This is a genomic window from Providencia sp. (genome assembly GCF_052096715.1).
Classification (GTDB): Bacteria; Pseudomonadota; Gammaproteobacteria; order Enterobacterales; family Enterobacteriaceae; genus Providencia.
On record NZ_JBQDNB010000012.1, the window covers coordinates 1 to 56,735 of the forward strand.

The window sequence follows — 56,735 nt, forward strand, 5'->3', positions numbered from 1 at the left end:
AAGAGGTGGCGTCAGATAAATCTAACTGATAAACCGCTGCCATTTTTTTCGGTAGCAACGCTTCTAGCTCTTTATCTGCTGCTGGTTGGTTTTTAACAGGACGGATTACAAAAACGCCCGTTGCTTGAGCTGTTTCTTGTTTAATACCATCCGCTTTACTTAACGCTTCGGTAATACTCATACCCGCACGGTCAATGGTGAGCGTAGTTGGTTGACCGACTTCACCCATCACGAATACTTTTTGCCCATCATTGCGCGGTACATAAAGTACATCACTTGGTTGCATCAGGTAGTTTTGGGTTAAGTCACCATATTGCACCAAAGATTGCAAAGAGACTTTAATTTCTTTGCCATTACGAGTCAGTACTACGTTATCCCAATCGGCTTTTTCGGTTAGACCACCTGCATTATTAAAGGCTTCTAAAATAGTCAGTGGTACGTTGGTAATTGGTAGGGTTCCCGGTTTAGCCACTTCACCTGACACATACATTTTTTGTGAGCGGAATGCGGCAATACTAACATCTACTTGTGGAGACTCGATATAAGTGGCAAGGCGGTTACTGATTAGAGTACGGATCTCTGTAACGGTTTTACCAATAACTTTCACTTTACCAATGTAAGGGTAATAGATGGTGCCATCTGAGTGTACCCAGTTACCGGAGTCTTGTGCACTACGATATGAACCGGCCGGGATAGTTAGCTCAGGGTGATCCCATACAGTGATAGTTAATACGTCACCCACACCAATGCGATATTCATAGGTTGAAAGCTGTTTATCGAGTAATGGATTTGGTTTGGCGATAACTTGTGGGGTATACATTTCATCTAATAATTTAGGTGAAATAGGGTAGATATCAACCAGTTTGGTAATATCTTTATCACCCGTATCAACAACATTTTTACCTGATGTTGACATATAGGCACCCGGGGTGATGGTGCAGCCCGTGAGAATAGTTAATGTTAGAATAGTTAAAGGGATAAATTTCATAATGTAATGGATTCTATGGCTAGTTTAAGAAGAAAACCTAACTAAACACTTGTATAGTTAATAGGATATTATCGTTGTGTATATATTTTTAGCATGTTCTATGCTCTAAGTTGGTAATAAACTTTGGCTAATAAGTATGAAGGTAATAATCTAGAAGCGCTACGGAGTATGAATATAGAATATGCTGAAAATCGATTGTCAATATTATATTTAATTTTTAACTTAGCTAATTTGAATTCACTTTTAATGTAAATGGAACCTTTTCTACGCTTGATCATAGAGGTACCGGAGCGTACATTTACTAATATTTCATCTACATTGGCAGCATTGAATCCAGACGAAAGCATTCTTATCCATAAATTATAGTCTTCCATGTATAAGTGATGTTGATATCCACCTGCGGAGATAACATCATTCTTTTTGAAAGCAACTGAAACATGATTAAATGGGCTTCTACTTTTGATTAATTTTTTTATTCCAGTTAAAGAACTAGGTAAATTCCTACAACCTAAAGATTGACTCATAGATTCATCAAATTCTTCTATATTTGCGCTTAGTAAAGATATTGTAGGATTATTTAATATAAACTTAATTTGTTTTTCAAATCTATCTGGTAAACTGATGTCATCAGTATCCATTCGAAAAATCCAATCGTAGGTACAATGAGATATACCGATATTTAAGGCATTTCCTAGGCCAACATTACTTGGGATAGAAACTATTTTTAGAATATCATGTAGCTCTTTTTTCCAATGATCAATTATGTGGTATAAGTTATCAGTTAAAGGACCATCCTGAACTAAAACTATTTCATTAGGTTTTAAGGATTGAGAATTATATATACTTTCAAAAGCATCATTGAAAAAAAATGCATTCTCGTTTTTGTATACAGATAATAAAACTGAAAATTTTAACATGTCGCCACCAAATTATAGTGAAGTATTAATTTAAGTTTAAGTAATTTGCTTATATTTATTTAGGTGATAGATATTTTAAATTTTCTGCTAATTAGGAATTTAGATTAAGCTTAAACCATAGTTATAACGTATGTGTATTAATTGCAGGCACCTTAATTTTTTTATACTTTTTATATTCTGATCCCATTAAAAATATTGGTAGATTATTTTGTATGATGTGAATTTAATTTTATTCTAAGGTTAATATGTTAGCTATATATCACTCTTTAATATTTTCAAGTAAAATTACATAAAAGTAATGTAGTGCCGGTTAATTTTTGCTAATGAGCCTTAAGGAACTTTAAATAAACAATAGTAGGTTTAACATATACACTAGTCTTCTTTATGTTTTTTATACAGAAATATATATTTATTTACCCAGTCATCATAATCAAAGTTCTTTAAATATGTATGGAGCGCATTTTTATGATAGTTTGAATAGTTTTGATATATATGTTTTATTGCTGAGGATAATGTATTTCCATTTAAATCAGAAATAAAAAAAGTCTCACTTTCGGTAAAAACATTTTTATAATTATCTAAATTCATTAAAATTAAAGGAACACCTCTCGCTATAGCTTCTATTGCGACTAAAGGTACTCCTTCAGCAAATGAGGGTAGTATTAGTATATCTATATTATCCCAGAAATATGTCAAATCATCTTGATGGCCAAGAAAAGAGATATTTTGGTAATTTTTAGAATTTTCTTCAAGTTCAAAACGAAGTTGCCCATCTCCTGCAATCAATAGGGTATATTCCGGAATTGATTTCATAGTAAATACAAGATTTCGAACATTTTTCCGTTCGATTAAAACACCACAGAAACCAATTTTATGCTTAAGAAGTATTGGAGAAGTTAATTTTTCACTTATTAGCTGAGGGTTTATTAAGCGGCTATTGTGAATAAAATATTTATTGTGATTTTGTTGTTTTGAATAAATGTACTCAGTCAAATACACTGCATGCTCAGCCCTAGATAAAATTTTTTGCCATAAAAAACAGATGAGCATATATGATTTAGGATATAGAAACTTTAAATCTTCCTGTGGGTCTGCATGTATAGTAGAAACCCATTTGAAAGAAAAAAAGAATGATAGTATGAAGCAAAATAAATCAGGAATTATTCCATGAGAATGTAATACATCAATTTTTTTAGATTTTAACATTCTAGTAAGTTTTATAAAATTATGTAACAACCCTTTACGTTTAGCATCCCTTAGAAAGAAAATGGAGGAGCTCCAATTGAGGTTGTTTAATCCATAAACTAAATCTTTCGCAACATTAATTGGCCCTGCGTTAACATCGCTAGGTACGACATGAATGATTACACTTGATTTTGTATCCATTAATAAACCTATTTTTATGGCTAAAACTACGATAGATAGAGGTCAGACAAATGATTTTATGCTAAGTAAATTGTTAGAATGGAAATTTAGTATAAAACTTAATAAGTTTTATTAATTGATTTTTTTAGACCGAAAGAATTAAATATAAAATATAATATAAAAATATCAGTAAAAAAATTATTATATGAAACAGTATCTAATGATAAACGGACTATTAGTATAAAAAACAAAAGAAACAATTTGAAATTTACTTTTAGGTAATTATATAGAGAGTAAAATAAAAAGAAGACATAAATCATTACATTAAATCCAAAAAGCATATTTATATGAATGAATGAGTTGTGTGGATTTGAGCCAAATAGATATACTGTAGGTAATTGTTCAAAGTTCATACCAAATAAAAAGTGATTAATGTCTAGTTTTTCAATATATTCATGGAGCATTTGAGTTCTAGGTGTTTCTAAGCCTTGATTGAAATTCGTATGACTTAGAATATAACTCTCTATGCTATCAGCAGAAAATAATGTAATCAACAAGATTAAAAATATTAAAATCAATACCTTAATATTATCAACCAAGCATGTTAATAATATTAAGATTGATAGTATTAAAGCAGTTCTCGACCCACTAATTAGACAAAAAAAACAAAATATAAGTAGAGGCAATATACTTATTTTTTTCCTATTCTGTATGGAATTAAATAAATAGAAAAGGCATAAAACAAAACAAAAATAAATTACAACATTGCGACTGGTGTTTGTAAATATTTTATTGATGTAATTTCCATAATCAATATGCAGAAGTTGTGAAATAATGAACAATATAAACAAAAAGAAAAGATAAGAAAAAAATAAAATTTTTGACAGAGGTATGGTTATATGTGGCCTCTTAATTAAATAATCAGCAAATAAAAAATAAGCCATGAAAGTGAATGCTAATCCCATCCAATTTCCCGGTCGTACTCCTGAGTAACCCAAAATAACAGGAACTAACAAGGCAGAAATAAATAATAGATATGAGATTAATACTTTTTTATCGGATTTTTTTTTCAAAGTAAAAATAATCACATAAATTGAGACTATTATTGAGGATACAGTGAAAACTAACTCTTTTGTGAAAGCACAAATAATAAAAAAAGATAAAATCACAATGAAAGGGTGAATAATTTCTGTTCTATATTTTAGTTTCATATTGCATTTCTATTTTCGAAATTTATTTAATGTTACTATTAATATACATGCACATTTTAATTTTATATTACCTAATGAAGATAGCTTATTTTCCTTAAGGTAAAAAACGGATTGATTTAATCTAAATAAAACACGAGCTAAAAGTAATGGTGATGATATCCATTGAATAATAGGGGCATCAACTAATAAGGAACTATAAGCTAGAAAATATCCTTTGCAGTGTTTAATTTTTGATGCATGACTTAACCTTGTAATTTTAGGTTGATCGTTAAATGATACGCCTACAGCTATATTTAGATACACAAATTTATAGTTATGGTTACTAGTTTTATTATAAAAATACAGTTCAGGAACGAATTTCATATCTGATGCGGTTGGATATGGTAATGTTCTAATAATATCAGTTTTAAATATATCTATTTTATCCCCATGCTTACCACTGAAAAATTCATTATACCAATTAGCTATTTCATTATTTTTAGGTATATATCTGCTAGCGAATGCATTAGTTTCTTTTACTAAAGATTGACATCTTAAACCTATGATATCTTTTTTTCTTAATTGTTTTTCATAAATATCTACTAATTGTAAGGCATTTTCTGCTAGACAATCATCCGAGTCCACTCCAATAAAATAGTCACCTTTAGCTATGGATATAGCTCGGTTCCAACACGACTGTTTTCCTGCATTCTCTTGAAATATATAATTTATTTTAAAAGGTGCTATTTTTATTAATGTTTGAATTAATTCTTGAGTATTATCTGTAGAGCCATCATCGATAACAATCCATTCAAGATTCTTGTTTTTTTGTTCAAGAATACTTTCATAACAACGATATAGACTCTCTTTCCTGTTAAATGTAGGTGTAAATATAGTGAATTTATAATTAAACATATATATCCTTCTTAAATATGTATTTCTATAAAGTTAGATGAATGAGTTGATATGCTTTTAACTAGGTTCAAATATGTTTGATTAAAAATATTTCCTGTTATTATATAGCAAGCTTTTAAATCTAAATTTAAAATAGAGCTAGATGAAAATGAGAATATGTTTATAACTTCATATTTTTCACTTAATTGAGAGTAAAAATCTTCAAAGATAAGGTCTGTGCGTATATATTCATTTTTAAATTGTTTTATTATTTCTAGGTCTCTAGGGTGAGGTAAGTAAATTGTATCTCCATTAAGTTTTTTAAACCTATCTTTTAGTTTATCAAATAAAATATTTTTCATATTAGGGTCTGATAATATTGCTGCATATACACTACCTAGAATTAAATTACATACTTTTCCATTGTTATTGTTATTGTTATTGTTATTGTTAATTTTATTAAAGAGATCTATATTAACTACGCTATCAATAATGTTTTTTTTATTGTATATAGAGTAATGAGTGTTAGATAATTTTTTTATTTTTTTTATGTTATATCTATTCCGTAATAAAAATGAAACTGTTCTCATTCTTACGTTTCTGTTATCTATGTAGTAGCTAGATTGTGGGTTTATATTTGCAGTTCCATCGTCAAAGGTATATAAATTATTAAACTTTAATTTTGATAATATAAGTTGTGTATATATGCTATCAATTGAGCTTAAATAAATTGAGTCATAGTTAAGACACTCTATTTTATTTATTTCAAAGGGAAATAATATTGTTTTTATATCACAATTGAGAATGATACTTTTGTTTGCTGATTCAGAGACTTTTTTAAAATAATGTATGTTTTTTTCATTATTTTTATTTCCAATAAAAATAATATCATAGTTTTTTATTTTTTTATACTCTATTATTTTTAATAAAAAATACATTTGGAATGTAGTATTGCAAATAAATAAATTCATGTCTAAATTCTCTCTAATAGATTAGTCCATTTTTTTATAACTAAATCTATAGAAAATAAATTTGCTTGTTCTAATGATTTTTCTTTATATAATAAATATGAGTGGTTATTGGTTTCAATCATTTCAATCATTTCAATTATAGAGAGTGCTAATTTTTCAATATCATTTTGTTTTACAAGAATACCATTGCCATTAATAATTTCACTAGGTCCAGTTAAACAATTAAATGAAACAATGGGTAAACCATATGAGCAAGCTTCTAAAAGAACCATTGGAAATCCCTCAAATCTTGAGCTCATTACATAGAAATTTGAATTCTTATATAAGCTATCTATATTTGAAGTGAATGGTATTAATTTTATTACATCACTCAAATTATTTTTGTAAATTTTGTTTTCTAGATTTTCTTTTTCCTCACCATCACCCACGATCCAAAGACACCAATCTGGATATGCGGCTTTAACCTTGAACCATGCTTTAATTAATAAATCAAACCCTTTTTGTTCTGTGAGTCGACCTACAGATATTACAGTTTTTTTATTACTAGTAGTAATATTGTTTTTATTAATAATGTTTAATGTTGGATTAGGAATTGTAACTACCTTTTTGCTTGGAAATATTGATTTTCTTTCCCACATATTCTTATCTGTATCTGTTAATGTTATTATATAATCTGCAAATAATAGTGCTAAATAGCGAGATATAACTCTTGTTTTTTTACCCAAACTTACACTAAAGTTAAAATGCTCCCAATTAATATGTTTGGTTTTAACTAATAGTGAAGCGGGACAAACAAATAGGGAGAGTGTACTTTCAATGTTGATAATACAATCAATATTTTCTGATTTTAAAAAATTTCTTAATTTTAAGGTTAAGCTAATATAGTGTTTACTCAGTGATTTTTTTGTTTTGCTTAGTGTGAAAAATTGTATGTTACTATTAAATTTAAAATGGGGATTTAGTCCTTCAAAAAGACTTAAAAATATTATCTCATAATTCTGAGCAGAGAGATGATTTGCAATAATTGATGCCACTCTTTCTGTTCCACCAGAGTTATTTATATTACTTGAAAAAAAACAAATTTTCTTCTTCATTGCTGTTTCCCATTATGCAATTTTATATTTATCCAATTACTACTTATAAGCAAAATAAAACCAAGGCATTTTTATATGTATTGATGCGAGTCGCCATGTTAAAATAAATTGCATAAATCTTGAGAATGCGTAGGCAATACCTGCTCCTAATAATCCAATTCTAGGGATTAATATAAATAAGATGATAATGTTAATTATTCCGCAAAAAAAAGTAATAATAGCAAGCTTATTATTTTTTCTTGAATAGAATATATAATTCGCTACCATCAGATACATTCCACCAAATGCTTGACCTAGGCATAACCAACCGATTAATTTTCCCGCCTCGGCATATTTTTCACCAGCAATAAATATAATAAAGGATGGGCCTATAATAAAAGCACATAGGACAATAACAAGTGCAATAGCAAAGTAAATATAAGTATATTTAACGATTTTTAGCTTTTCATTATACTGATTTTCTTTTAGTTTAGAGAATAGCCATGGCATATAGGCTTTATTTACCGCATCCACTAGAATAGCTAATGATGTACTAATTTGTGCTGCTACCATATATATCCCAGCAGTTGCCAAACCTAATTCTTTGTTAATGATAAAACGATCAATTGATGTTATAAGAAAAAAACCTAGGTTATGTGGTATTAGTGGGATACCAAATAAGAGAGCTTCCTTTAATTGTTTCGGTCGCCAAATAAATAAAGTAAGAAGCTTATCTTTATAAAGAAGAAAAATAGATACAATTCCAATGATTATTGCTGTTATTAATTGAGCATTTACTCTACCTTCTGAACCATAACTGAAGAATACAATGAAAATTATAGATAACAGCATATTAATAAAACTACTATTAATTTGTAAAAGTCCAAACTGCTTAGCGTTTCCTCTTATTTGCCACTGCCCAAGGCGTATGGTTGATAAAAAGGTAAGTGTACTTATTATTACGGATATATATAACCAAGAACTTGGTATAGCAAAAAAGTAAGTCAATTTTTCTGAAAATAAAAAAATCAATAATAATGGTATAAATGTACTACCAATTAAAATTTGAATGCAACTACCATTGAATTCCTTAATTATATTTGGAGTTATATCATCATAGTATTTACGATTAGCTGCTCCTGCTGAATTGATACCTACAAATAATGTTAATCCTGATAGAACAACTTGAAACATTGCAATTTGCCCATATTGTTCTAAGGTAAGGTATCTAGTGAGTATCGGCAATAAAAAAAATGGAATAGCTGCATTTAGTATATTAGCTAAAAGATATATAGAAGTGTTTTTTATTAAGCTCATAGAATTTTTTAGGAACTAAGTTTAATCGAATATATAATAATTATATTAATAGTTAAGTGTTCATAGTAACTATGAGCCTAAATATCAACTTTTATTTAAAAAATTCGATAGCATAAGGGCTATTTCCCAATCTTCTTCGGTATCTAAATCTACAACTCTTTTTCTTGGAATAATCAGTGCTACGGAATTATTTGAAAATGTTGGAATTATGCTGAGATATGCATTTGGCCTTCCCCAATAAAATTGACCGGCATCATGATATGATTTTTCTAAATCTTGTGAACGTTTAGCATAATTTTCTGGATGAAACATTTCAACTTTATTATTTTCTGTAAGTTTTATTCCTCGTTGTATAGGGAATGGAAATTCGCATACAGGAAAGCAATAGTTTAATGTAGGGTCAGAACTTATTTTTTGGTAACCTAATTTAATATCGTTTGTTGAAATGAGTGGAGCGGTTGCATAAATACAGCAAACGTAATCAATTTTTTCACCTAAATTTATGTAGTACTCTATAGCATGAGCAATAACTTCACCCGTATTAGTATAGTCATCAGATAATTCTTGAGGCCTAATAAAAGGAGTTTCTGCCCCTAAAGCACGAGAAATTTCGGCAATTTCTTTATCATCAGTTGAAACAATAATCTTATCAAAACAACCTGAGTTTTTTGCGGCTTCAATTGAATAGGCTATAATGGGTTTTCCATTAAAATCCTTAATGTTTTTCCGAGGGATTCTTTTGCTTCCTCCTCTCGCAGGAATAATTGCTATATTCATTTTGTCCTACAATTTTTTAGATTTTAAAATTAGGGTCAACATGTTCTGTAATTAGAGTTCGTAAGCTTTCTATGGTTTCCCAATCTGTATTTGTTCCAGAATTATACTTAAATCCAAATGGAACTTTTTGGGCTTTATGATGAGTTATATAGTCATTTTCAGAGTGAGTCATGGAAATGGAAGGTAATATTGCATAAAATTTACCGAGATCTATAGTATGTAGGGAGTCGGTATCAGTAATCATTTCTTCATGTAATTTTTCTCCAGGTCTCACCCCTACAACTTCAATTTCGCATTCTGGAGCTATAGCTTTAGCAATATCTAATATATTATAAGACGGTATTTTCGGAACGAAAATCTCGCCACCTAAATGTTGATCAAGTGCGAACATAACTAAGTCAACACCATCTTGAAGTGAGATATTAAAGCGTGTCATATCTTTATGTGTAATAGGTAACTTACCTGTTTTTTTCTTTTCAATAAAAAATGGTATAACTGAGCCGCGAGAACCCATTACATTACCGTACCGAACTACACTAAAACGAATCTTTTTTGATCCTCGAATATTGTTGGCTGCAGTGAATAGCTTATCGGATGCCAATTTTGTTGCACCATATAAATTAATTGGAGCACATGCTTTGTCTGTTGATAATGCTACGACATCTTTTACACCACATTGCAAAGCTGCTTGAATTACATTTTCAGCTCCTGTTATATTAGTCCTAATACATTCAGTTGGGTTATACTCTGCAGTATCAACTTGCTTTATGGCGGCAGCGTGTATGATAACATCTACACCTTCACATGCTTGGATCATCCTAGCCTGATCTCTTACATCTCCAATAAAAAACCTCAACTGAGGATATCTGTTGTGGGGATACTTTTGCTTTAATTCAAACTGTTTTAACTCGTCACGAGAAAATATAATTATTTTTTTAACATCAGGATAGCGTGATAGTATTGTTTCAATAAATTTTTTTCCAAAAGATCCTGTACCACCGGTAATTAGGATTGATTTGTTATTTAACATAATGGGTGTTCTCTTTATTTATGACGAAAGGAGTATTGCAGATTATAGCAATTTTATTATTTAGAATAACGGATCGTTTTAATAAGACTTTTTAAAATTCGGAGATTTGCCTTGTAGCTATTACCAAAACGAGGTTCATCGATTCTATCATTAAGTTTAATATCTATTTGCTTCATAACTAAATTATTTTGATGAGCAAGAATGATAAGTTGAGTTCCAATTGAATCATATGTTTCGAACGTATTATTTATACAATATAACCTTTTACTATATGCTTTCAAGCCACATAAAGGATCTTTGATATTGTATTTAAATTTAAAATAGATTGAAAATATATATTCAGAAAATCGTCCATAATATGGTCTTTTTCCAACTATAATATCAATATCATTTCTGATTAATTTGATCACTTCCATTACAGATTCGGTAGGGTGCTGTCCATCAGCATCCATTGTAATTACATAATCAGAATTATAATGTTTAAATGCATGATTCATTCCCGCATTAATTGCGCCAGCATAGCCTTCATTATTAATTAAATTTAGAACGGTAGCACCTGATGAGGTTGCCACTTGAGATGTATTATCTTTAGAGCAATCATTTATAACTAAGATATTTAAGTTTATTGGGGTTGTACTTATTATACCATTTATGACATTACCAATTGTTTTTTCTTCATTATATGCAGGAATTACAATTGTTATTTTAGGTGGTTCCATTTTAAATATTCACCATTTCCTATGTCTTCGATTAAAGTTTTACCGATAACTGAATTTATTAAATTAGGTGTAATTGCATTAGTTGGGCATGGGCGTAGACAAATTAGATCATCAGCAGTGATTATATGTCCTGCTTTAAGTATGAGATCATCTTTTACTCTGATTGAACGGCGCTGAACCACAACAGTGTCTTTTTCATTATCTTCAACTTTTTTGATACTGCTGCCTAGTGCTAGATATAGCTCCATTGATCTATTAACCATTTCACGCCAACTGGAAGGATTCATTGCAAATTTATGATCTGGACCTTCATTGCTATTATCATCAGTAAAATGTTTTTCAATAATGTTTGCTCCTAGTGCAATTGCGCCTAAGGTTGTTGCATGGCCAGGAGTATGATCACTTAGCCCCAAAATAGAATTAGGATACATTGCTCTTAGTGTTTTAATTACATTTAAATTTATGTACTTAAAGTTTTCTAAGGAAGCGGTATAGTTAGTATTACATTGCATTATAACTATTTGATTTGTATGTTTTTGTGCTGTTTTAACGGCTAAATCAATTTCATCCAAAGTTGAAGCGCCACATGCAAGCAAAATGGGTTTTTTCTTTGAGGCCATTTTTTCAATAATCTGTAGCCAAGTAATATCTCCTGAGCCAACTTTATAGGCAGGGACATATGGATCTACAAAGTCAACAAGATCCATTGAATAAGGGCTAGTGAAAAAATCTACACCTACATTTTGACACGTTTTTACTAGTATATCTGTCCATTCTAAATTTATTGATGCATCTTTGTATACTTCAAAGACTGATTTTTTCCATGTTGATTGATGAGACATTTGGTCAGTTAATGTATCAAATCCTGTCTTACTCACAATAGTACTAGCATTAAAATGTTGAAATTTTACAGCATGGGCTCCTGATTCAGAAGCTAGGTGAATTAATTCAATTGCTTTTTCCAAACTGCCATTGTGGTTTGCTCCAATATCTGCAATAAAATATGGAGCTCCATCCTTTTCCAGTGTATTTGAGCCTATTTGAAAGGAGCTAGCAAAATTTGAAATCATTAGATACGTTCCTTATTTCTTCATCTAAAGTGGGCAATATAAGTGAGAATACATTTTGAAATTTATCAACATTCATTCTCATATCATGAGGTCGATTTATATCGTTATTATGTGGCATAGGAATAAATGTATGATTGAAATCATTAATGGATGAGTAATTCAAAAATTTATAGATGAAATCACCTTTAGTCATTCCATTTCTAGAGCCTAAATTATATATTCCTGTATGTTTTTTTTGTATAACTAGCTCAATGTATTTAACTAGTGAATTTATTGATATTGGGGAAAAAAATACATCATTAAATAGATTTAGGTGAGCGCCTTGCTGAGCTGAATTATATATAAAATCACATAGGCCCACTGAGTTATTACTTTTTGATTTTCCAAAAAAATTTGTTCTAAGTATAATTGATTTTGATAAGTCGTACTCTTTCTCTCCTAGATATTTAGTTTTGGCATAATTATTTATGAGAGAAATTTCTGTTTCATCTGCATTATTTTTATTATAAATGTGATCTGTTGAGATATGTATAATGAATGCGTTTTGATAACTAGAGTTAGCTATATTTTTAGGTATATTTATATTTAATTTTTCAGCTTTGTCTGTTTCTAATTCGCACTGTTCTACATTTGTTAATGCTGCAAGATTAATAATGATTTCAGGTTGTTCAGTTTGAAGGATCGTATCTAAATTTTTTTTCTCTGAAACATCAGATTGATAATCGCTACCTAAAGATGTATGAGTGACGGTTACTACATGGTAGCCTTTATTTTTTAAAGTGCATGATAATGTACTACCGAGTAGGCCATTAGCGCCTATAATAACTACTTTTTTATAATTCATAATATGTTTTTTATTTAGTGACTCATAAGTTTAGTATAAAGAAAATAGTGTTATTTTAACGTGACATTTTTTTTATTTTATTAATGCCCAAAAATGAATTATTTTAAATACATCACACATAGCTACCGCACTGGGTTGTCGGGTCCCAGAGCACCTTTTAAATTGTAAATCAACGCTTATCAATTGAAATTGTTGCACTTTTAGCTGAATCGCTCAATTGATAAACATTTCTTATTGTTTTTAACCGATGAAGGTTAATCCTGCTAGCTAGCAGGGTCAAGCAAAAAGCGATTAATAATACCATTAAATATACATAGAGACTATATCTTAAATAACGTTAGAGAATAGTCTTAGAGGTGAGTATTAATTGGATAAATTATTTTAAATTATCAGGTTATAACTCTTAAAATGACGTCGAATATTAACCCGAGTTTAACTTAAGTTAACCTATTAATATCATTACGCTTATTATGGATACATTTTATTCATATTATTTAATATGCTAGCAATACACTGGTTCGGCGTAAAATAGGATTGATAACAGCTGAAATTGATGATTTTAATTAACTTAATAATTGTTAGATTTAATTACTTTAATCAGAAAAAGTGGAACGAAAATTAATATTTAATCAAAAACACGGACGGCGAGTATCGCTGTCCGTGATGAGAGACTATTTATAATGCGGGCTTTAAATAAGTATTACCACTTAAACGGCACGTTCACTGTTACTGACGCACCGAGATCGTCGCGAGTGTCATAGTCAGTTTTCGAAACCCACACTTTGGCGTCTGTACTAATGTCTCTATCAAAATTATGCCACCAACCTAAATCGACCCCTTTGATGGTTTCAGATTCTGGGAAGATTCTATTTTGTGGGTAGCTCTCTTTATTTACTTTCGCATAAACTAAACGGGTACTGACGCGGTTATCATCATCAAGTGTGTATTCAACTTTTGCAGATAACATACGACCATCGCCGCCCATCGCATGGCCTAATGGCGCGCCTTGTTGGTAATAACCATCTTGGTAGATAAAGTGGCGGTACATCACGCCATTTTTATTCCACTCCGTATGGGTATTGGCGCCTTCAATATACCAGTTCAATGGTTGGCCCCAAGCGGTATGATATCCCTCGATACCGCCCATAAAGGCATTTTTCGATGGGAACAGATTGGCTTCATCTTCACCGACCATTTGCCCGTAAACACTCACTGGCAAATCAATAAGCGGATAAAGTTTTAGTTTAAAATCAAGGCCAGCAAGTTGGTTGCCGGGGTCGTCATTGTAGTCACCGGTATTATCCTTTCCACCCATGGCATTCCAGAACGAGTTCCAGTTATTTGGGCGGCCATCGCCTCCCCACATCACCACACGAGAACCACCAAGTTCAAAGAAGTCAGTTGGGTTCATTGTCATGCGTAGACCAATCAATTTAGTATTAGGTTGGGATGAATACTGTTTGATTTGGCCTGCGGTAAGCTGGTATTGCCATGAACCAATCCATGAAAGCCATGGTGTTTCAAATGGGCTTTGGTCAGCACGTTGCATTAAGAAACCGGTGACAGGGCGTGCGGCATCGGTGCGGATTAAGCTACCATCATGACCCGGTCCCCACCATTGCGGGATTTCACCAAAGCTTATCCATTGGTTCCAAACTTTAACGCCACCATAAGAGCCGTTAAGGTTGTAGTCAGAGCCATTTTCAACGCGCAAAGCACGTTCGGCATTGGCTTTGAGGTTTAAATCAACGTCATCAGTGCTGTAGTTACCGGAAACAGTATAGCGAAAATCGCTGTATTCACTTTGTCCAAATCCTTGTGGCATTGACGGTTTGCCAGAGGCTAAATGGGTTTCTAGTTGAACACTATTTTTGCTGTTCCCAAGCTTTTTCTTGATGCGTTGAATAATTGCTTGCTGCTCATCATTGGTGATGTTGGCATTATCCAACGAACGCGTAATTTCTTCCTGAGAAAGGGGCCATGTTGAAAGGCTGATTTGAATTACATTACGTTCTGAAAGCCAAGCGAGGTCGCTGCGCAAGTTGTTATCGGGTACAACTAGGCCGCCAGCGAGACTGCTGCTACTGAATGCGCCTAGTACTGCTAACATGATCAGCTGAGTGAGCTTGTTTTTTTTCATTGATAAGTCCATTTGAAGTTAAGTTCGGCTAATATTTAAATGGGTTATAAAAAATAAAATTGTATTTATTTTAAACTCCTATTAGGAGTATCTAATTGTTTTTTTTTATTATATACGTATGAAATTTAAGTTGGCTTGGGAGTGCGTGCCATTTGATTTTAATTAATCCTGAAATTTACATTTAATAATTTTTTCTCTTTAAGAGTATCAGATTAATACATTACTCACTATATGAGTTAACTAGTTAATAATTAAAGTAATACTTATTAGCTATTACTTTATGTTTTGAATTGAACGCCTTTAATGCGTTTTTGTTCGATCGCATCATTATTAATTAGAGTAAAATAGGGTTATATATTGATGAGTTATTTTGGTGGTTGATGAAATAGGCGATTATAAGAATATTCTGATGAATAAGCGTATTAATAATATGGTTTGTAGTTATATTAAATAATGAAATAAAAAAAGCCTCCAACTTTTAATAACTATTGTATTAAAAATTGAAGGCTTGCTAACGATTTAAAATAAGGGCTAGCGACCGTGTTCGGGTAACCAAATTTGTAAGCGTAATCCCCCTAATGGGCTATTATCGGCTTTTACCCAACCTTTATGCTGAGTGATTGCGGTCTCGACGATGGCGAGACCTAAGCCTGTTCCACCGGTTTCTCGCGCTCGCGCTTCATCCGTTCGGTAGAATGGACGGAAAATGTGCTCACGGTCGGCTGGGCTAACTCCTGGGCCGTCATCATCAACAGTGATTAAGACACCGTTATTTTCTTCTTTAAAATCAACTGCAATATGTGAATGAGAATAGCGTAAAGCATTTCGGACGATATTTTCAAAAGCACTACCAACAGCGGATGGATTACAGTACAGCGACCAAGGTCCCGGAGGCGAGGTGACGTCCAAGGTTTTGTTCATCTGTTCTGCTTCAAAGCTAGCATCGTCAAGAATGTCGCCCCAAAGTTCATCGGCTTTAATGTTTTCTCGAAGAATTTCATTTTTGTGTTGGCTACGCGATAGCACGAGTAAATCGTTGATCATGCTATCTAAACGGTGTGTTTCGGTTTCAATTCGTTCAAGTTCTTTACTTTCCCCATGGCGACGACGTAATAGGGCAGTTGCCAGTTGTAAACGGGTGAGTGGAGTTCGTAATTCGTGAGAAATATCAGAAATTAAACGTTGTTGGGCGCTGACCATGCCATCCAAGGCGCTGATCATTTGGTTAAAGCTGTTACCTGCTGAGAGGAATTCTTGTGGGCCGGATTCAAGTTCTGGATGAGGCCGTAAGTTACCTTTCGCGACGTCATCTGCCGCCATTTTCAGTTTTCGCGCAGGTCGTGCCAAGCTCCATGATAGCCAGAGCAATAATGGCGCACTGATTAACATTGTGGCAATCAGTAGTAAAAACGGTCGGTCAAACAGTAGGTTGATAAAATCAGATTGTGGGCTACTGGCTGGACGAACTAAATAGAGTTGATAGTGATCTTCACCATCACGAATCGAGAATGGGCCAATAATTTCTGCTCGGCCATATTTTTTCTTTTTCGGGTGGTCGGCGTTATCCGATTGACCAATAAAGTTACGAATGACTTGCATTTCACTCGGCATCGCACCAATTACGCGACCTTCACTGGTCACAATAATAAGGCGTTGACCGGGTGGTGCCCATTTTTTGATGGAGTTTGAAATACGACGCCACCAAAGGAGGTCATTCATCGGCGCTTGTGCGAGTTCTGCTTCTATATGCTGTTCAAGCATTTCTCCTTGGCGCTGCTCACTTTCCATCAAAACAGTGAGCTGCCGTGAGTCTAGCTTGGGCACCATCAACACTAGCATGAGCACTAGTGCGAGGGTGAACCAGAAAATCGCAAATATTCTTGCGGTTAAACTGTTGATCATGTGGCTGAAACCATCAGGTATCCGCGGCCACGTAGGGTTTTAAACCACGGCTGACCGTCTGTACGCTCTGGGAGTTTTCGACGTAAGTTTGAGATGTGCATATCAATGGCACGGTCAAACGGTGTTAAGCGTTTTCCAAGAACTTCTTGGCTGAGGTGTTCTCTCGAAACGACTTGTCCTAAATGTTGTGCTAATAAATACAGTAGCGTGAATTCAGTTCCAGTTAAATCGAGAATTTCGGTATCGAAGCTCGCTTCTTGGCGGCCTGGGTTAAGTTGCAGTTTATCAACTTGCAGCACAGGCGTGTTGCTATTGTCACCTTGGTTCTGCTCGCTCCAAGTTGAGCGGCGTAGTAAGGCGCGAATACGAGCGACAAGTTCACGGTCATTGAAAGGTTTAGGAAGATAATCATCCGCCCCTAATTCTAATCCCAATACTTTATCGAGTTCACTGCCACGGGCAGTCAACATGATCACTGGGGTCTGGTGTAATTGACGCAGCTCTTTTAATGTCTCGATACCATTTTTCTTTGGCATCATGACATCAAGTAATAGCAGGTCAATTGATGAGTCTATTTGCTGTAATGCCTGTTCACCATCATAAGCGATGACAACATTGAAGCCTTCCATTTCCAGCAATTCTTTTAATAGCGACGTGAGTTCACGGTCGTCATCAACTAATAGGATTTTATGCATTGTTTAAGTCCTCCGGCTACCAAAATACGATAACAATCTTCACGATTCCATGACTTTACGTTCTTTTACAAGCTCTGACGCTAGTTTGCAGCCACCAGCGTATAGTTGTCCACATTGAATCACGAGCACAGTTCGGAAACAAGGTGTCTAAAATGCATAGAACAGCACATAAAACAGCAGTATTAGTTTTAGCCTCTGCATTTGTTTTCGGACCCGCAGTCGCTTTTGGGGAAATCCCAGCAAACGATGCTAGTGTCCGTGAAGGGGAAGCCCCTTTAATGTTACAAATGCAACCTGAACAATCTGCCTCAGCAAATTCTCAAGTTGTAGTTCCATTTCAAAATCATGAAATGTTTAGTAATGAAGAGCGCGCAAGTACTTTCCTGTTTAATGGTATCACGTTAAATGAAAAACAGCGCCAGCAATTACGAGATTTAATGGCTACACAGCGGCATTATCGCGTTGATAACTCGGGTTTAGTGCAAGAACGTGAAGCACTACACAAATTAATTATCGCAGATAGCTTTGATGATAAAGCTGTCCGTGAACAAATCGAAAAGCGATTGCAAAAAGAACTGGAACAACGTGTGGAAATGGCACGTATTCACCATGAATTATACCAGTTGTTAACGCCTGAACAGAAAGTTCAACTTGAACAGATTCACCAGCACAAAATGGCTGAATATCAAGCGATGCAATAGCAAAAGAATATAGCAGTGAGATAAGTAAAATTTAAGTCGTGAAGTGAGTTTCAAAATGTAAGTAGTGAAGTAGCAACAAATGAAGTTTTTCCTTGCCATAGACACCATCCCTGTCTTTTAAGCCCCTTTTAGGGGCTTTTTTTTCAATGAGTTATGTTTTCATTCCTTTAAAAACAGTTACTTATCAAAATTTAAAAGGCTATGAAAGTTCATCAAAGTTCGCAGAGGTGGACGGAAACTGGACGGTCGCCCACCTCGGTTTAATTAAATTTTCATGCCATTTAATGGATTAAGTTTTATTGCTAGCTGTAAATAATCAGGTGCTAAATGAGCATAGGCCATTGTTTGGTTAATGCTCGCATGTCCTAATATTTCTTTCAGTGCAACAATATTTCCCCCATTCATTACAAAGTGGCTAGCAAACGTATGACGTAAAACGTGTGTTGCTTGTCCTCTTGGTAAATCGGGTTTTATTTCCTTTAGCTTTTCTCTAAAGGTGTTGTAATCCACTGTAAATAATTTTCCTGATTTTTTGGTTTTGATCTGTCCTACCAATTCATCAGAAATGGGAATTACCCTTTTCTTACCATTTTTTGTTTGCAAAAAAGTCACGCGCCCATTTTGAACTTGCTCACTGTGCAGTGTTTCAGCTTCGCTCCACCTTGCTCCGGTACTTAAACAAAGTAGTGCTATGAGTTTATAATCACCAGATACAGCATTAAGCAATGTTGCTATTTCTTGCTCATTTAAAAAGGTAAGCTCTGGTTGTTTCTCTTTAAGTGGCGGTAAGCCCTTTAATGGATTTTTGCTCTTGAATAATTCTAGTTTTTCAAGGGCGGTTAACATTCCTGATAAGCGATACAAATCTCTGTTAATTGTTGCTGGGCTAATGCCATCAATTAACCGTGAGCTACGATGTTCAAGTAGCGCGTGCTTATCCAGTTGATTCACTGTCGGATTTCCAAGAGATTTTATTGATTTCAATAAATGTCTTTTTTCAATGAGTCCATTTTTCAATGTTTGACCATGATATAACCACCACTTATCAAGTAATTCATTCAGCCTAACTTTTCCAGCAAGTTCTACGTTACCTGAAAATTTCTTTGCATTAACAATTGCGTACTTTTCGAATGTAACAGCTTCTACTTTGCGATCAAAAATCCGTCTTAATCGCTTTCCATCTTGCCCGTTTGGGCGCATATCCACTTCGTATCGACCATCATTGAGCTTCTTAATTGCCATAAGTAAGCCCTCCGATGTAGCTGACTGACTGTGACCAGCAGTAATCAGAATATAGATATAGGACGTCTAACCAGTTTTCTTTTCTGAGCGGCGTAAGGTTTCTTTCTCTAGCCCATCGTGTGCGAGAGCCGGAGCAATTTGTCCGGCCTCGGGGAGTGTTTTATCGCTAATTATCCATAAGGCGTATTTTTCAAATTTTGGATGCTTAATTATTTTTGAAAGTGTCGTAACGCTAGGCTCTTGATAGCCTGCCTCAATTTTTTTAAGCGTACTGATAGATATATCAACTAAATCAGACAATTGAGATTGGCTGTATCCTTCTGCTTGTCTTACAGCCTTAATTTTTTGAGGTATGTCCATTGACTTGGTTCTCTTATCGAACTAATATTCCGTTATCGGTTCCTTATTTGAACCGATTGACGCGCGAGTTACCTTATAAAACCAGAAATAAAAGGCTTTAAAAGGCTTAACCAAACGAGGGTATCAAATGAGTAAAGAACAAATCAATGTGAAATATCCGGTTAGCGCTGTCCCGCTTGCTAGATTTGCGGAGTTGATCGGTAAAAATCATGAAGCTGTAAAGACAATGGCTAAGCAAGGTAAGTTGCCGATTATCGAATTTCGAGATCCAACAAAACCAAAAAGCCGCGCTGGTGAAATTTGGGTAAGTATTACTGAATTTAATCGCGGGATGGATGAGGCGTTTTATAGCCGAACGGAAGATCAGCGTAAAATGTGGCTTCTGTGGGTTGGGCTGTAATATGCAAATATTGCAGCTTAAATCCCATTGCTTTATTTATCGTGGTTTCACTATCAAAAAGTATCCACGAAATAAATTACGCCAGATAACGCGCTATCAAGTTTCACAGAATGAACAATCATTCGGGTTATTTGATGCAATGGCGGAAGCAACAAAATATATAGATGAACTTTACGGGGTTTAATAAATGGATATTTCAGGAAAAATAAGAAAGAGAATGATAAATAAAGATGTAATTCGTCTTTCTTATTTTAAATTCGGTAGCATTCTAAAAATTAATGCTTCTGATTATTCCCGCCAAGTAATTTTTCGGCGTCAATATAATGTTGCAGGAAAGCAACCAGATCCGTTGCTTGTTCAACAGTGAGACCAGTAAATAGCTCGCCATTTTTAGGTAATTTATGTGGTGGTTTTAAACGGTAATCGAATTTAATACAGGCTAGCTGATTATGAATAACGTATTCAACACCGGCAGGAATAAATATAGGAACTTCTTTTTTAGACATGAATCTTCCTCTTTTGAGTGGCTGTTACGCCTGATTCCCTTCAAGAAATCACAGGCGAAGCAAATATACCACACGCCATGTTTTCGGTCATGGATAAAAAACCGTCAATATCGATTCTAAATAATGAGGGTTTGATTATGGGTAACACGGCAATGAAAGAAATAGATAATACAGGCAAGAAAGTAAATACAGCCGAGATTATTAGTTTTCAATCAAAGCTGGTAGATGCCCCTAGTATAAAAAGAAAGTCTTATGAGCGGTACTATAATGATGGAGGAACACTCACAGAACGCACCGCAGCACTGAATAAAGCGGCAGAGCTGAGAACTCAATTACTACAATGCCGTAATGAAGAACCAACAAATCAACAATTATCAGGTTTCATTGATTACTTACGTAAACAAGATAAAAGAATATTAGATATGATTTTTCATCTTGCAAATCTAAGTGATAAAAAAGAAATGAGATTTGACGATTTAATTATTAGCGAACAAAAACAGTTTATTAATGCACTTAATCAAATAAAGGCATTAAATGCATTGTTACCAACACATATAGTAATGCCAATCTAATTTAAATTTAATTATTAAAAATAATGACGTTGATTCGTCAGGACTTTTTACAATCTAAATATAGGTAATAAATATGAGAACATTCCCCGACCCAATATTTACCCCTGTTGCAGAAAACATAAAAGCGAACCGAGAAGATGAGCGCAAATCACTTGTTAGTGGATTCGCTGATCGTCAGCGTTCACTTGCATACAAAGTTTTAGATGAAAAGCTTAATTACGGTGAAATGCATCAATTATTGATGAGCGAAGCTGAGTATTTAGAGAATCAAGCAGCGGAGCTGAATCATGTCTAAAGAAATTGATCGTGCCAGTGACCACGAAATATTAATGAGAGAACAACAGATAAAGGCAATTACTAGCCGCCCTCGTGGTGTTTCTTCTTTTTTTTGTGAGTGTTGCGGAAAACCTATTCCCGAAAATCGCCGTATTGCATCCATTGGCTGCACGTTGTGCATTGACTGCCAAACGGTATCAGAACTTAAAAGTAAACATTATCGGAGCGTGTGATATGGCTAATAAAACCATACTCAAATGGGCTGGCTCTAAAGTTCGCATCATGGAACAACTACGCCCACATTTACCAAATGCAAAGCGTTTAGTTGAACCGTTCGCTGGTTCTTGCGCTGTGATGATGAATACTGACTATGAGCAGTATTTAATTGCAGATGTTAATCAGGATTTAATTACGTTATATCAATGTGTTTCTGACCCTATAGAGGATTTTTTCGAATCATTATCCTTTATTTGGGAGCGATTTAATAAAAGAGACATTTATTACGCTATTAGGGATAGATTCAATAACAGCAAAGGGAGTACTAGCCCATACAATAATGCGGCTGATTTTCTAATATTAAATAGGCATTGCTATAATGGGCTATGTCGATATAACCAAAGTGGTGGCTTTAATGTTCCTTTTGGAAATTATAAGAAGCCATATTTTCCTAGAAATGAAATTATTTCATTTTCTGAAAAAGCCCAACATGCTGATTTTGTTTGTCTTGAATGGCAAGACACCCTTTCATTAGTTGAAGATAATGACGGTGTTTATTGTGATCCTCCATATATGGCTGGTCGTGATGGTTTTACTCAATATCACACAGCCGGCTTTACTGATGCTGACCATGAAGCGTTAGCGATTGCCTTAAAAGATATTAATGACAATCAAGGTAATCCGGTAACTGTTTCTAATTCCCCCCAGGCTAAAACACTTTACGCCGACCTTGGTTTTACTATTCATGAAATAGAAGCACCTCGCACAATTGCAGCAAATGGTTGTCGTAAGCCAGCAAAAGAAATTATCGCTGTATTGAAGGGGGTTAAGTAATGATGCTTGATCCTATCGATGGTGTTTATATCAGCGGTACACGCTTTGCTATCCAGCGCCATGTTGATACAGAAAACAATAAAATCATTTGGCGGTTGCTGTCATTTAACCGCCGTACTCGTTGTTATAGCCTTGTTTGCTGCCATTCTGATCCGTGGATGTTAGCGATTGACTTAGTTTCTTATCATGTTCAAAACGTTAAAGGGCGGGGCATTAAAACGTTAGATGTTTATCGTGAAGCGGTAGACATAATTTCTCGCCGGTGTGAAACCGCGATTAATCTATTAAGACCAGAAACATTAGGCGGGGCGCTTAATGTCTAAGATATTAGATTTTTCTACGTTACCGCTGACTTATACCGCGGATATGGTATTTCCTTATCCGTGGAATAAGCCAAAAGAAAATAATTACTATAAATCCGATATAGAAAGACCGCTTACCCGTGAACAAATTGTTCAGGGGCAAGCGATTTTAAGTGATATTCAAACCTTGCCGCGCGTTCTGCGCTATCGCTATCAAAAACACTATGACAACTTATTAAAAGAAAGTGGGCTACGTAAAGCCCATGACTTTTTATATTACCGTTTTCATGAGCAAGTATGGCAAAGATTACTTGTTATCAATGCACGATATGAAATTGAAACAAAAGCATTATTAACAATCTCAACTCGTTTATCGCCTGATGTTAGCCAATATAACCGGTTGTTTGATTTGAATGATAAGTCGGTGAAAAAGTTGGCTGAAATTATTGCTGTCGGTTTCTCTAATTTGTATGAAACCTATTGCGATAAGTTTACAGAACAGAATAACGGTGATCGTGAAGTTATCTATCAAGATTCAGTACAAACAGAAATTTACGGGCGTTTGGCTGAGTTGGTGAAAGGATTACATATTGCCCCGCTTCATTATAAAGCCTACTGCCGAGTTTTGAAAAATCGCAAAAAAGGCAAAGGTAAACAAAATCTAGAAATTAGAAAAGTGATAGCGGCTGTACAGCGCTTGGTTAATGCAGACTTTTGGTGTCGAAAGTTAAAAGCCCACCGCACTCAATGGCTAGAAGCCTTAATGATTGCCAATATGGATGTTTGCCAAAATCGCAACCCATATGCGAGTAAACAAGCTATTCGCGCAGTGCAAGCGCAGCGTTTATCTAATATGCAATACCTGCAAGGCATGGATATTCAAGATGTTGAAACCGGCGAACGTTTTGACCTATTTGATAAAGTTATGGCGAGTGTTTCAAATCCTGAAATTCGTCGGATGGAGCTTATGGCTCAAATGGCAGGGATTGAACGCGTAGCGAAAGAACGTGGCGATATTGGTATGTTTATTACACTAACTTGCCCGTCAAAATACCATCCAACAAAGCTACGTAAACGTAAAAAAGATGTGATCGCAGTACTTAATAGTAAATGGAAAAATGAGGCCTACACACCAAAGGACGGGCAACAGTACTTAGTCAAAGTTTGGTCGCGTATTCGTTCGGCATTTAATGATAATAACATTGATGTTTATGGTGTTCGTGTTGTCGAACCGCATCATGATGGCACACCGCATTGGCACATGTTGTTATTTGTTGATAAAGCAAGTCGGGCAAAAGCCATTGAGATCATGCGCAAACGTGCATTAAAAGAAGATGGTGACGAGGCCGGTGCACATAAATACCGTTTTGAATGTAAACACATGAATCGCGGTGGTGCAGTAGGCTATATCGCAAAATATATTGCTAAAAATATTGATGGCTACGCGCTTGATGGTGAGATAGACCACGAAACCGGCAAAGATTTAAAAAGTATGGCTGCGGCAGTTACCGCATGGGCTTCAACTTGGCGTATACCCCAATTTCAATTCTATAAACTCCCATCAAAAGGCGCTTACCGAGAGTGCCGTCGTTCTTGTTTACGTGGCGTTTCTATTGCTGAAAAACTTGGTGAGGTTGCAGAGCGAGTACGCGCAGCAGCAGATAGCGGTGATTTCTTTGAATATGTTATGTCACAAGGTGGCCCGTGTATTCGCCGGCGTGAAGAAACAATCCGTGTTGCCCGTGAGATCAGTGACGTCAATGTTTACGGTGAAGATGTTCAGAAAGTTGTCGGTATCTATAACCAATTGAAAGCCGGTACGCCAGTCATTAAAACGCGCGATAGAAAGTATCAAATCGTCAAGAAAAGCGATGTTGACGTTGACCTTAATCTTTTAAGAAGCGACAGCGGAGCGCCTCGGAGTCCTGTCAATAACTGTAGATCACGGATCACATCCAATCTATCAGATGTACAATTTTACGAGCCTGAGCTTGGTTCAGGGGAAGTATGCAACATAAAGGAATACGGTTTCGCGTTTATAGAAACAGACGCTAATAACGCCGCAGGTAGCGAAATATCACAGAGTAATCAGCAAAGACAGATATCAAAAATTGAATTAAGCGAGAGTGATAAAGAAATTCAGTCGGAAATAGTTACTTTTGCCAATGAAGTCGGTTTTGAATTCGATATTCCACAGGTTGAAACCATGTTTACTAAAGGTATGGGGGTTAGTGACGGTAACTATTATCTGAAATTAGATGGGGAACGGCTGAGGTTAGAGTTAACCGAGGATGGAAAAGAGCAAAGAAAACAAGAAATAGCAGCACAAAAAGAGCATAGAAGTCAGAAGTATAAACAACGGTGCGCTGATGCATTGGCGCGAATCACAAAATTGAGGGCAAAAAATGCTAACTAAGTATCTAGTATTCGTCGGTCTTTGGTGCGCTTTCGCGTTATGTGTTGGTTTGGTTTATGACTGGGTGAATGTTTGAATATTGATATAAAAGTAACACAGATGGACATAATAATTTTACTTCATTCATGTTAGAAATTAGACATGTATAATTATAAATTAACTGTATATATGTACAGTATTTGATTTTGTGCTATACTGTGACCTATAAAGAAATGGATAGTGTTATTGTATTTCGTATAGTGTCACTAGGTAAGGTCAAAGCACAACATGTAGTAACTGATTGTAAAGATGTCACAAAGTTTGCTCAGTAAGTTGATAAAAAAATCTTTTTGATATACATAATGTGTAATAGATTTTTGTGGTAAAGACCACAACCAAGAAAAACGATATGTAGTTTTTATGGAAAGACTGAGTAACTTAAGGAGTGACTCGGTTTTTTTTAATTGTAAAAAAAGGAGGTATCTATGTCACTAGTTCTAGGATTTGACCTTGATGTAGGTATGTTTAACTCTCAAGATAGATTAAAAAAAGTACTTAAAGATAACCGTGGTCGTTACACAATAACGAAAAATGGTTATGTCGAACTTGACTTATCAAATGATAAGGTTAAAGAAGCCATCAAAGAACAGATAGATCAACTAAAAGGTATTAAAGAAGAGTCACGGGGCGAATAATTAATGAATACGATTATTTTCGTCATTGTTCTTATTAGTGGTTATCTATATGTAAATACTGCAATTTCTTCCAAATATATATTTAAGCGTTCCGCTGGTTGGGACGCTTATTTTTTTGTGGCTGTTTGGGGCGTTTGTTTTACTGTTGTAGCGTGGTTACTTTGTTCCGCATTAAGCCTATTTGGTACTTTTCGATATCTGTATAATATTTTACTATCTAATGGATATATTGACTCAGAAACTATCAATCGTATGTTTCCTTTATCCTTGTCTGATAAACTAAAATTTGCAGATCTTAAATTTGCTATCTTTGGTTTGGTGTCATTATTTTTGGCTTTTTCAGCCGGCTATTTACAAAGATGGTGGGTGAATCGTGATGAAGATAGAATGATTGATGCTCTAGCTAGAGCAGTTAATAATGACCCGCTAGAAAGCATGCTGATAGAAGCGTCTGTTAGGAGTTTTCCTGTAATTCTTACTTTAAGCTCTAGAAAAATTTATGTTGGGCTCATTAGTTGTCCTAAATTTGAGCATGGAAAAGCTGAATATTTGCAACTTTTGCCGTTGCTTAGTGGTTATCGTGATAAAGATGACTTAACTGTAACAATAACAACTAATTATAGACGACATTATATCGATAGCGGTATAGCGAATGGATTAGGGGATACTCAACTTTCGTTATCTGATTTTAGAACATTAATACCAAAAGAAGAAGTTGAAGGAATTTCATTCTTTGATGCTAATACATATTCTAACTTTAAAGAAAAAGAGCAGAGCGATAAGAATAAATGTACTTCATTAACAGAATCGTTCATGCCAAAAGATAAGTAAGATAATATTGTTTATTAAGAAACCGCCATTTAACAGGCGGTTTTTTAATGCCTAAAATAAGGTCACAATTTCGCATCAGATTGCACAAATTTAACCTTGATTGATTTTCTGCTCAGTGCCTGTACTGGTGCGGCTTGCCCCCATCGGCACAAATGCACAAAAAAGCACACCTTTTGTGTGCGGGCGAGGCGGGGGAGCAATCGCGCGCAATGGGTTGTAGGTGGGGTTATTTTTTCGCACGTTTGAGGCGTAAAAAAAAGGCGCTTTTAGCGCCTGTGTGAGGTAGGTTGAAGTGTTTTAATTTAAACTGCGGCTAGGTATAGGTAATAATTGAAAGCCATGTGATAGCGTACAGTTTGATACAGAGGATAAGTATTTTTATCTCGTTATCACTTGCTACCCAGGGCATCTAACAAAGCGTACTGATTGAAGCGTATGACTTCCTCACCTAACCACTCATTGATAGACTTCAAGCTTTCAATGATGGGTGATAATTCATTGATAGAAAAGACTTTAGCTGCTTTCTCTATGTCACCAAAGTTACTCGAACCACTTGGAACGATACCCATTAGTTGCGGTGGCACACGGTGCATTGCGAGCAAGTCATCGCGCGTTGTATCTTTCACGCTCATGAATTCATCTTTCGCGGCAATTTGGCTGAACGGTAATATTTGAATACCGTCTTTCTTACCGCCTGCCGCATAGACAAACAAATTTTTAAAGGCGCCGCCCTGCCGTGATTTTTGCAATGATTCTTTTAAGTCGTTGACACCGTTGGGATCGGCGAGTGTGTCATTAAGATAAACAATCACGCCAGCGTGTGACCCATTTTCATAATAGTTAACACGAAAGGTTGTTGCTGACCGATTCAATTTTGCCGAGATAAGGCCAGATAGATACTCAGGTAAGCCATATATTTCTTGGTTAATATCAGGATTGATTAAGTGAAACACATCGCCGCGTTTAAATTCGTGGGCTTCACGAAAATTTTGGACGAAGAAATAATTATCCAGGTCAACACCACGGCGAGTATATTTAGCCGGTGAGCGCTTAAGCTGCAGTAAGCCGCCAAGGCGATTGCGCCGACGTTCAAAGTACGCATTACCAAATACTAAATAATCAAGAACATAAGCGCTCATTTCTTTATAAGTCAGTGAGTTATGAGGAATGAAGCAACTCATAATCACATTGCGTTTAAAAAATAAGGGTGATTGATGATGCACTGCAGAGTGAAAGGCGCGCGCAATACCATAAAAATCAAGCGGCGTTTCGTACCATTTTCCATTTTTGGCGCATTCCATACAATCAAGCAAATCATAAGCGCCCATGACTGGGATCGGATTATCAAAGGTAAAAGCGGCACACTGGTTTTCAGCGGGTAAATTAGTTGTATTGGTCACAACGGGTAATTCTGTTTGCATTTTAAAACTCCGATATACACGAACCTTCGTTCGCGGTTTCGCTGCCAATAGGCTCGCCATATAAAACATTCATGATTGACCAGGCAATATCACCATGATCAATGCCGCGTGTTCTATCTGATGTATAAGTAACAATGCCGCCTGGTGTAATCACTTTTTTGATTGTCATGAATGATGATGCGATATGCTGCGCACCGGCATCGTATTCAAGGCGACCGTTACGAATTAACATTTGTGCTTTGAGCACCATCAACCGCTTAACGGGCGCTGAATAACCAATCATTGTTGCGGCAGGATAGAATTTTTTAACTAACTCATAAACGGCTTCACCTGTACCACCTGTACCATCAACGGTGATCCCTATGACGTTATAGCGCAATGTCAGTTTTTTTATTTCCTCAGCTTGCTTTTCAAATGCCATACCTCGAAAACGTAATGCTTCAACCACACGCCATTTACCGCCAGTGACTGCAGGTGGAGATAGAACGGCAATGCCTAAGCCGTCACCATTGCCACCGGTTCCTGTAGGGTCAGCTCCAATATGCACAGGTTTATTACCAAGAGGGCGATGTGTATAAGGTTTCCAATCAGGCCAAACGTCACGGTTATACCCGTCAACACCACGTGCAATAAGGGCGTTGTAATCAAAGGCACGTTCACCGGCTTTAACAAACTGGCAGTTATATAGATTTTCAAAATCATCAGGGGTGTTTTCGCTTTCGATTTCTTCCAGGGAAACGAGGTCAAAACCAGAGTTAAGCGCATCATGAATAGTGACGATTTGACGCCAGATGTTATCACCGCCTAACTGACCGTTTTTTAGTGTTTTATGGCTGGTATCAATGAGAATTTTTTTACTTTCAGCGCGCGCATTATTAAAAAAGTCACCTGTCCAAAACGGATAGGCTTCATGCTCTTCTGATGATGGCGTCGAAAAGTAAGTACGGCGCAAGCCTATTTGAGTTGCCATAGCTGCGGCGACTTTACGTAGGTTCATAAAGTTAGCTGTCCAAAAGAACTCATCAAAATGGAGATCGCCAGTGTATGACTGCGCCGTAGCTGCGGACGTACCAAGGAAAAATAGTGTCGCGCCATTGGCTAAAATGATTTTATCACCGCCTTTTAATTCAACGCCGACAATCCTTGCAAGTGCTTGAATGAAGACTTTAAATTGTAGTGCCTGGGCGCGACTTGCTGATAGAAATATTTGGTTATTACCTGTTTCTAGCGCATGGATTAATGCTTCCCTGGCAAAATACCAGGTCGCTCCAATTTGCCGTGACTTTAAAATCATTCGATTGCGGCGGTGTTTTTGCTTGTACCATTTCTTTTGATGTTCATAGAGCGAATCCAGCACAAGTTCGCGTAATTGGTCTATTTGATCGTCAGTGAAATGATTTTTCGGGGCTTTCGGTTTCTTTTCTGTTTCGTGCTGTTCATTCGACTTGTTAAAGCGTTCTAGCTGGCGACCTAAAAAATCAAGAACTTTGAAGTCATGGGCGGTCAAATTTTCTTTTGACATTAAACGTAAAATACGGACATGAGTTTCACTGCTAAGGCGCTGCATGGCCTCGGTTTCATCCCATTTATCCCGCCGGCGCCACGAATAAATAGTGTTAGCACTCACATTTAAGTGAGTGGCTATTTGTGAAACGCTGTATGCCTGCCAATAGAGGCTTTTCGCTTCCTGTCTCGGATCGCGTAGTGAGTCTGTCATCATGTATCAACTTTCCCACATCGCGCGCGTACACCTCCATAATTTTAACTTGTCACATCGACACGACAAGGCAAAGGTTTTGAAACTGAAACAATCACTTGCGAAGATATAAGCACACGGAATTGTCGCTATCTTCGGAGTGAAAACCCAATGTCAAAGGACAATAAAACACTACAAGTCATCGTCTGCACTGAGGGCGGAACACTTAACGGCTTTGCTGTTACGCGTGACCAAATCAAACAGATGGCTGATAACTACAGTACGCAACTATATGCGGCTCGCATCAATTTAGAACACATCACGAGTATTTATCCTGATAGCCAATGGCGTCACTTTTCAATGGTTGATTCTGTTCGTGCAATAGAGCTGGAAGATGGTCCATTAAAGGGAAAATTGGCGCTAGAAATTACCGCCACAATCGACCCTATTAAAGACGCTGGATTAGTTGCACTCAATCAAAGCGGCCAAAAAATATTTTCAAGTATCGAATTCTTACCTGATTGCCCGAATGATGCTGCTAAAGGTGCGTACTTAACAGGCGTTGCATTGACAGATACGCCGGCAGCGTTTGGTACACAGGTTATCAAGTTGAGCAACCGAGAACGTGGTTTACCCGTAGATGCGAATAATACCTATACGGCATCACTTGAAACGATGGTGAAGCTAACTGCAGCGGCAATACAGGAAAAAAATGACCAGCTAACGCTATCAGATCAATTTGTTGCAGGTATTAAAAAAATACTTGGTATTCAGAAAGAGGCCGGAAGTCAAGAAGTCGCCGCCCTAAGAGAGGGGATTAGCCTGACTGCAGATACCTGTGCAAAAGCACTAAAAGAGGTAGAAGCGCTCAAGGCTGAAAATGAAACTCAAGCCAGCGATATCAATAAGTTGACGCAGGAACTTGAAGCCTTGAAATCACAGCTCACTAATACTGATGCAGGCGGTGAACAACGTCAACTTTCCACCGGTAACGGCGGGTTTGTTCAGTCTGAATATTAATTAAACCCGATATTAAGGAATGACCAACATGTCATATACACCAGAAGTACAAAAGGCGTTTTTATCTTACCTAGATAATCAAGCGCGTTTGAATAATACCATTCGCACCGATGATAAATTGCAATTTACAGTTGATCCGTCTGTGCAGCAAAAAATTGAAAAGGCAGTGATGGAACATCACCCTTTCTTAAAAGAAATCAATTCGTTTGGTGTGACTGAGCAAAAAGGTGAAACCATTCTTATCGCAGTTAACAAACCAATTGCGAGCCGTAATACCTCAACATCTGATCGTCGTGAGCCTCAGTCAGTAAATGATTTAAATGCTAATCGTTACTCATGTGAGCAAACCAATTTTGACACGATGATCCCCTATACACAGTTAGATGCCTGGGCGGGTCACCCTGAATTTCAAAATCTGATTAATCAGCAAATTTTACAGCGTGAAGCACTAGACCGTCTGATGATTGGTTTTAATGGTGAAAAATGCGAACTGAAATCAGACCGCCTAGCAAATCCATTATTACAAGATGTCAATATCGGTTGGCTGCAGTTGATGCGTGACCGAGCACCTCAGCGAGTAATGAAAGGGGTCACACTAACTTCACGCGATGAAGATGGGAAAATCATTACAAAAGGTCAATATGCCAATATTGATGCTGTTGTTTACGATGCAGTAAATAGTTTGATTGATCCGTGGCATCGCAATGCGGCTGGACTTGTTGCGATTGTAGGCCGCCAACTGGTGACACAAAAAAACTTCAAGGTTATCAACCAGCATAGCCAGCAAAATCCAAACATGGAATTACTCGCAGGTAATGAACTATTAAAACTTAGTTCAGTAGGCGGTATTCCTTCTGTTCAAGTGCCTTATTTACCTGACGGCGCTGTCTTTATTACGACCATGAAAAACCTATCGCTTTACTGGCAGAAAGGAAAATTAACTCGTTTTATTAAAAATGAGCCAGAGTACAACCGAATCGCGACTTATGCACAAAGTAACGATGGTTATGCTGTAGAAGATTACGGTTTAGCTTGTTTGATAGAGGGTGTGACGTTTGCTGGTGCTGAAAGCGGCGAGTAACAGTAAAACCACCGGTATCGCTGTGATATCGGTATTTTCTCGGGGGATGTGTAATGGAACAACTAACACCGGCGCAGCAACATTGGCGTAAAACAATGGCAGAGCGCCGAGGCGACGAACAAACAACCGAAAATATGACGGCATACGACCAAATTTTACACCGCTTACGTCATGACCAGACACGGCTTAGCTATATTCAAGGCACTGAATTCAAAATTGAGTACAAAAAAACGATTCTTGATCAGTACGAGCCTTGGATTGATGGCGTGTTATCTGCCAACACAGGGCAATCGGATGAAGTTTTTACAACCGTTCTTGTTTGGCAAATTGACTGTGAAAATTATGATCGTGCGCTTGATATGGCGGATTACGTTCTTGCTTATAACTTGCCATTGCCAGAACGCTATAACCGCACACCGGCAACAATGGTGATTGATGAAATTTGTGATAAAGCGCTGACATTATTTGCTGCAAGTGTTGATAAAGAAAAATTAATTTCTATCAATGTGTTAGAGCGTTTAAACGAGATAACCAAAACGTATGATGTGCCTAATGAAGTCCGTGCAAAACTCTATAAATCATTAGCTTATACATTACGTTTAAATGACAACATTAACGACAAGTCGCAGGCCGTTGAATTGATGCAAAGCGCATTGTTATTGCATGAAAAAGTTGGTGTTAAGCGTGATATTGAATTACTGCAGCGTGAAATTAAAAAAGTTTCAGTAAAACAAGACGACACGCCGCCAGTAGAGCCTGTAAACGTCGAAAAGTCAGAGCCTAAAAAGGCGACAGCGACGAAAGCCACCACGAAAAAGACAACAACGACACGGAAAAAAGCCGCGTCTTAACCAAATGCACCCCCGTGTGCCACGGCGGCACGATGAGACAGGGCGAATAACTTTGTTTTCATCGTCCACCGCCGTTTTTTATTGAGGTGACAAATGAACGGGCTAGTTGCTAAGAAAACCATTGCGCCAACAGATGAAACAATCGATATCAATGACCAGGGTGAAGTCGTTAAAACAATCCCGTTTTACCCAGAAATTAGGCTATCTGATCTCCGTTGGGCGATGCGTATCAATGGAACGGTAACAACGGCAAGGTTGAAGCATGCAACAACGAATTCAGTTATTTATGTTAATGACTTATTAAATCAGTGGAAAAGTGAACAAGTGGTTGATTCATTGGGAAAAATACCTTCACAGCCCGTAAATAACGAAACTAAGCATACATTTTTATATCGTCATGCAGTGTACAGCTACACAAAAGCTTATTTGATTGAAAACTATCGTGATATTGACACAACACGCGATGGAGAAAAGCACGCAGAGGCATTGAGTACTCAAATTGATGATTTGAAGCGTGATACACAAAACGCAATCCGTGATTTGACCGGCGAGAAACGCATGATTGCGGAGTTAGCATAATGAAATTTCAGGCACATCAAGGTGATACCGTTGATTTATTGTGTTTTCGCTACTACGGACGAACACAAGGCGTTGTTGAGCAAGTTTTAAATGCTAACCCTGGTTTGTGTCTGACAACTGAATTAAAAGCTGGTCAATGGGTTGATATGCCAGACATTACCGAGCCTAAACAGAAAGACATTATTCAGTTGTGGGATTAGGAATGGACGAAGTAAACAGCAGACTTACCTACTTTTTCGCCACAGTTGGTGCGTTTTTTTCCGGTTTTACGCTTTATGAAATTGGTTTTCTATTTGGGCTTATTGTCAGTGTGGTTTTGGGCGTTTTGAATTATTTGCTTAATCGCCGTTCACAGCAAAAAAGGACGGAGATATGGGCAGATTATGTGGACACCTTAAAAAGACAAAGCGAATTAGGCAACGCCACTGAGTCAGTGAAAGAATTTATCACAGCACCTAAACAGGACTTGTAATGCGACAAAATAACTTGAATTTATTCAGTAAAGCAATGATTGGCTTGTTATTGAGTGGTGCCGGTGCAACTGCAATTCTTGACCAGTTTCTTGATGAAAAGGAAGGAAATTTACTAACGTCTTATCAAGATGCCGGCGGTGTTTGGACAATATGCCGAGGTGTCACGCAGATAGATGACAAGCCAGTAAAAAAAGGTATGACAATGACGGATGAACAATGCGCAAAAGTAAATCGAATTGAAGCTGAAAAGGCGGTTAATTGGGTGTTGCGTCATGTCAGAGTGCCATTAACAGACGCTCAAGTCGCCGGTATCGCCAGTTTCTGTCCATACAATATCGGTCCTGGTAAATGCTTTAGTTCGACATTTTATAAAAAGCTCAACAGCGGCGATAAAAAAGGCGCTTGTCAGGAAATTAAACGCTGGATTTTTGATGGTGGTAAAGATTGTCGCCAAACCAAAGGGCAGAAAGACGGCTGCTATGGGCAAGTACAACGACGTGGTCAAGAGTCAGCATTAGCGTGTTGGGGGCTTGATGATGAATAAAAACGGTCTTTCAACGTATCTCATTATTGGCCTGGCATTGTTGGTGATTGTGGGTAAATGGCATTACGACAAAAAAATAGCGGTACAAACGGCTATGCATGAAACGACTATTACCGCGATAGCCCTTGAAGCAAAGATGCACAGTGATGCCGTGATTGAGCGTATGAAATCAGCGCAACGTACCGCCGCTACATTGGATACGGAATATTCAGGAAAACTTAAACATGCACTTAATGAAAATGATCGTCTTCGTCGTTCCCTTGTTAATGGTGATAAGCGGTTGCAGTTCGCCAAAGCCGACCTTGCTACCTGTGAGTTGTCAGCAAGCCGAAATACCGGCAGCGGCAGCGTGGGCGATGGAGCCGAAATCCGATTCTCTACAGAAGCTGGACAGCTTATTTACGATATCAGAGGCGGAATTATTAGCGACCAAACAAAATTAGATTATTGGCAGACCAGAGCGATAAAGCTTGAAAAACAATGCAGGTTAGTGCCATGAAAAAAGCATTATGTTTTATCGCAATTATTTTATATCTGTGTACATTTTTTTGGTTTAGTTTTTATATTTCAATAGATAACAGTTGCAAAGTGGATAAGCCAAGCTTGGAAAAGCGTTGTCTTCGTGCCATTGAACATTATCGGGGGCAGTGATGTTAAAACCGAAATTGTTAAGAGAGTTTATCGCAAAAAGCGACCTGTTTTTTCAGCAAAGCACCGAAGCACTCGAAGTCTATGTGACTGAGGGGCAAGTCATTGCAACCGGAACGGCGAGCAATTCATTTTTGTATCGCTACAAATTGAATGTATTGGCAATGGACTACCCGAACCCGCTGGATAATTTAACGTTGCCAGTGATGAAGTGGGTTCGTGAGCAGCAGCCTGATTTGATTTTTAACCCTGATAAACGCGAAGCCGGTATTCGTTTTGATGCTGATATTTTAGATAACGATACCGCCGATATTTTGATTGTTTTGCAAGTGACCGAGCGAGTCATTGTTGATAGTTCCAGCGGTAAAGATGTGATCACCCATCTGCCGGAACCTAAATTTCAGCCTAGATAAAAGAGGGGGTAATCGTGAGTAATGAAAATTCACTATTTGCACAGTTAGATGATGAATTATCGCGGTTGCTTTCAACAGCAAGCCCAGCTTATCGCCGCCGGTTATCAGCCAGACTGGCAAAAGCAATTAGAACAGACCAGCAAAAACGTATTCGAAGCCAGAAAAACCCTGATGATTCAGCATATAAGACAAGAAAAACAAAAGTATTACGTTCAAAACAAAGCGTTGAATTTTTGTATAAAGGTGAGGTTCGCCGGTTGCGTAGCTGGCGCAGTACAAAAGGGCGTAATGGTCGCATGATCACTGGCTTTGATGAAGAGCGAGGTGCGCTAAGGTCATTTTATCGCAGTGATATTGACAAGTTTTTAGCCATTAATTTATCTGAAACAAAGCGAAGCACTAAGCGGCCTGATCCTATGTTTCAACGATTACGAACCGCCAAATTTTTACGGATGCAATCAACACCTGCCGCTGCCGTTGTCGGTTTTCAAGGGCGAGCCGCCGCGATTGCACGACAGCACCAATACGGACTAAACGGAACAATCAACGAACTGGCAAAAACGCAATATCCAAAACGTGAATTATTAGGCTTGTCGCCCCATGAACGCATTGGATTACTTGAAATTATTTATCAAGATTTAATGAGTGCGAAATGAATATTAATGAGCTTGAACGCCTAATTTCTAATATTTTGCGAGTCGGTATCGTTGCAGAAATCGACTTAGAGAAAAAAGTGTGTCGTGTGAAAACGGGTGAAAATCTCACAGATTGGATCATGTTTGGTACAGACCGAGCCGGTGCGGGTCGCTCTTGGTGGGCGCCAAGTGTTGGCGAGCAAGTGTTAATCGGTGCGATTGGTGGTGAACTCAGTACTGCGTTTATTTTGTGCTCGCTGTATAGCTTCAATCATGATGCCCCAAGCCATTCAGCAGAGGCCATGCATAAGACGTTTAGTGATGGTTCCGTGATTGAGTACGAGCCAGAAACGGGGCAATTATCTGTGACCGGTATTAAAAAAGCCGTTATTAGTGCCAGTGATGAAATTGACGCAACTGCACCAACCGTAATTGTTAATGCCAGTAATCAAATTAATTTTAATACACCGAAAGTGGTGTGCTCAAACAATCTGACGTGTGCCACGTTGAATGTTGAAAAAGGCGGTGAAATGACCGGTAACTTTAATCATACGAAGGGCAGCATTAAATCGAATGGCATCACTTTGCATGATCATAAACATAGTGGTGTTGAGCGTGGCGGCAGTCAAACGGATACTCCTCAATGATGTATGGCGGATTTGATAAAAATACAGGCCGGCAAATCAATGATGATGCGCATATTTGCCAGAGCATTAATGACATTTTAATCACACCAATTGGTTCGCGAGTGATGCGCCGTGAGTATGGTTCTTTCCTGATGGAGCTAATTGATCAGGCTGATAACAAATCATTGCGTTTAAAAATAATGAGTGCGTGTTACATGGCGTTATTGCGTTGGGAGCCTCGAGTCAGTTTGCAAAAAATTGAAGTGAAAAAAAGTGATGAAGGAATTACAACGCTTTATCTGCAGTGTATGAAAAATGACGGTCAACCTTTAGTAACGACAATTCCAGTGAGGTAAACCATGCCAACGATTGATTTAAGCTTACTGCCACCCCCGGACGTTGTCGAAACACTAGATTTTGAAATTTTATTTGCAGAGCACAAAGCGGCATTGATTGAAGCAACACCGGAAGAGCAGCGAGCCGCTATTGCGCGCACATTAGAATTAGAGTCTGAGCCGCTAGTCAAGCTATTACAAGTCAACTGTTATCGCGAGTTACTTTTACGGAAACGTGTTAATGAGGCGGCAAGAGCTTCAATGGTTGCTTTTGCAATGGGCACAGACCTTGATCAGTTAGCCGCCAATAATGGCGTTAAGCGATTAGTGTTATTTGCTGGCGATGAAAATGCGATCCCATCCATCCCGCCAGAGTATGAATCCGATTCAGATTTACGGGTACGCATCCCTGGTGCATTTGAAGCGTTGAGTGTGGCGGGTCCTATTGGTAGCTATGAATATCATGCACGCTCTGCTGATGGTCGTGTTGCTGATGCATCCGTGATTAGTCCAAAGCCGGCTTATGTCACTGTTACGGTGTTATCCCGTGAGGGGAACGGCACCGCACCGGTTGATTTGATTGAAAAAGTGAATGTGGCTTTAAATGATGAAGATGTTAGGCCAGTGGCTGACCGAGTGACCGTTCAATCTGCAGCGATAATGAATTATGAAATCGAAGCCGTGATCTATTGTTACCCTGCACCTGAATATGAACCCATCACCGAAGCTGCAGAAGCACAACTAAAGCGGTATACGACACAACAACACCGGCTAGGCCGTGACATTGTACTAAGTGCCATTTATGCGGCCTTGCATGTTCAAGGTGTGCAGCGTGTTGAAATTAAAAAGCCGGCTGCAGATATCAAACTGGATAAAACGCAGGCCAGTTACTGCACCAATATTAATGTGATGTTAGGTGGTTCCGATGAGTAGCCAATTGTTGCCCGTTGGTTCATCCAAACTGGAAATTGCAGCGGCAGAGGCTTGCGCTCAACTTGAAAAAGTACCTGTGCCAATTCGTGAGCTGTGGAACCCTGATTTATGCCCTGTACATTTACTGCCGTATTTAGCCTGGGCGTTCAGTGTTGACCGGTGGGATAAAAACTGGACAGAAAAAGCCAAGCGCGATGCGGTCAAGGCGGCGATGTTTATTCACAAACACAAGGGCACGATAGGCGCATTACGCCGCGTGGTTGAACCGCTCGGTTATTTGATTCGTGTTGTCGAGTGGTGGAAAACCAACGAAACCCCGGGCACGTTTCGCCTTGATATTGGCGTATTGGAAACCGGTATCACCGAGGAAATGTATCAAGAATTAGAAGCGTTAATTTTTGATGCTAAGCCGGCGAGCCGTCACCTTGTAGGGCTCACTATTCAGCTTGAAAGTAAAGGTGCGTTTTATTGTGCCGCATCAAGCTATACCGGTGATTCGCTCACTGTTTATGCCTATACCCCACCTTTAATTTCTGTTTCTAGCCTTGATGTTCGCGGCGCAGCTATTCACCTAATAGATGAAATGAGGATTAATCCACAATGAAATACTTTGCTCTACTCACTAAGTTAGGTGAGAACTTATTAGCCCAAGCCACCGCGCTAGGCACAAAGCTTGAATTAACCCATATGTCAGTGGGTGACGGTGGCGGTTCACTACCCACACCTGACACCAATCAAACAAAGTTAATTGCTGAAAAACGCCGAGCCGCTATCAATACGTTATTTATTGATGAGAAAAACCCAAATCAAATTATTGCTGAACAAATTATTCCGGAACAAGACGGCGGTTGGTGGATACGTGAGATAGGGCTATTTGATAAAGCCGGGAATTTAATTGCGGTGGCGAATAGCCCTGAGACCTATAAGCCGCAATTAGCCGAGGGCTCAGGACGCACGCAAACTATTCGTATCGTATTAATTGTTAGCCACACCGAATCAGTCACACTAAAAATTGATCCGTCTGTAGTGCTAGCAACACGTGAATATGTTGATGATTCAGTGAAAAAAAGCGTTGATGAGCACGAAAAAAGCCGTAAACACCCCGACGCGAGCACTACCGCTAAAGGCATGGTACAACTTGCTGATGTACTAAGTGCAGACAATGCCAAGGCTGTGACACCAAAGTTAGCAACGGAAATCAATCAACGCGCCCTAAGCGCTCAAACAACGGCTAATACTGCGGTTGACAATGCAGCAACAGCGCAGACGGCTGCAAATAATGCGAACACTAACGCAAACGGCCGTGTGCCGAATACACGCAAAGTCAATAATAAACCGTTAAACACAGATATTACACTGAATGCTGCGGATGTTGGGGCGCACAGCAAAGAGGAATCGAACGCGGAACTTGCATTAAAGTTTGATAAAACGGGTGGAACGGTTACAGGCAAAATTACGGTTAAACGTAATGGTGACGCAATTAATATTACCCCATTAACCGATGGAAGCGCCTCTTATATTCAGTTGGATGAATTTAGTGGTAAACGCGCGGGTTATATTGGATTTGGTAGCTCAGGGGCGTCAGCGGATACCTTTGCCATCCGGAATGACAGAGCTGATACACATCTACAAATTGTCAAAGATGCCGCATTAATTAATGGTACTCGGCTTTTGCCTGTCGGAGAGTCAGGAATTGGCGGCAAAGCGGAGCAAATAACAAACCCACTTATTGATTTACCTAACAAACAATCAGGGTTTTACCTCACTGCCGCAGGGGCAACGGGAGCACCCACGGCCGAGTATTATAATTATTGGTGGATTTCACGAGGTAGCACCACCTACGGTACAGTCATTGCAGTGGGGCGAAAAGGTGACATTTGGACTAATTCATTATCAGCCGGTACTTGGTTGGGATGGGTATCCTCATATACAACACTTAACACCACCAATGATGCCAACGGCTTCATCAGAACGGGCAGCGCTACCGCGCTGACTACAGGTCAAGTTGTGCAAACCTCAGGAACATCAGATTCTTACGTCATGAGTCAGAAAGCAGTTTCAGATAGGACTTTTGGACTTAACCAAGTGTGGCGAGATGTTACCAATGAGCGCACAAAAGGCACTACGTACACAAACTCCCGCAACAAAGCAATAATGATTTCAGTTGCAGGAAATGATTCATCCCCCACGATCACCGTAAATGGGACTGTCGTTAAAAAACCTTTCGAAAAGCATGACTATGGTACAGCGATTGTTCCTTCAGGGGCAACTTACGTTGTCAGCATGTCTGGAAGTGTTCTTCATTGGTCGGAGTTAGCATAATGATTTACTTTAAAAATAAAGATAGTGATGTGTACGCATACACTGAGTTGGATTTAGTGCAGGTGGATAGATTAAATGCGCTGGAGAAAACTCTGCCGGAAAAAGAACCGCTCGTTATTGATGCACAAAATGACTTACATCATGCTGAATCATTGCTTAATCAAGCCATTGCCTCATTTGAGCTTGAACTTGCTCAAATGCAGCCTGATGAGGAATATAGCGAAGAGTGGCACGGTGAGCACGAGGAGAGGCTGCAAGAGCTTAAACTGATTGTTGATGAAAAGGCGTCAATGCATGAAGAAAAATTGACACTTTTCAATCAAATCGACGCAGAATATCAATCTCTGAAAAGCGAATATGATGAAATGTTGCCTGTTTTCTTTGATATTAGAGACAACCTTAGTGTTTCAAAGAAAATGTCACAGAAAGAAATCGACGTGCATTTAAACCCGCCGATACCAAAAGAACAGCTAATCGCAGAAGCAGAGCAGCAAAAGCAGTCATTATTAGCTGAAGCTAATAATGCGATTGCACCGCTTCAATACGCTGAAAATTTAGGTATTGCAACAACTGAAGAATCCGCATCATTAGTTGATTGGCAAAAATACAGTGTTTATCTCAATCGTGTCGATACTTCAACAGCGCCCGATATCAACTGGCCTATAAAGCCAGAATAAAAAAAGGGGCGTTTCGCCCCTTAACTATTTATAAACTAAAGTGAAAGTATATCGTTTAAATCCATACCGGCTAGTTTCTCTCTCGAATCCTCATTTACCCTGGTCAACGTAATCGTAAATTCGATTCGCTTGGCTTTACCGTCACCGAAAAATAACGTTCTACCCTCACTCATGCTGTCCATGACATACATACCATAAATCATTCCTGTACCCTCAATCAGTGGATAAGGGCGCCCACGATAAGCAGATGTGCGTAACAGTTCCAGGGAAATATCACCGCCAGTCACTTCGGGAACAAGAACGCCCGTTAATGTGATCTTATCTTCGCCGGCACCAATGTATTGATAAGATGCAGAACGCCCGATAAGGTCATTTTTAGCATAGCGCCAACTCATAGACCGCTGTAAGTTTTGATACGGTATGGTTTCTAGCATAAAAACAAACATACCAAAAATCATCATCATGGTGATTATCCTATATCGGTTAAGAGGGAACGCCGGCGCGTATCGGTTTCACGTTTAAGTTTTTCCAGTTCCTGGCGAACAATGGACGCGATATTTTTTGCATCTTTCATATCAACACCGTGAAAATGCAATTCGTATTTATTTCCCTCTTGTTTGATATCTTGCTTAACTGGGCGTTGCATTTCCATTTTAGCCGGCTCAATATCAGAACTTGCAATCACATTAGGTACAGATACTCTTCCCATCGTTGGGTCTTGGTAAAGCCCATCAACCGCTTTAATTGCAGGGAAGTTTTTAAAAACAATTTCACCTAATTTATTCGGATCGCGTAGTTCTTTATCGGGTGTCGATAAGCCGCCACCACTACCTGAGATTTTTGATTTATCACCACCAGGTTTATAAACATCAGTACCAAATTCAGGGGCTTTGACTTTAGGTGGCGTGATATTGCCTTTTGCTACATCATCATTATGCTTTTCTGTTTCCTTGCTAGTTTTTTCTTGTACTTGATTGCCCGCTTTGATAACAGAAAATATATTCTGTAATGGTGAGCTGAACGCATCCATTGCGGTCTTAGTTTCTGCAGTCAATTCAACAGGCTTCATTTTATTGATTTGATTGACGGCATCATTGGCAACTTGTGGAGCCATGCCTAACGCTTCAAGTATCCAGCCTATCCCCTCGGCAACCATTGTTATTGGTGTTAATAAAGCCTTAATTGCAATGCCAACTACTTCACCAAACGTTTCACCTGCACTGGTACACGCTTGTAGCGCTTCATCTGAGGCTTTAATCGGAGAAAATAAATCCGAGAGCCATTCCCATACTTTTTTTACAGCTATCCAAATTTCATCAAAAATGGGGGCAACAACAGAAAATGCACCACTAAATGCATCTCTTATAGGTGCTAAACCCGTCATTAGCCCTGTAAAGAAGCCACTAAAAAATGCACTAATATAATCCCAATATTTGTAAATGGTGAGCGCAGCAATTACTAGGGCGGCAACAACTAAACCTACTGGACTAAACAGGGCTGAGAGCGCAACACGTGCAATAGAGCTACCAACTTTGATCACATTGAAGAAATTAGAGAATGCACCTGAAGCACCGAGTAAGCCTTGTCCACCTGTAAGTAGGTTTAGACTAAGCCGCATGGCAGCAAATGGAACAAGGACAGCCGCAGCGGCAAGCGCTAAAGCGCCCAAAGCAGTGACCATCGCAGCAATAGCCATTGCACCAAAGGTTAAAACTTTTGTTAATCCCTGATGTTTTTCTGTCCAGTTTTTCAGGTTAGTAATGAAATTGGTGACGGTTTGCGTCAAATTGCGTAACGGTGCATCAACACTTTCTGCGATTGATATTCGTAGAGCTTCCCAAGCAGAATCTAATTGTTTGATATCCCCTGATAGGTTATCAACCTTAACGTCAGCAACTTTTTTTGCTTCTCCTTTTGCCCCTTTATTCGCGTTATGCAGTTCGTCATATCGACCGCTGAGTGTGGCATCGATAACCGCACCCATGCCAACCATGGCCTCTTCGCCAAAAATATCTTTTTTAATGCGAATTTGGCTAGCCTAGTCATACTTTCGTAATGCTTTACCTACGTCTTTTAATATTTCACCAGTATCGCGTAACTTTCCGTTAGAATCGTTCACAGAAACGCCCAGGGCGGTCATAGCGGCTTGCCCTTTACCGAGTGGGGCAACCAGTCGGGATAAGCCAGCGCGCATTGATGTACCCGCCATAGAGCCGCGAATACCGTTATCTGCCATTGCACCCGCCATTGCTGCCATACTTTCAAGACTAACACCAAGCTGTGCGGCAACAGGTCCTGCATACGTCATCGTTTCACCGAGCATACGCAAATCGGTATTGCTTCGGGTGAATGTAGCGGTAAGTACGTCTGACACGCGGTTCATTTGGTCGGAGTCAAGCTTAAACTGCGTTAAAACATTAGAGCCAATATCTGAGGCTTCACCGAGATCCATATCGCCGGCTAAGCCCATATTTAAAACACCGGGTAATGCCGCTTTAATGGCATCGGGGGTAAAACCTGCCATAGCCAAAAACTTTTGGCCTGATGCGGCATCTGTTGATGTATAGGCGGTACTTGCACCAAGCTCTTTAGCTTGTTCTCGTAGCATGGCAAGTTGTGGCGAGTTTTTATCAAGTCGGGTTAATGCTTGGACGCCTGACATACCCTCATCAAACTGAAAGCCTGGCGCCATAAGACGGGATGCGCCATATAAAAAACCGGCTCCCCCTGCGGTGGCGGCAGCACCGCCCATTGCAAGCTTACCGCGTACTTCTTTTGCTTTTGCATATTGAGACTGTGCGCGAGTAACTGATGTAAGCCGTTGCCGCTGCATTTCAAGTTGCCGGTTATAGGTTTCAGTGCGTCTTGTTATCTGTGCTGTAGCATTATCACTACTACGAACCGAAATACCGTGGCGATATAATTGTGCTGCAGCAGCTTGTAACTTTCGTTTTTCACTATCCAGTGAGCGGCCTAAACGGTCACGGGCAAGCCTTGATTGCTCCAGGGCGCGCTTTTGTTCTTCGGTACGTTGATTTAATGCGGGGTAACTATCACGTAGTGCCTTAACTTTTGTTTTTGCTTCTTCATAAGCCGTATTATTACGCTTAACAGACTGAGAGAGCCGGTCAAATGTACCAGCCTGGCTTGAAAGGCTTTTTATGCTATTTTGTGTGGCTTTGATCTGAGAAGCAAAACCGGCAGCGCTGCGTTGTGCAGCGTTAACCGGTGATGTAAGGCGGTTTACAGCGCTGAGAGATACCCGAATGTTGAGATTGCGATCTGTCATTCGTTTTGTCCTATGCGAACCGCCGCGAGCCTATGCCACTTTATCAATTCTGAAATTGTCATTTCATCAAAAGAGGAGGGTGGCCAGTGAAACACCATCGCAATATCTGCGATGATGTCATCAATATCGATTGCGGGTATTTCGGGGATTAATTTTCCTGTGCGTCCGTCTCGTCGAGAGGGGCACTCGGCGCTAAAAAAGTTGCAATCTCATTGGCGAGCTGAGCAAAGCAATCAATTGGCATTGAGGCAATATCTTGCTCTGTAAGTCGTGGCTGAGTAACGCGAGGTAATAGTGTGATCAGTGAGTTAACGTCACCCGTTGCCACTTCCCACAATTTTAAACCGCGTAAGGCACCTGCTTGGCGCATCGTATCAGTGATCGTCACTTCTTCAATTTCACGACCGCCTTGGATTTTTACCGGGGTATTAAATTTAACAATAGACATTATTTATTCTCCATCAAAATAGGGGGATTAGCGCCACAACGTGACGCTATCAAAAATTAGTGGCCAATATTGGCGCGGTGCTCTGCAAGGCGATCGGTGCCACCGACAATCCATTTCATATTGAGTAAATCAATCTCAATGAGGGTTTCACCGTCAGCCGTGATCTTGCAGTAGGTATTTTTCAGCGTGTACTTGTGCTGGGTGTTATCGCCGGCTTTTGCGGTTCCCTGGTCAAGTTCGTTAAAACGTCCGCGAGTTTGAAGTTCATACGCGGTTGTTTCACCCGTTGAATCATCATAGTAAGAACCGGCGAAACGGAATTGTGTACCGTCGATGGTGCTACCCCAATCTTTGATGAGTTCAATATTTAAACCACCCATCGTGATATCCATATCTAACGCGCCAGCTTCAAAGCCGAATTGCGGTGCAACGGCGCCGAGCATTCCCCCACCTTGGTAATCTTCCGTTTTCAATGTCAGCTTCGGGGGCGTGACCTCTTCTACTTGTCCAAGGTAGGTTTGACCGTTAATGAAAAGGTCAAACATATAGAGTTTTTTAGGCATTCCCATGTGTTACGCTCCTGTGCCTAATTGATTGAATACGGCGAAATACTCATCGGTGAAGGTCTGCTCTAAACCTAGACGCTCAAGCGGTGGTACTGGCGCATATTTATATTTAATGATGGCGTGACCATCACGTAATTGTGTTGTTGGATTGGCTGCAGGGTCATACCAGCAGTTAAAGCCCAGTAAGCGGCCTTGCGTAACCAGCTGATCCCCTTTCTTTTGAATACCATCAAGAATATCTTTCACTAATGATGGGGTAAGCGGTTTGTCTACATAGATAAAATGTGCTTCTGCGATCATTTCAGCTAAAATTTGAGCCGTGCGGGTATAAACTTCAAATACATAGATATCTTCATCACAGGTACGGTTGCCCCAAAAACGATAACCTTGGTACTTAATTAAGGTGGTAATGCCCTTTTCGTTGAGGTCGTTTGAATCAGTATCTTTGTCCTGCAATGACCAATACACATCAGCCGAAATACCCAGTACGCCATTAACCGGAACATTTGATAATGATTTATGCCAACCTTGCTCATCATCAATACGAGCACGCAAGCCTGCAGCAATAGCCGGCGCCGCAATGACTTCGTTTTTACCCGTTTCAGTGTTGAAACCTAAGTAATCAGGATAAATCACCATCACTTCACGCTGACTAAAATCTTTACGGTATTCTTTTGCTTCTGAAATAGTGATGCAGCCATTTGCCGAAACATAAGCAAATGCTTTTAATTTTTCAGCAAAGATAGCCATTTGCAGCGCAACGGGTTTAGTGTCTAGCCAAGGTGCAATAAGAATGCGTGGCTGTTCATCCACTTTCGCTTTAGCAGTTAACCAGGCATACATACCGGTGTAACGTCCGTCTGCACCATTACCGCCAATCACAAGCTGGTCTTGTGTTTTTGTTTCGCCATTTTCGGGTTTCGCATTGGCAGCATCAGCAACGCGAATAACAACTACCTTTGGGCTGCACTGGTCTGAAATGGCTTTGAGTGTTTTATACAATGTGCCGGTTTTACCTGCTTTACCTAACACATTATTAATACGCGTAATTAATACGGGTGTATCGAGAGGAAACAAGCTTTCATCCGCATCATCACCCGTACAAACAACACCAATTGTTGAGGTGTTTAAGTCACGAATTAATGTGGTGAGTTTTGTTGTCTCTTTGACTTCCACGCCGTGATGATAAGTCATAATTGAGCCTCACTAGAATAATATCAGTCACACTATTGTCTTAATAAAAACCTGCAAAATCATGCGGTTTGACTTGTCGTATTGATGTAACAAGAGAAAGCTATATCAACTCGCGCGCGCGATATGGGAAAGTGTCGGCATACGGGGAGAGGATTATGTTTGAGCAATATTTCGATTCTGAGCTAGTGAAACAACCGGCGTTTGATATCACGATAGGCGGTAAGCAAATACTGAGTTTGAATGACCGGCTAATTGGCCTGACGATAACCGACAATCGCGGGTTTGAGGCGGATACATTAGAAATCACCATTGATGATACTGACGGAAAAATAGAACTGCCGCCCCGTGGTGTTGAGGTCAGTGTTGCTATTGGCTGGTTACGAGAGCCATTGACCCACAAAGGTATTTTTACGGTTGATGAAATTAGCCATAGTGGAGCACCAGACCAAATTATTATCACTGCCAGGTCGGCAGATTTTCGCCAAGAATTTAACGTAAAACGTGAATATAGTTGGCACGATATCAAAGTTGGTAAAGTCGTGAGTGCAATAGCAGGGCGCTATAACTTGACGCCTGCAGTTAGTAAACAGTTAATTGATATTGAAATCGATCACGCAGACCAAACAAGCGAAAGTGATATTAGTTTTTTATCGCGCATGGCTGAAATGCTCGGTGCAATCGCGACGATTAAAAATGGTAACTTACTGTTTATTATTCCCAACCGTGGCTTAACACAAAGCGGAACGCCAATACCCGAAGTGGTGATTAAGCGTGATGTGGGTGACAAACACAGCTTTAGAGTCGCAGACCGTGACGCCTACACTGGCGTTAAAGCCAATTGGCTAGATTTGAATTTTGGCAAAAAGCCAGCAACGAGTGTGAAGCGCAAAAAGAAAAAAACGACTAAACCTAAAAAAGAGAAAAAGGCGAAATCCAGTAGTAAAGAGGGTGAATATCTAGAGGGGGCTGACGGTAATATTTATGTGATGCGCCAGACCTATAAGACCGAAGAAACCGCAAAACGGGCAGCAGCAGCAAAGTGGCTAAAACTTCAAAGAGGTGCAGCGGAATTTAATATCACACTTGCGCGAGGGAGGGCTGATTTATACCCTGAAATGCCTGCATCGGTGATTGGATTTAAAACGGTTATCGATAGTCACCAGTGGATCATTTCTCGCGTAGTGCATCAAATCAGCGATAACGGGTTCCAAACACAATTAGAATTAGAGTTAAAAATTGATAATGATAATATGATAGACGGTGATAATTCAGCCAATTGATATATCGTGTTATAATTAGGTTAGGCAAACCCAAGAACCAAGGCTTTACAATGGCGTTTAATTGTCCAAAATGCGGCGCCGCATCTTACACTCGCACCAGCGAGCCAGTAACAGAAGAAACAAAACGCAGTTATCATCAATGTCAAAATGTTTTATGTGGCTGTACGTTTACGACATTACAAAGTGTCGAACGCTATTTAACGATACCCAATCCTCAACCGTTACCATCTGATTTTAAATTACCTGGTGATGCATTTCCGAAAAGTCATTATGGCGAGAATCAACTTTCGTTGATGATATGAAAATAGCCCCTCATGAGAGGGGTTAAGTTTTTTTATTGAGGGATAACTTCTAAAATATCGCCTGTAGCTAAATCCACCTTAACCTTTATATTTTCTTTAACAATTGCACCGTAGGAATTTTTACCTTTGAAAATGGTGCTAACGACTGCATAAGGCGGCTTTGCATCAAAAACAAATCGGTAATCCGTTTCATCGTGCTTGTAGCTACTGTCATCATCCATATTATTTTTAATTAATTTTTCGAGTGGTCTATATGCACCACTAAACTTACTGAAATTTGACATAAAAGTATCAAGGTTTACACGGTCATTTAGTGACTTTGGATCGCGCATAAAGTCAGCATAACACCAACCTAGAGTATCATTAAGGTTTAGGTCAGGGGATTTGGTGTAAGAAATTTGACTAATGCAGTTATAAAAGAGGTCGGTATCTTGTGGATTTAATTGTTTATGTTCTATGTAGTTTTTGATGATTTTCTCACGGTCTTCTTTGTACTCCATTTTATACTTTGATAATGATAACTCATTATATTTAAATGGTTTTTCTTTTATTGTTTCAGGTTCTTTTTTTTCTTCGGTCAAACTGGATTGGTCATTTTCTTTTGGTGAAACCACTGTATTAGAGGGTTTAGGGTATAATACTGAGCCTAAAATAGCTGCACCAATAAAAACCGCTAAATAGACAAGTGATGACACCTTTCTGTTTGGCATTAATACTAATTTAGGTTTTATTAAGCCTAGTATGAATGCTAGAAATCCAAGAGAAGATATTGCAACAATGATTTTTTCCATTTGTTCACCGTATGTTTTAAGTAAAATTTAGCATATGGTCATGTATGAAATTGAAAATAGCAAGCCGCTTAAAAAAAAGCGGCTTTTTGGTCAATAATGGTCGATGTGGACGGAATGTGGACAGTGAGAATTATAAATAACTATATAACAATAAGTTATAACTCAGTAACGAACACCATCCCTGTCTTTTAAGCCCCTTTTAGGGGCTTTTTTTTTGCCTGTAAAATAGATGAGTGTTAACTGTAGTTGACAATTAATGAGGGCTCATTAGTATAGTACCAAAAGACAAGGAGGGTCTTATGATGAGTGTGCTTACAACAGATATCTTTGATGGTTGGATGAAAGATCTTAAAGATATTCGAGCGAAAACAAAAATTCAAGTTCGAATTAGGCGCTTAAAAAATGGAAATTTCGGGGATGTTGAAGCAATTGGTGATGGTTTTTCAGAATTACGAATACATGAAGGTCCAGGGTATCGTATTTATTTGAAGAAAGTGAATAATGTTGTTGTTATTCTAATCAATGGTGGAAATAAAGTGACACAACAGAAAGACATTGTTAAAGCTAAACAAATTTTCAAAGCAATCGAGGGAAAACTATGACCATTAAGCTAAAAGAGTATGATATTGCTGAACATTTAAATAGTGAAGAAGAAATACAAATGTATCTCAATGAAATTTTAGAAGATGGCGATCCTGCTTTAGTGCTTGCAGCGCTTGGTGATATTGCCAGAGCCAGAAATATAAGCCAACTTGCAAAAGAAGTGGGTATGAGTCGTGAAGGTTTGTATAAAGCCTTATCGGGGCAAGGTAATCCAGCATTTACAACGATTATAAAAATCGTTAATTCTCTTGGTTTAAAGTTACAATTCAAATCAATTAAGTCATCTAATCTTTAAGATCATTTTAATGCAAATTATTGATTAATTTTTATCGACAGTATTACTTTTATTTATCTAAATCATTCATCGAAAAATAGGTAAACGTCATGATCCAAGTTTTAACAGAACAAGATTATAAAAAAATGCCATGGAAAAATGGTCAAGGGTTTACTTTAGAAGTTGCGCGTAGTCATGGTGAAGGTTTAGATGATTTTGATTGGCGTATTTCTATTGCAGATGTTAAGGCGGCGGGTGCATTTTCTTTTTTCCCTGATAGGCAGCGTATTATTGGCGTATTAGAGGGAGTTGGTTTGACGTTACAGGTAGATAAAAAGGCACCAATTACCTTACAGCAAAAACAATTTTTTGCATTCCATGGTGAAAGCGAGGTGTATGCGGAGCTTGTTGATGGCGCTATTCGCGATTTTAATCTGATCTATAATCCGCAAAAATATAGGGCTCGCTTACAGTGGTTGAATGCACAATCTGTCATGTCTTGGATTAGCGATGCCAGCCATGTTTTAATTTTTAATCATACAAAATTGCTCGATATAGTCATTAATATGGAGCAATACTCATTAAAAGGGTTTGAAACCTTATTGGTGACAAATAATTGTCAGTCGTTGCAATTTACGACGTCACAACAATTGAATCGTGATTTTTGTATTATTGAATTGTTTATTAAGTGACTTGATTGATTACACGAATTTGGCGTTTTTATTAGTAGCAACTTACTCTAATTATGTGTGATTGGTGAGGTATTTATCTGGTAAATTCTGCTATTAGCGTAAATATGATAACAAAATCATATTATGACTAATTATGGCTTTATTCCTATTGTTATTTTTAACAGAATTCATAGTCTTTAGCATTACTAATAATAATAGTTGTTGTATATATTCTATAGGAAATATGAAACATGAGAATGAAAGCACTTGTTGCGATAGCGGTTTCTGCTGTCGTTTTAACTGGCTGTAAAAATTTAGACCAAGGGATGTTAACTAACTCAGGCATGCAATTATTTCAAGCAGCTACATTGTCAGATTCTGATGTTAAACAACTTAGTGATCAGTCATGTAAAGAAATGGATGCACAAAACAAAATTGCACCAGCTTCAAGTAAGTACGCTAAGCGTTTAGATAAAATTGCTAAAGCATTAGGTAATGAAGTTGATGGCGTTCCAGTAAATTATAAAGTTTATCAAACTGAAGATGTGAATGCATGGGCAATGGCTAACGGCTGTGTGCGTGTTTACAGTGGTCTGATGGATGTGATGAACGATAACGAAGTTGAAGGCGTTCTGGGCCATGAAATGGGCCACGTAGCATTAGGTCACACACGTAAAGCGATGCAAGTGGCTTATGCAACCGTTGCTGCACGTACCGCAGCTGCTTCAGCGGGTGGCGTAGTTGAACAACTGAGCGCATCTCAAGTTGCTGCTTTAGGTGAGAAACTGGTTAATTCTCAGTTCTCTCAACACCAAGAAAGTCAAGCAGATGATTTCTCTTATGATTTGTTGAAAAAACGTGGTGTTAGCACTAACGGTTTAGTGACGGGTTTTGAGAAATTAGCAAAAATGGGTAGCAATGAAACAAGTATGTTTGATTCTCACCCACCATCAACAGAACGTGCACAAAATATCCGTGACCGTATCGCTGCTGATAAAAAATAGTATTTAATTATTCAGTTATACCTCAAGGTGCATAGCTGCTGATTCTATATCAGTGACATGCGCCTTGAATTATTTAGTGTCTATTTATCGAAGAAATAGATTTTTTATACATATTATCTGATTGGCTCCCTCCTATTTTTCCTCTAAATGAATAAATCAGAACTTACCCAGTTGTACTCTGCCGGGCAGCTATCTATCTTATTTAAAATGATGACTCTGAATTGCTGATTTAGCATCGATATTGCGCCTTCGTGACTGACCATTAATTTTTAGGACGTCACTATGCGAAAGCGATCGCAAGGAAAAATGATGAAAAAAGTACAGCGAGTTTCTCTATTAGCTAAAACAATGGGAATGCTGTTGTCGGGGACCTGCCGTCTATTGACTGGGGTACGTACCCGTTGGGTTGGGTGTCAGCCTACAATGGCTTCTCGAATTTATTATGCAAATCACTCAAGCCACCTTGACGGACTGGTTATTTGGTCAGGATTACCGCCACTTATGCGTCACTTTGTTCATCCCGTTGCTGCTAAAGATTATTGGGATAAAACTCCGTTTCGTCGTTATCTGGTGAATAAGGTTTTTCGTGCTGTTTTGATTGATAGAAAAGGGGACAAACCCGCAACAGGGAATGTGCTAGAGCCATTGGAAGCTGTATTAGAATCGCAACATTCGTTAATTTTATTTCCAGAGGGAACTCGCGGTGATGGCGAAGCGTTAAGCGAATTTAAAAGTGGTATTTATCATCTAGCTAAAAAATACCCTCATGTTGAGGTGGTACCTGTGTATTTAGAAAATTTAAATCGAGTATTGCCTAAAGGGTCTAAACTCGTTGTGCCCGTTATTTGCTCTGCGACAGTGGGTCAACCATTGGCACCATTAATGGAAGATGAAAGTAAATTAGATTTTTTGCTGCGTGCCAAAAAAGCCCTTGAGGAATTAATGCCATGAGCCTGTGGGATAGCGAATTATCATTATTATTATCAGGCGTATTTGGCGTACTGATTGTGGCGAGTATCATTGGTGGAATACTGGCTTATCGGTATTCAGGCGAGAAAAGTAATCCAACGATTGATAACTTAAATGCGCGAATTCGGGCATGGTGGGTGATGTGCATTATTTGTGTTCTCGCCGTTGTGCTCGGTAATATTGGCGTTGTGGTTTTATTTGCGTTGATTTCATTTTTTGCATTACGTGAATTTATTACCTTAACTCCTACCAGACGTAGTGACCATGAAGCACTATTTTGGTGTTTCTTTGTCTTTATTCCTCTGCAATATGTATTAGTTGGGATTGAATGGTACGGATTATTTTCTATTTTCATTCCGGTCTTCGTATTCTTATTTTTACCGACCCGAATTGCATTGGCTGGGGATACTTTTCATTTTCTTGAGCGTACTGCAAAGATCCAGTGGGGAATGTTGGTAACAGTTTTCTGTTTAAGTCATGTGCCTGCATTATTGATGCTGAATATTCAAGGCTACGAAGGTGAGACGGTTAAATTATTACTCTTTCTTATTGTCGTAACTCAAATTTCAGATGTACTACAGTATGTCTTTGGCAAATTGTTTGGCAAACATCCTATCGTGCCAAAACTGAGTCCAAATAAGACGATAGAAGGTTTCTTGGGTGGGATACTGTCCTCGGTTGCTATTGGTATTTGTTTATATTGGGTGACCCCATTTAGTTGGTGGGTTGCCGGGCTGATGTCTTTAGCGATTACATTGATGGGATTTGTTGGCGGGTTATGTATGTCAGCAATTAAGCGTGATAGTGGTATTAAAGATTTTGGCGCAATTATTGAAGGGCATGGCGGAATGTTAGATAGAATTGATTCTCTGTGTTTTGCTGCGCCGGTATTTTTCCATTTGACTCGTTACTTTTATACTTAATTCATCATGATGATGATTTTATTTGAAAAGCACCGTTAAGGTGCTTTTTTGTTTGATGGATACAGCGCTAGATTAAGTTCGATGTTATCATTGTCACTTAATTTTTGTTTCGAACTAAGGCGACAATCGGTATATTGAACCCGCGTTTTAAGGGGATTGTTTTAACGCATTATTTTCCAAGTCATGGGTTCATGAGCTAGTATTATGTTATTGAATACATAATTTTGTCTGTTTGTCGGGATATCTTCGCTTGCTGTTTATATGTACTTTGAATTATTTTGAGTATAAAGCGGAAAATCTTGATGGAAAGCAGATGCATAATCCTGTCTTTACCGTATTATGTCAGTAGGTGAATCAATTCAGCTTTGGCGATTTACAATAGGATTAAGTTTAGAATAACTGAGTAAGTCGTATCCTTTTTATAGATTTGCAATTTATATTCATTAATCAGAGGTCATCATGGTCAAACAGATTAAAAGAATCGGGGTTTTAACGAGTGGTGGTGATGCACCAGGTATGAACGCTGCAATTCGTGGTGTTGTACGTGCTGCACTAGGTGAAGGCTTAGAAGTCATGGGTATTTACGATGGATACCTAGGCTTATATGAAAACCGTATGAAGCAATTAGACCGATACAGTGTGTCGGATATGATTAACCGCGGTGGTACTTTCTTAGGATCTGCTCGTTTCCCGCAATTCCGTGATGAAAAAGTTCGCGCCATTGCCGTTGATAACTTGAAGAAAAATCATATTGATGCGCTGGTGGTTATTGGTGGTGATGGTTCTTATTTAGGAGCTAAAGCACTAACAGAAGCAGGTTTTCCATGTGTAGGTTTGCCGGGCACTATTGATAACGATGTGGCGGGAACAGACTATACCATTGGTTATTTCACGGCATTAGAAACGGTTGTTGAAGCGATTGACCGTTTGCGTGATACCTCAACTTCTCACAAACGTATTTCAATCGTTGAAGTGATGGGGCGTTATTGTGGTGATTTGACCCTATCTGCGGCAATTGCGGGTGGCTGTGAGTTCTTAGTTTTGCCAGAGCAAGAAATGGCGTTTGATCGTGAAGAGTTGCTGTCAGAAATTAAACGCGGTATTGAAAAAGGTAAACGCCACGCCATTGTTGCGATTACTGAGCATGTTTGTGATGTTGCAGAATTGGCAAGATATATTGAAGAGCAAACCCGCCATGAAACCCGTGCTACCGTGTTAGGCCACATTCAACGCGGTGGTTCGCCGGTTGCTTATGACCGTATATTGGCTTCGCGTATGGGGGCTTATTCAATCCAATTGCTACTTGAAGGCTATGGTGGCCGTTGTGTCGGTATCCAAAATGAAAAATTAATTCACCATGATATTATTGATGCCGTTATGAACATGAAACGTGTCTTTAAGAAAGATTGGTTCGATACAGCGAAAAAACTGTACTAATTTTTGCCTCTGTTATTGCAAATCAGTTTTATGTACTTCGAGCTATAGCATTGTTGGCTTCATACGCCGCCTTGCTGTAGCTCGAATGATTTAGTCTATTCTCAAACCATTTTTATATTCATATTGCTCTTCGGTTCAAACTTATTTGCCTCCTTTATGTGTTCATATATTCCCCAAATGCATAAGTTTAACTTTTTAATTATTTCCCGTTATCGATACTATCTGTCAGCCTGACCTTGTAATTAATTCGATGAGGGATGGCACAATGGTACATTTATGGCAGATGAAAAAATTTCAATTAACCACCGCATTACTATTCATACTCACCGCAATGGTTTTGGCAACAAGTGCATGGGCGAAGGATATTCAGTTATTAAATGTGTCATATGATCCGACGCGAGAGTTTTATCAGCAATATAATCAAGCCTTTAGTGAATACTGGAAAGCAAAAACTGGCGATACAGTTACTGTGCGCCAATCTCATGGTGGTTCCGGTAAACAAGCAACTTCAGTGATTAATGGGTTAGAAGCGGATGTGGTCACATTAGCATTAGCTTATGACGTAGATGCTATCGCTAAGAGTGGCCGAATAGAACGAGATTGGAGAAGTAAGTTAAGCGATAATTCAGCACCTTACACTTCAACAATTGTATTTCTAGTACGTAAAGGTAACCCTAAAAATATCCGCGATTGGGATGATTTAATTCGTAAAGATGTTTCTGTCGTGACGCCAAATCCGAAAACATCAGGGGGTGCACGTTGGAATTATTTAGCCGCTTGGGGTTATGCATTAGATAAAAATAACCAAGACACTGAAAAAACAAAACAGTTTGTAAAAGAGCTTTATCAAAATGTGGAAGTTCTCGACTCAGGAGCTCGTGGTGCGACGAATAGTTTTGTTGAGCGTGGTATCGGCGATGTATTAATTGCTTGGGAAAATGAAGCGTTGTTAGCAACGAGTCAGTTAGATACGAAAGATGAATTTGAAATTGTGACTCCAAGTATTTCAATTTTAGCGGAGCCATCAGTAGCAATAGTGGATAAAACGGTCGATAAACGTGATCACCGAGAGGTCGCAAAAGCTTATCTTAAATACTTATATTCAGCAGACGGGCAAGAAATTGCGGCTAAAAACTTTTATCGACCGCGTAATCCAGCCATTGCGGCAAAGTATCAACATCAATTTCCACAGCTAGCATTGCTGACTATTGATAAAAACTTTGGTGGTTGGACAGAAGCCCAGAAAACCCATTTTGCGAATGGGGGGGTGTTTGACGATATTATTCGTCGTTAATCTCGAATACTCGTCATACTTCGAGTTACAGCGTTGTTGGCTTCATTCGCTAACTTTAGTCACATACTTATGTATGCTCCTAAAGGTTAGCTCACTAGCCGCCTAGCTGTAATTCGAATTATTTAGAGTATTACTGAGTTTTGTTTAGAGTATTTGTTGGTTGGATAGTTAGATGCTTGAACCGCTCCCCGCCAACGAGGGGCAGTCGAAGAAC

Annotated in this window: 63 protein-coding genes and 1 pseudogene; 37 read left to right on the top strand and 27 right to left on the bottom strand. The window is 38.4% G+C overall.

All coding sequences use genetic code 11. The annotated features are described in order from the left end of the window. From ACTH6U_RS11075 to cpxR, 15 genes are all read right to left on the bottom strand, one after another. Positions 1–988 (bottom strand): polysaccharide export protein (locus ACTH6U_RS11075; protein WP_441832202.1); only part of this gene is annotated, 988 nt, incomplete at its 3' end. 98 nt (positions 989–1,086) lie between these two features. Then, positions 1,087–1,905 (bottom strand): glycosyltransferase, encoded by an 819-nt coding sequence (locus ACTH6U_RS11080; protein WP_441832203.1) that lies wholly within the window; start codon positions 1,903–1,905, stop codon positions 1,087–1,089. 372 nt (positions 1,906–2,277) lie between these two features. Then, positions 2,278–3,291 (bottom strand): glycosyltransferase family 4 protein, encoded by a 1,014-nt coding sequence (locus tag ACTH6U_RS11085; protein WP_441832204.1) that lies wholly within the window; start codon positions 3,289–3,291, stop codon positions 2,278–2,280. A 1,199-nt stretch (positions 3,292–4,490) separates the two neighbouring features. After that, the gene (locus ACTH6U_RS11090) at positions 4,491–5,375 is read right to left on the bottom strand and encodes a glycosyltransferase family A protein (protein ID WP_441832205.1); all 885 of its coding nucleotides are present in this window, start codon (positions 5,373–5,375) and stop codon (positions 4,491–4,493) included. A gap of 11 nt (positions 5,376–5,386) precedes the next feature. Continuing rightward, positions 5,387–6,325, bottom strand: a complete 939-nt coding sequence (locus ACTH6U_RS11095; protein WP_441832206.1) for a glycosyltransferase family 52 — start codon at positions 6,323–6,325, stop codon at positions 5,387–5,389. A 2-nt stretch (positions 6,326–6,327) separates the two neighbouring features. Next, positions 6,328–7,419, bottom strand: coding sequence for a glycosyltransferase family 4 protein (locus ACTH6U_RS11100; RefSeq protein ID WP_441832207.1), 1,092 nt, complete (start codon positions 7,417–7,419; stop codon positions 6,328–6,330). A gap of 39 nt (positions 7,420–7,458) precedes the next feature. Beyond that, complete coding sequence (locus ACTH6U_RS11105; RefSeq protein ID WP_441832208.1) at positions 7,459–8,715, bottom strand: lipopolysaccharide biosynthesis protein; 1,257 nt, start codon at positions 8,713–8,715, stop codon at positions 7,459–7,461. An 84-nt stretch (positions 8,716–8,799) separates the two neighbouring features. After that, positions 8,800–9,492 (bottom strand): pseudaminic acid cytidylyltransferase, encoded by a 693-nt coding sequence (gene pseF / locus ACTH6U_RS11110; RefSeq protein WP_441832209.1) that lies wholly within the window; start codon positions 9,490–9,492, stop codon positions 8,800–8,802. A gap of 16 nt (positions 9,493–9,508) precedes the next feature. Next, the gene (pseB, locus tag ACTH6U_RS11115; RefSeq protein ID WP_441832210.1) at positions 9,509–10,522 is read right to left on the bottom strand and encodes a UDP-N-acetylglucosamine 4,6-dehydratase (inverting); all 1,014 of its coding nucleotides are present in this window, start codon (positions 10,520–10,522) and stop codon (positions 9,509–9,511) included. Between the two features lie 56 nt (positions 10,523–10,578). Beyond that, entirely contained in the window at positions 10,579–11,241 is a 663-nt protein-coding gene (locus tag ACTH6U_RS11120) for a glycosyltransferase family 2 protein (protein ID WP_441832211.1), read from the bottom strand. Further along, entirely contained in the window at positions 11,223–12,311 is a 1,089-nt protein-coding gene (locus ACTH6U_RS11125; RefSeq protein ID WP_441832212.1) for an N-acetylneuraminate synthase family protein, read from the bottom strand. Before ACTH6U_RS11125 ends, ACTH6U_RS11120 begins: the two co-directional genes overlap by 19 nt. After that, entirely contained in the window at positions 12,292–13,155 is an 864-nt protein-coding gene (locus tag ACTH6U_RS11130; protein ID WP_441832213.1) for an SDR family oxidoreductase, read from the bottom strand. The genes ACTH6U_RS11125 and ACTH6U_RS11130 overlap by 20 nt, the downstream gene beginning before the upstream one ends. Before the next feature lie 700 nt (positions 13,156–13,855). After that, positions 13,856–15,295, bottom strand: a complete 1,440-nt coding sequence (locus ACTH6U_RS11135) for a capsule assembly Wzi family protein (protein ID WP_441832214.1) — start codon at positions 15,293–15,295, stop codon at positions 13,856–13,858. Between the two features lie 531 nt (positions 15,296–15,826). Continuing rightward, a complete protein-coding gene (gene cpxA, locus ACTH6U_RS11140) occupies positions 15,827–17,197 on the bottom strand; it encodes an envelope stress sensor histidine kinase CpxA (RefSeq protein WP_294105108.1) in 1,371 nt (456 codons plus the stop codon). Beyond that, positions 17,194–17,892 carry an envelope stress response regulator transcription factor CpxR gene (gene cpxR, locus ACTH6U_RS11145; RefSeq protein WP_336429724.1) on the bottom strand — a complete coding sequence of 233 codons (699 nt, stop codon included), beginning with the start codon at positions 17,890–17,892 and terminating at the stop codon, positions 17,194–17,196. Before cpxR ends, cpxA begins: the two co-directional genes overlap by 4 nt. A gap of 152 nt (positions 17,893–18,044) precedes the next feature. Here cpxR and ACTH6U_RS11150 point away from each other — a divergent pair, with 152 nt between their 5' ends. After that, the gene (locus ACTH6U_RS11150; protein WP_294105112.1) at positions 18,045–18,593 is read left to right on the top strand and encodes a Spy/CpxP family protein refolding chaperone; all 549 of its coding nucleotides are present in this window, start codon (positions 18,045–18,047) and stop codon (positions 18,591–18,593) included. Between the two features lie 264 nt (positions 18,594–18,857). Here the strand turns inward: ACTH6U_RS11150 and ACTH6U_RS11155 are convergent, their stop codons facing one another. Then, positions 18,858–19,835 (bottom strand): phage integrase, encoded by a 978-nt coding sequence (locus ACTH6U_RS11155; RefSeq protein WP_287479334.1) that lies wholly within the window; start codon positions 19,833–19,835, stop codon positions 18,858–18,860. Positions 19,836–19,901: 66 nt separating this feature from the next. Beyond that, entirely contained in the window at positions 19,902–20,195 is a 294-nt protein-coding gene (locus tag ACTH6U_RS11160) for a helix-turn-helix domain-containing protein (protein WP_287479332.1), read from the bottom strand. A gap of 127 nt (positions 20,196–20,322) precedes the next feature. Here ACTH6U_RS11160 and ACTH6U_RS11165 point away from each other — a divergent pair, with 127 nt between their 5' ends. Further along, entirely contained in the window at positions 20,323–20,595 is a 273-nt protein-coding gene (locus ACTH6U_RS11165) for a Cox family DNA-binding protein (RefSeq protein ID WP_287479330.1), read from the top strand. Position 20,596: 1 nt separating this feature from the next. Then, entirely contained in the window at positions 20,597–20,779 is a 183-nt protein-coding gene (locus ACTH6U_RS11170) for a hypothetical protein (protein ID WP_441832215.1), read from the top strand. Positions 20,780–20,870: 91 nt separating this feature from the next. Here the strand turns inward: ACTH6U_RS11170 and ACTH6U_RS11175 are convergent, their stop codons facing one another. Beyond that, positions 20,871–21,101 carry a hypothetical protein gene (locus ACTH6U_RS11175; protein WP_287479328.1) on the bottom strand — a complete coding sequence of 77 codons (231 nt, stop codon included), beginning with the start codon at positions 21,099–21,101 and terminating at the stop codon, positions 20,871–20,873. A 137-nt stretch (positions 21,102–21,238) separates the two neighbouring features. Between ACTH6U_RS11175 and ACTH6U_RS11180 the strand changes: the two genes are divergently transcribed. From ACTH6U_RS11180 to ACTH6U_RS11215, 8 genes are all read left to right on the top strand, one after another. Next, the gene (locus tag ACTH6U_RS11180; protein ID WP_441832216.1) at positions 21,239–21,673 is read left to right on the top strand and encodes a DUF5347 family protein; all 435 of its coding nucleotides are present in this window, start codon (positions 21,239–21,241) and stop codon (positions 21,671–21,673) included. A gap of 73 nt (positions 21,674–21,746) precedes the next feature. Then, positions 21,747–21,968 (top strand): DUF2732 family protein, encoded by a 222-nt coding sequence (locus tag ACTH6U_RS11185; protein ID WP_441832217.1) that lies wholly within the window; start codon positions 21,747–21,749, stop codon positions 21,966–21,968. Continuing rightward, positions 21,961–22,182: a TraR/DksA family transcriptional regulator gene (locus tag ACTH6U_RS11190; RefSeq protein ID WP_441832218.1), complete on the top strand. Its 222-nt coding sequence runs from the start codon at positions 21,961–21,963 to the stop codon at positions 22,180–22,182. Before ACTH6U_RS11185 ends, ACTH6U_RS11190 begins: the two co-directional genes overlap by 8 nt. 1 nt (position 22,183) lies before the next feature. Continuing rightward, positions 22,184–22,999: a DNA adenine methylase gene (locus tag ACTH6U_RS11195; RefSeq protein ID WP_441832219.1), complete on the top strand. Its 816-nt coding sequence runs from the start codon at positions 22,184–22,186 to the stop codon at positions 22,997–22,999. After that, complete coding sequence (locus ACTH6U_RS11200) at positions 22,999–23,322, top strand: hypothetical protein (protein ID WP_441832220.1); 324 nt, start codon at positions 22,999–23,001, stop codon at positions 23,320–23,322. Before ACTH6U_RS11195 ends, ACTH6U_RS11200 begins: the two co-directional genes overlap by 1 nt. Next, positions 23,315–25,717 carry a replication endonuclease gene (locus tag ACTH6U_RS11205; RefSeq protein ID WP_441832221.1) on the top strand — a complete coding sequence of 801 codons (2,403 nt, stop codon included), beginning with the start codon at positions 23,315–23,317 and terminating at the stop codon, positions 25,715–25,717. Before ACTH6U_RS11200 ends, ACTH6U_RS11205 begins: the two co-directional genes overlap by 8 nt. Before the next feature lie 464 nt (positions 25,718–26,181). After that, the gene (locus ACTH6U_RS11210; protein WP_441832222.1) at positions 26,182–26,391 is read left to right on the top strand and encodes a hypothetical protein; all 210 of its coding nucleotides are present in this window, start codon (positions 26,182–26,184) and stop codon (positions 26,389–26,391) included. 3 nt (positions 26,392–26,394) lie between these two features. Further along, positions 26,395–27,222: a hypothetical protein gene (locus ACTH6U_RS11215; RefSeq protein WP_441832223.1), complete on the top strand. Its 828-nt coding sequence runs from the start codon at positions 26,395–26,397 to the stop codon at positions 27,220–27,222. A gap of 389 nt (positions 27,223–27,611) precedes the next feature. Here ACTH6U_RS11215 and ACTH6U_RS11220 read toward each other — a convergent pair whose 3' ends face one another. After that, positions 27,612–28,643, bottom strand: coding sequence for a phage portal protein (locus ACTH6U_RS11220; RefSeq protein ID WP_441832224.1), 1,032 nt, complete (start codon positions 28,641–28,643; stop codon positions 27,612–27,614). Position 28,644: 1 nt separating this feature from the next. Next, the gene (locus tag ACTH6U_RS11225) at positions 28,645–30,363 is read right to left on the bottom strand and encodes a terminase large subunit domain-containing protein (RefSeq protein ID WP_441832225.1); all 1,719 of its coding nucleotides are present in this window, start codon (positions 30,361–30,363) and stop codon (positions 28,645–28,647) included. Between the two features lie 147 nt (positions 30,364–30,510). On the opposite strand from ACTH6U_RS11225, the gene ACTH6U_RS11230 reads away from it, so the two are divergent. From ACTH6U_RS11230 to ACTH6U_RS11305, 16 genes are all read left to right on the top strand, one after another. Continuing rightward, positions 30,511–31,359, top strand: a complete 849-nt coding sequence (locus ACTH6U_RS11230; RefSeq protein WP_287479313.1) for a GPO family capsid scaffolding protein — start codon at positions 30,511–30,513, stop codon at positions 31,357–31,359. A 28-nt stretch (positions 31,360–31,387) separates the two neighbouring features. Beyond that, a complete protein-coding gene (locus ACTH6U_RS11235) occupies positions 31,388–32,440 on the top strand; it encodes a phage major capsid protein, P2 family (protein ID WP_287479311.1) in 1,053 nt (350 codons plus the stop codon). A 53-nt stretch (positions 32,441–32,493) separates the two neighbouring features. Then, on the top strand, positions 32,494–33,291 hold the full coding sequence (gene gpM / locus ACTH6U_RS11240; RefSeq protein WP_287479309.1) for a phage terminase small subunit: 798 nt from the start codon (positions 32,494–32,496) through the stop codon (positions 33,289–33,291). 93 nt (positions 33,292–33,384) lie between these two features. Then, positions 33,385–33,870 carry a head completion/stabilization protein gene (locus tag ACTH6U_RS11245; RefSeq protein WP_287479307.1) on the top strand — a complete coding sequence of 162 codons (486 nt, stop codon included), beginning with the start codon at positions 33,385–33,387 and terminating at the stop codon, positions 33,868–33,870. Then, a complete protein-coding gene (locus ACTH6U_RS11250; RefSeq protein WP_287479305.1) occupies positions 33,870–34,070 on the top strand; it encodes a tail protein X in 201 nt (66 codons plus the stop codon). Before ACTH6U_RS11245 ends, ACTH6U_RS11250 begins: the two co-directional genes overlap by 1 nt. A gap of 2 nt (positions 34,071–34,072) precedes the next feature. Next, the gene (locus tag ACTH6U_RS11255) at positions 34,073–34,342 is read left to right on the top strand and encodes a hypothetical protein (protein WP_287479304.1); all 270 of its coding nucleotides are present in this window, start codon (positions 34,073–34,075) and stop codon (positions 34,340–34,342) included. Further along, positions 34,342–34,887: a lysozyme gene (locus tag ACTH6U_RS11260; RefSeq protein ID WP_441832226.1), complete on the top strand. Its 546-nt coding sequence runs from the start codon at positions 34,342–34,344 to the stop codon at positions 34,885–34,887. Before ACTH6U_RS11255 ends, ACTH6U_RS11260 begins: the two co-directional genes overlap by 1 nt. Before the next feature lie 49 nt (positions 34,888–34,936). Continuing rightward, on the top strand, positions 34,937–35,386 hold the full coding sequence (locus ACTH6U_RS11265) for a lysis system i-spanin subunit Rz (RefSeq protein ID WP_441832227.1): 450 nt from the start codon (positions 34,937–34,939) through the stop codon (positions 35,384–35,386). A gap of 151 nt (positions 35,387–35,537) precedes the next feature. Next, a complete protein-coding gene (locus ACTH6U_RS11270) occupies positions 35,538–35,948 on the top strand; it encodes a phage tail protein (protein WP_287479301.1) in 411 nt (136 codons plus the stop codon). 14 nt (positions 35,949–35,962) lie between these two features. Continuing rightward, positions 35,963–36,604, top strand: coding sequence for a phage virion morphogenesis protein (locus ACTH6U_RS11275; protein WP_287479299.1), 642 nt, complete (start codon positions 35,963–35,965; stop codon positions 36,602–36,604). Further along, entirely contained in the window at positions 36,601–37,230 is a 630-nt protein-coding gene (locus ACTH6U_RS11280; protein ID WP_287479297.1) for a phage baseplate assembly protein V, read from the top strand. The genes ACTH6U_RS11275 and ACTH6U_RS11280 overlap by 4 nt, the downstream gene beginning before the upstream one ends. Beyond that, positions 37,227–37,565, top strand: coding sequence for a GPW/gp25 family protein (locus ACTH6U_RS11285; RefSeq protein ID WP_287479295.1), 339 nt, complete (start codon positions 37,227–37,229; stop codon positions 37,563–37,565). Before ACTH6U_RS11280 ends, ACTH6U_RS11285 begins: the two co-directional genes overlap by 4 nt. 3 nt (positions 37,566–37,568) lie before the next feature. Further along, positions 37,569–38,477, top strand: a complete 909-nt coding sequence (locus ACTH6U_RS11290; RefSeq protein ID WP_441832228.1) for a baseplate assembly protein — start codon at positions 37,569–37,571, stop codon at positions 38,475–38,477. Continuing rightward, positions 38,470–39,081: a phage tail protein I gene (locus ACTH6U_RS11295; protein WP_441832229.1), complete on the top strand. Its 612-nt coding sequence runs from the start codon at positions 38,470–38,472 to the stop codon at positions 39,079–39,081. The genes ACTH6U_RS11290 and ACTH6U_RS11295 overlap by 8 nt, the downstream gene beginning before the upstream one ends. Then, entirely contained in the window at positions 39,078–40,799 is a 1,722-nt protein-coding gene (locus tag ACTH6U_RS11300; protein WP_441832230.1) for a phage tail protein, read from the top strand. The genes ACTH6U_RS11295 and ACTH6U_RS11300 overlap by 4 nt, the downstream gene beginning before the upstream one ends. Then, complete coding sequence (locus ACTH6U_RS11305; protein WP_441832231.1) at positions 40,799–41,476, top strand: tail fiber assembly protein; 678 nt, start codon at positions 40,799–40,801, stop codon at positions 41,474–41,476. Before ACTH6U_RS11300 ends, ACTH6U_RS11305 begins: the two co-directional genes overlap by 1 nt. A 35-nt stretch (positions 41,477–41,511) precedes the next feature. On the opposite strand, the gene ACTH6U_RS11310 is transcribed toward ACTH6U_RS11305, so the two are convergent. From ACTH6U_RS11310 to ACTH6U_RS11335, 6 genes and pseudogenes are all read right to left on the bottom strand, one after another. Further along, complete coding sequence (locus ACTH6U_RS11310) at positions 41,512–41,940, bottom strand: phage tail protein (RefSeq protein ID WP_287479285.1); 429 nt, start codon at positions 41,938–41,940, stop codon at positions 41,512–41,514. A 5-nt stretch (positions 41,941–41,945) separates the two neighbouring features. Next, positions 41,946–44,765: pseudogene (locus tag ACTH6U_RS11315) on the bottom strand (phage tail tape measure protein). After that, positions 44,762–44,914 (bottom strand): GpE family phage tail protein, encoded by a 153-nt coding sequence (locus ACTH6U_RS11320; RefSeq protein WP_441832248.1) that lies wholly within the window; start codon positions 44,912–44,914, stop codon positions 44,762–44,764. Before ACTH6U_RS11320 ends, ACTH6U_RS11315 begins: the two are co-directional and overlap by 4 nt. Beyond that, complete coding sequence (locus tag ACTH6U_RS11325; protein WP_287479282.1) at positions 44,914–45,213, bottom strand: phage tail assembly protein; 300 nt, start codon at positions 45,211–45,213, stop codon at positions 44,914–44,916. Before ACTH6U_RS11325 ends, ACTH6U_RS11320 begins: the two co-directional genes overlap by 1 nt. 56 nt (positions 45,214–45,269) lie before the next feature. Then, positions 45,270–45,782, bottom strand: coding sequence for a phage major tail tube protein (locus tag ACTH6U_RS11330; protein ID WP_287479280.1), 513 nt, complete (start codon positions 45,780–45,782; stop codon positions 45,270–45,272). 3 nt (positions 45,783–45,785) lie between these two features. Further along, entirely contained in the window at positions 45,786–46,973 is a 1,188-nt protein-coding gene (locus tag ACTH6U_RS11335) for a phage tail sheath subtilisin-like domain-containing protein (RefSeq protein ID WP_441832232.1), read from the bottom strand. A 155-nt stretch (positions 46,974–47,128) separates the two neighbouring features. Between ACTH6U_RS11335 and ACTH6U_RS11340 the strand changes: the two genes are divergently transcribed. Next, positions 47,129–48,253: a phage late control D family protein gene (locus tag ACTH6U_RS11340; RefSeq protein WP_287479276.1), complete on the top strand. Its 1,125-nt coding sequence runs from the start codon at positions 47,129–47,131 to the stop codon at positions 48,251–48,253. A 50-nt stretch (positions 48,254–48,303) separates the two neighbouring features. Then, positions 48,304–48,555 carry an ogr/Delta-like zinc finger family protein gene (locus ACTH6U_RS11345; protein WP_353735431.1) on the top strand — a complete coding sequence of 84 codons (252 nt, stop codon included), beginning with the start codon at positions 48,304–48,306 and terminating at the stop codon, positions 48,553–48,555. A 32-nt stretch (positions 48,556–48,587) separates the two neighbouring features. On the opposite strand, the gene ACTH6U_RS11350 is transcribed toward ACTH6U_RS11345, so the two are convergent. Beyond that, entirely contained in the window at positions 48,588–49,346 is a 759-nt protein-coding gene (locus ACTH6U_RS11350) for a hypothetical protein (protein WP_287479275.1), read from the bottom strand. Positions 49,347–49,645: 299 nt separating this feature from the next. Between ACTH6U_RS11350 and ACTH6U_RS11355 the strand changes: the two genes are divergently transcribed. From ACTH6U_RS11355 to ACTH6U_RS11390, 8 genes are all read left to right on the top strand, one after another. After that, complete coding sequence (locus tag ACTH6U_RS11355) at positions 49,646–49,948, top strand: type II toxin-antitoxin system RelE/ParE family toxin (protein WP_441832233.1); 303 nt, start codon at positions 49,646–49,648, stop codon at positions 49,946–49,948. Beyond that, positions 49,945–50,244 carry an addiction module antidote protein gene (locus ACTH6U_RS11360; RefSeq protein ID WP_294105117.1) on the top strand — a complete coding sequence of 100 codons (300 nt, stop codon included), beginning with the start codon at positions 49,945–49,947 and terminating at the stop codon, positions 50,242–50,244. The genes ACTH6U_RS11355 and ACTH6U_RS11360 overlap by 4 nt, the downstream gene beginning before the upstream one ends. An 89-nt stretch (positions 50,245–50,333) precedes the next feature. Beyond that, on the top strand, positions 50,334–50,915 hold the full coding sequence (locus ACTH6U_RS11365) for a HutD/Ves family protein (RefSeq protein ID WP_441832234.1): 582 nt from the start codon (positions 50,334–50,336) through the stop codon (positions 50,913–50,915). Positions 50,916–51,145: 230 nt separating this feature from the next. Next, positions 51,146–51,898 (top strand): M48 family metallopeptidase, encoded by a 753-nt coding sequence (locus ACTH6U_RS11370; RefSeq protein ID WP_294105123.1) that lies wholly within the window; start codon positions 51,146–51,148, stop codon positions 51,896–51,898. 309 nt (positions 51,899–52,207) lie between these two features. Further along, positions 52,208–52,849: a lysophospholipid acyltransferase family protein gene (locus ACTH6U_RS11375; protein ID WP_441832249.1), complete on the top strand. Its 642-nt coding sequence runs from the start codon at positions 52,208–52,210 to the stop codon at positions 52,847–52,849. Then, positions 52,846–53,790, top strand: a complete 945-nt coding sequence (locus tag ACTH6U_RS11380) for a phosphatidate cytidylyltransferase (protein WP_441832235.1) — start codon at positions 52,846–52,848, stop codon at positions 53,788–53,790. Before ACTH6U_RS11375 ends, ACTH6U_RS11380 begins: the two co-directional genes overlap by 4 nt. Before the next feature lie 459 nt (positions 53,791–54,249). Further along, on the top strand, positions 54,250–55,227 hold the full coding sequence (pfkA, locus tag ACTH6U_RS11385; RefSeq protein WP_294105128.1) for a 6-phosphofructokinase: 978 nt from the start codon (positions 54,250–54,252) through the stop codon (positions 55,225–55,227). Between the two features lie 283 nt (positions 55,228–55,510). Then, positions 55,511–56,521 carry a sulfate ABC transporter substrate-binding protein gene (locus ACTH6U_RS11390; RefSeq protein WP_294105130.1) on the top strand — a complete coding sequence of 337 codons (1,011 nt, stop codon included), beginning with the start codon at positions 55,511–55,513 and terminating at the stop codon, positions 56,519–56,521. The last annotated feature ends 214 nt before the right edge of the window (positions 56,522–56,735 follow it).

Excerpts from the sequence above, each read along its gene's own strand:
- ACTH6U_RS11270 (WP_287479301.1), top strand. The coding sequence starts at position 35,538 with ATGTTAAAACCGAAATTGTTAAGAGAGTTTATCGCAAAAAGCGACCTG.
- ACTH6U_RS11355 (WP_441832233.1), top strand. The coding sequence starts at position 49,646 with ATGATGAGTGTGCTTACAACAGATATCTTTGATGGTTGGATGAAAGAT.
- ACTH6U_RS11120 (WP_441832211.1), bottom strand. The coding sequence starts at position 11,241 with ATGGAACCACCTAAAATAACAATTGTAATTCCTGCATATAATGAAGAA.
- pseF (WP_441832209.1), bottom strand. The coding sequence starts at position 9,492 with ATGAATATAGCAATTATTCCTGCGAGAGGAGGAAGCAAAAGAATCCCT.
- gpM (WP_287479309.1), top strand. The coding sequence starts at position 32,494 with ATGGAACAACTAACACCGGCGCAGCAACATTGGCGTAAAACAATGGCA.
- cpxA (WP_294105108.1), bottom strand. The coding sequence starts at position 17,197 with ATGATCAACAGTTTAACCGCAAGAATATTTGCGATTTTCTGGTTCACC.
- ACTH6U_RS11085 (WP_441832204.1), bottom strand. The coding sequence starts at position 3,291 with ATGGATACAAAATCAAGTGTAATCATTCATGTCGTACCTAGCGATGTT.
- ACTH6U_RS11155 (WP_287479334.1), bottom strand. The coding sequence starts at position 19,835 with ATGGCAATTAAGAAGCTCAATGATGGTCGATACGAAGTGGATATGCGC.
- ACTH6U_RS11090 (WP_441832205.1), bottom strand. The coding sequence starts at position 5,375 with ATGTTTAATTATAAATTCACTATATTTACACCTACATTTAACAGGAAA.
- ACTH6U_RS11225 (WP_441832225.1), bottom strand. The coding sequence starts at position 30,363 with ATGATGACAGACTCACTACGCGATCCGAGACAGGAAGCGAAAAGCCTC.
- ACTH6U_RS11365 (WP_441832234.1), top strand. The coding sequence starts at position 50,334 with ATGATCCAAGTTTTAACAGAACAAGATTATAAAAAAATGCCATGGAAA.
- ACTH6U_RS11215 (WP_441832223.1), top strand. The coding sequence starts at position 26,395 with ATGAATACGATTATTTTCGTCATTGTTCTTATTAGTGGTTATCTATAT.
- ACTH6U_RS11105 (WP_441832208.1), bottom strand. The coding sequence starts at position 8,715 with ATGAGCTTAATAAAAAACACTTCTATATATCTTTTAGCTAATATACTA.
- ACTH6U_RS11230 (WP_287479313.1), top strand. The coding sequence starts at position 30,511 with ATGTCAAAGGACAATAAAACACTACAAGTCATCGTCTGCACTGAGGGC.
- ACTH6U_RS11340 (WP_287479276.1), top strand. The coding sequence starts at position 47,129 with ATGTTTGAGCAATATTTCGATTCTGAGCTAGTGAAACAACCGGCGTTT.
- ACTH6U_RS11220 (WP_441832224.1), bottom strand. The coding sequence starts at position 28,643 with ATGCAAACAGAATTACCCGTTGTGACCAATACAACTAATTTACCCGCT.
- ACTH6U_RS11200 (WP_441832220.1), top strand. The coding sequence starts at position 22,999 with ATGATGCTTGATCCTATCGATGGTGTTTATATCAGCGGTACACGCTTT.
- ACTH6U_RS11335 (WP_441832232.1), bottom strand. The coding sequence starts at position 46,973 with ATGACTTATCATCACGGCGTGGAAGTCAAAGAGACAACAAAACTCACC.
- ACTH6U_RS11330 (WP_287479280.1), bottom strand. The coding sequence starts at position 45,782 with ATGGGAATGCCTAAAAAACTCTATATGTTTGACCTTTTCATTAACGGT.
- ACTH6U_RS11250 (WP_287479305.1), top strand. The coding sequence starts at position 33,870 with ATGAAATTTCAGGCACATCAAGGTGATACCGTTGATTTATTGTGTTTT.
- ACTH6U_RS11205 (WP_441832221.1), top strand. The coding sequence starts at position 23,315 with ATGTCTAAGATATTAGATTTTTCTACGTTACCGCTGACTTATACCGCG.
- ACTH6U_RS11360 (WP_294105117.1), top strand. The coding sequence starts at position 49,945 with ATGACCATTAAGCTAAAAGAGTATGATATTGCTGAACATTTAAATAGT.
- ACTH6U_RS11345 (WP_353735431.1), top strand. The coding sequence starts at position 48,304 with ATGGCGTTTAATTGTCCAAAATGCGGCGCCGCATCTTACACTCGCACC.
- ACTH6U_RS11095 (WP_441832206.1), bottom strand. The coding sequence starts at position 6,325 with ATGAATTTATTTATTTGCAATACTACATTCCAAATGTATTTTTTATTA.
- ACTH6U_RS11325 (WP_287479282.1), bottom strand. The coding sequence starts at position 45,213 with ATGTCTATTGTTAAATTTAATACCCCGGTAAAAATCCAAGGCGGTCGT.
- ACTH6U_RS11280 (WP_287479297.1), top strand. The coding sequence starts at position 36,601 with ATGAATATTAATGAGCTTGAACGCCTAATTTCTAATATTTTGCGAGTC.
- ACTH6U_RS11310 (WP_287479285.1), bottom strand. The coding sequence starts at position 41,940 with ATGATGATGATTTTTGGTATGTTTGTTTTTATGCTAGAAACCATACCG.
- ACTH6U_RS11305 (WP_441832231.1), top strand. The coding sequence starts at position 40,799 with ATGATTTACTTTAAAAATAAAGATAGTGATGTGTACGCATACACTGAG.
- ACTH6U_RS11350 (WP_287479275.1), bottom strand. The coding sequence starts at position 49,346 with ATGGAAAAAATCATTGTTGCAATATCTTCTCTTGGATTTCTAGCATTC.
- ACTH6U_RS11260 (WP_441832226.1), top strand. The coding sequence starts at position 34,342 with ATGCGACAAAATAACTTGAATTTATTCAGTAAAGCAATGATTGGCTTG.
- ACTH6U_RS11380 (WP_441832235.1), top strand. The coding sequence starts at position 52,846 with ATGAGCCTGTGGGATAGCGAATTATCATTATTATTATCAGGCGTATTT.
- ACTH6U_RS11300 (WP_441832230.1), top strand. The coding sequence starts at position 39,078 with ATGAAATACTTTGCTCTACTCACTAAGTTAGGTGAGAACTTATTAGCC.
- ACTH6U_RS11160 (WP_287479332.1), bottom strand. The coding sequence starts at position 20,195 with ATGGACATACCTCAAAAAATTAAGGCTGTAAGACAAGCAGAAGGATAC.
- ACTH6U_RS11170 (WP_441832215.1), top strand. The coding sequence starts at position 20,597 with ATGCAAATATTGCAGCTTAAATCCCATTGCTTTATTTATCGTGGTTTC.
- ACTH6U_RS11190 (WP_441832218.1), top strand. The coding sequence starts at position 21,961 with ATGTCTAAAGAAATTGATCGTGCCAGTGACCACGAAATATTAATGAGA.
- ACTH6U_RS11080 (WP_441832203.1), bottom strand. The coding sequence starts at position 1,905 with ATGTTAAAATTTTCAGTTTTATTATCTGTATACAAAAACGAGAATGCA.
- ACTH6U_RS11285 (WP_287479295.1), top strand. The coding sequence starts at position 37,227 with ATGATGTATGGCGGATTTGATAAAAATACAGGCCGGCAAATCAATGAT.
- ACTH6U_RS11370 (WP_294105123.1), top strand. The coding sequence starts at position 51,146 with ATGAGAATGAAAGCACTTGTTGCGATAGCGGTTTCTGCTGTCGTTTTA.
- cpxR (WP_336429724.1), bottom strand. The coding sequence starts at position 17,892 with ATGCATAAAATCCTATTAGTTGATGACGACCGTGAACTCACGTCGCTA.
- ACTH6U_RS11375 (WP_441832249.1), top strand. The coding sequence starts at position 52,208 with ATGAAAAAAGTACAGCGAGTTTCTCTATTAGCTAAAACAATGGGAATG.
- ACTH6U_RS11180 (WP_441832216.1), top strand. The coding sequence starts at position 21,239 with ATGGGTAACACGGCAATGAAAGAAATAGATAATACAGGCAAGAAAGTA.
- ACTH6U_RS11130 (WP_441832213.1), bottom strand. The coding sequence starts at position 13,155 with ATGAATTATAAAAAAGTAGTTATTATAGGCGCTAATGGCCTACTCGGT.
- pseB (WP_441832210.1), bottom strand. The coding sequence starts at position 10,522 with ATGTTAAATAACAAATCAATCCTAATTACCGGTGGTACAGGATCTTTT.
- ACTH6U_RS11100 (WP_441832207.1), bottom strand. The coding sequence starts at position 7,419 with ATGAAGAAGAAAATTTGTTTTTTTTCAAGTAATATAAATAACTCTGGT.
- ACTH6U_RS11245 (WP_287479307.1), top strand. The coding sequence starts at position 33,385 with ATGAACGGGCTAGTTGCTAAGAAAACCATTGCGCCAACAGATGAAACA.
- ACTH6U_RS11165 (WP_287479330.1), top strand. The coding sequence starts at position 20,323 with ATGAGTAAAGAACAAATCAATGTGAAATATCCGGTTAGCGCTGTCCCG.
- ACTH6U_RS11135 (WP_441832214.1), bottom strand. The coding sequence starts at position 15,295 with ATGAAAAAAAACAAGCTCACTCAGCTGATCATGTTAGCAGTACTAGGC.
- ACTH6U_RS11255 (WP_287479304.1), top strand. The coding sequence starts at position 34,073 with ATGGACGAAGTAAACAGCAGACTTACCTACTTTTTCGCCACAGTTGGT.
- ACTH6U_RS11175 (WP_287479328.1), bottom strand. The coding sequence starts at position 21,101 with ATGTCTAAAAAAGAAGTTCCTATATTTATTCCTGCCGGTGTTGAATAC.
- ACTH6U_RS11210 (WP_441832222.1), top strand. The coding sequence starts at position 26,182 with ATGTCACTAGTTCTAGGATTTGACCTTGATGTAGGTATGTTTAACTCT.
- ACTH6U_RS11235 (WP_287479311.1), top strand. The coding sequence starts at position 31,388 with ATGTCATATACACCAGAAGTACAAAAGGCGTTTTTATCTTACCTAGAT.
- ACTH6U_RS11390 (WP_294105130.1), top strand. The coding sequence starts at position 55,511 with ATGAAAAAATTTCAATTAACCACCGCATTACTATTCATACTCACCGCA.
- pfkA (WP_294105128.1), top strand. The coding sequence starts at position 54,250 with ATGGTCAAACAGATTAAAAGAATCGGGGTTTTAACGAGTGGTGGTGAT.
- ACTH6U_RS11295 (WP_441832229.1), top strand. The coding sequence starts at position 38,470 with ATGAGTAGCCAATTGTTGCCCGTTGGTTCATCCAAACTGGAAATTGCA.
- ACTH6U_RS11195 (WP_441832219.1), top strand. The coding sequence starts at position 22,184 with ATGGCTAATAAAACCATACTCAAATGGGCTGGCTCTAAAGTTCGCATC.
- ACTH6U_RS11125 (WP_441832212.1), bottom strand. The coding sequence starts at position 12,311 with ATGATTTCAAATTTTGCTAGCTCCTTTCAAATAGGCTCAAATACACTG.
- ACTH6U_RS11290 (WP_441832228.1), top strand. The coding sequence starts at position 37,569 with ATGCCAACGATTGATTTAAGCTTACTGCCACCCCCGGACGTTGTCGAA.
- ACTH6U_RS11150 (WP_294105112.1), top strand. The coding sequence starts at position 18,045 with ATGCATAGAACAGCACATAAAACAGCAGTATTAGTTTTAGCCTCTGCA.
- ACTH6U_RS11185 (WP_441832217.1), top strand. The coding sequence starts at position 21,747 with ATGAGAACATTCCCCGACCCAATATTTACCCCTGTTGCAGAAAACATA.